General features: G+C 59.8%; 56 protein-coding genes (1 of these 56 cut by a window edge). 14 read left to right on the forward strand and 42 right to left on the reverse strand.

All coding sequences use genetic code 11. The features are described 5' to 3' along the window. Positions 1 to 137 precede the first annotated feature (137 nt). The 16 genes from lipA to BTE54_RS21680 form a co-directional block, all read right to left on the reverse strand. Positions 138 to 1,109 carry a lipoyl synthase gene (gene lipA, locus BTE54_RS21605; protein WP_078053954.1) on the reverse strand — a complete coding sequence of 324 codons (972 nt, stop codon included), beginning with the start codon at positions 1,107 to 1,109 and terminating at the stop codon, positions 138 to 140. A gap of 103 nt (positions 1,110 to 1,212) precedes the next feature. Continuing rightward, positions 1,213 to 1,461 (reverse strand): GlsB/YeaQ/YmgE family stress response membrane protein, encoded by a 249-nt coding sequence (locus tag BTE54_RS21610; RefSeq protein WP_020012453.1) that lies wholly within the window; start codon positions 1,459 to 1,461, stop codon positions 1,213 to 1,215. 99 nt (positions 1,462 to 1,560) lie between these two features. After that, positions 1,561 to 3,006: a dihydrolipoyl dehydrogenase gene (gene lpdA, locus BTE54_RS21615; protein WP_004441615.1), complete on the reverse strand. Its 1,446-nt coding sequence runs from the start codon at positions 3,004 to 3,006 to the stop codon at positions 1,561 to 1,563. A gap of 60 nt (positions 3,007 to 3,066) precedes the next feature. Further along, complete coding sequence (locus BTE54_RS21620) at positions 3,067 to 3,711, reverse strand: SGNH/GDSL hydrolase family protein (RefSeq protein WP_078053955.1); 645 nt, start codon at positions 3,709 to 3,711, stop codon at positions 3,067 to 3,069. A gap of 12 nt (positions 3,712 to 3,723) precedes the next feature. Further along, positions 3,724 to 5,085, reverse strand: a complete 1,362-nt coding sequence (locus BTE54_RS21625) for a pyruvate dehydrogenase complex dihydrolipoamide acetyltransferase (protein ID WP_078053956.1) — start codon at positions 5,083 to 5,085, stop codon at positions 3,724 to 3,726. Between the two features lie 14 nt (positions 5,086 to 5,099). Then, positions 5,100 to 6,521, reverse strand: coding sequence for a pyruvate dehydrogenase complex E1 component subunit beta (locus tag BTE54_RS21630; protein WP_078053957.1), 1,422 nt, complete (start codon positions 6,519 to 6,521; stop codon positions 5,100 to 5,102). Positions 6,522 to 6,538: 17 nt separating this feature from the next. Beyond that, positions 6,539 to 7,582, reverse strand: coding sequence for a pyruvate dehydrogenase (acetyl-transferring) E1 component subunit alpha (gene pdhA, locus BTE54_RS21635; protein WP_065653902.1), 1,044 nt, complete (start codon positions 7,580 to 7,582; stop codon positions 6,539 to 6,541). Between the two features lie 153 nt (positions 7,583 to 7,735). Further along, positions 7,736 to 8,053 (reverse strand): septum formation initiator family protein, encoded by a 318-nt coding sequence (locus BTE54_RS21640; RefSeq protein WP_003502598.1) that lies wholly within the window; start codon positions 8,051 to 8,053, stop codon positions 7,736 to 7,738. A gap of 339 nt (positions 8,054 to 8,392) precedes the next feature. Next, positions 8,393 to 9,667, reverse strand: coding sequence for a phosphopyruvate hydratase (eno, locus tag BTE54_RS21645; RefSeq protein WP_003521367.1), 1,275 nt, complete (start codon positions 9,665 to 9,667; stop codon positions 8,393 to 8,395). Positions 9,668 to 9,816: 149 nt separating this feature from the next. Beyond that, complete coding sequence (kdsA, locus tag BTE54_RS21650) at positions 9,817 to 10,662, reverse strand: 3-deoxy-8-phosphooctulonate synthase (protein WP_078053958.1); 846 nt, start codon at positions 10,660 to 10,662, stop codon at positions 9,817 to 9,819. Further along, complete coding sequence (locus tag BTE54_RS21655; protein WP_078053959.1) at positions 10,662 to 11,531, reverse strand: VOC family protein; 870 nt, start codon at positions 11,529 to 11,531, stop codon at positions 10,662 to 10,664. Before BTE54_RS21655 ends, kdsA begins: the two co-directional genes overlap by 1 nt. Before the next feature lie 104 nt (positions 11,532 to 11,635). Further along, positions 11,636 to 12,073, reverse strand: a complete 438-nt coding sequence (locus BTE54_RS21660) for an RpiB/LacA/LacB family sugar-phosphate isomerase (RefSeq protein WP_078053960.1) — start codon at positions 12,071 to 12,073, stop codon at positions 11,636 to 11,638. Between the two features lie 60 nt (positions 12,074 to 12,133). Continuing rightward, positions 12,134 to 12,778, reverse strand: coding sequence for a dihydroxyacetone kinase subunit DhaL (gene dhaL, locus BTE54_RS21665; RefSeq protein ID WP_078053961.1), 645 nt, complete (start codon positions 12,776 to 12,778; stop codon positions 12,134 to 12,136). 11 nt (positions 12,779 to 12,789) lie between these two features. Beyond that, positions 12,790 to 13,782 carry a dihydroxyacetone kinase subunit DhaK gene (locus BTE54_RS21670; RefSeq protein WP_078053962.1) on the reverse strand — a complete coding sequence of 331 codons (993 nt, stop codon included), beginning with the start codon at positions 13,780 to 13,782 and terminating at the stop codon, positions 12,790 to 12,792. A gap of 21 nt (positions 13,783 to 13,803) precedes the next feature. Then, a complete protein-coding gene (locus tag BTE54_RS21675; RefSeq protein ID WP_078053963.1) occupies positions 13,804 to 14,682 on the reverse strand; it encodes a sugar phosphate isomerase/epimerase in 879 nt (292 codons plus the stop codon). 151 nt (positions 14,683 to 14,833) lie between these two features. After that, a complete protein-coding gene (locus BTE54_RS21680; RefSeq protein WP_078053964.1) occupies positions 14,834 to 15,721 on the reverse strand; it encodes a LysR substrate-binding domain-containing protein in 888 nt (295 codons plus the stop codon). 169 nt (positions 15,722 to 15,890) lie between these two features. Here BTE54_RS21680 and BTE54_RS21685 point away from each other — a divergent pair, with 169 nt between their 5' ends. From BTE54_RS21685 to BTE54_RS21720, 8 genes are all read left to right on the forward strand, one after another. Continuing rightward, complete coding sequence (locus BTE54_RS21685; RefSeq protein WP_035262426.1) at positions 15,891 to 16,652, forward strand: SDR family NAD(P)-dependent oxidoreductase; 762 nt, start codon at positions 15,891 to 15,893, stop codon at positions 16,650 to 16,652. Between the two features lie 59 nt (positions 16,653 to 16,711). Continuing rightward, on the forward strand, positions 16,712 to 17,584 hold the full coding sequence (locus BTE54_RS21690) for a transketolase (RefSeq protein ID WP_078053965.1): 873 nt from the start codon (positions 16,712 to 16,714) through the stop codon (positions 17,582 to 17,584). Beyond that, entirely contained in the window at positions 17,581 to 18,612 is a 1,032-nt protein-coding gene (locus BTE54_RS21695; protein ID WP_078053966.1) for a transketolase family protein, read from the forward strand. The genes BTE54_RS21690 and BTE54_RS21695 overlap by 4 nt, the downstream gene beginning before the upstream one ends. A gap of 122 nt (positions 18,613 to 18,734) precedes the next feature. Beyond that, entirely contained in the window at positions 18,735 to 19,742 is a 1,008-nt protein-coding gene (locus tag BTE54_RS21700) for a TRAP transporter substrate-binding protein (protein WP_078053967.1), read from the forward strand. A 120-nt stretch (positions 19,743 to 19,862) separates the two neighbouring features. Further along, positions 19,863 to 20,396, forward strand: coding sequence for a TRAP transporter small permease subunit (locus BTE54_RS21705; RefSeq protein WP_078053968.1), 534 nt, complete (start codon positions 19,863 to 19,865; stop codon positions 20,394 to 20,396). Continuing rightward, entirely contained in the window at positions 20,393 to 21,652 is a 1,260-nt protein-coding gene (locus tag BTE54_RS21710) for a TRAP transporter large permease subunit (RefSeq protein ID WP_078053969.1), read from the forward strand. The genes BTE54_RS21705 and BTE54_RS21710 overlap by 4 nt, the downstream gene beginning before the upstream one ends. 246 nt (positions 21,653 to 21,898) lie before the next feature. Beyond that, the gene (lexA, locus tag BTE54_RS21715) at positions 21,899 to 22,621 is read left to right on the forward strand and encodes a transcriptional repressor LexA (RefSeq protein ID WP_065653917.1); all 723 of its coding nucleotides are present in this window, start codon (positions 21,899 to 21,901) and stop codon (positions 22,619 to 22,621) included. Between the two features lie 274 nt (positions 22,622 to 22,895). Beyond that, positions 22,896 to 23,573: a glutathione S-transferase family protein gene (locus BTE54_RS21720; RefSeq protein ID WP_065653918.1), complete on the forward strand. Its 678-nt coding sequence runs from the start codon at positions 22,896 to 22,898 to the stop codon at positions 23,571 to 23,573. Between the two features lie 20 nt (positions 23,574 to 23,593). Here the strand turns inward: BTE54_RS21720 and BTE54_RS21725 are convergent, their stop codons facing one another. Beyond that, complete coding sequence (locus BTE54_RS21725; protein WP_078053970.1) at positions 23,594 to 26,023, reverse strand: ComEC/Rec2 family competence protein; 2,430 nt, start codon at positions 26,021 to 26,023, stop codon at positions 23,594 to 23,596. Positions 26,024 to 26,330: 307 nt separating this feature from the next. On the opposite strand from BTE54_RS21725, the gene gltA reads away from it, so the two are divergent. Beyond that, a complete protein-coding gene (gene gltA / locus BTE54_RS21730; RefSeq protein WP_003502585.1) occupies positions 26,331 to 27,620 on the forward strand; it encodes a citrate synthase in 1,290 nt (429 codons plus the stop codon). A gap of 76 nt (positions 27,621 to 27,696) precedes the next feature. Here gltA and BTE54_RS21735 read toward each other — a convergent pair whose 3' ends face one another. The 19 genes from BTE54_RS21735 to BTE54_RS21825 form a co-directional block, all read right to left on the reverse strand. After that, entirely contained in the window at positions 27,697 to 28,431 is a 735-nt protein-coding gene (locus BTE54_RS21735) for an amino acid ABC transporter ATP-binding protein (RefSeq protein WP_078053971.1), read from the reverse strand. Beyond that, complete coding sequence (locus BTE54_RS21740; protein ID WP_078053972.1) at positions 28,409 to 29,068, reverse strand: amino acid ABC transporter permease; 660 nt, start codon at positions 29,066 to 29,068, stop codon at positions 28,409 to 28,411. The genes BTE54_RS21735 and BTE54_RS21740 overlap by 23 nt, the downstream gene beginning before the upstream one ends. Beyond that, the gene (locus tag BTE54_RS21745) at positions 29,065 to 29,736 is read right to left on the reverse strand and encodes an amino acid ABC transporter permease (RefSeq protein ID WP_035261720.1); all 672 of its coding nucleotides are present in this window, start codon (positions 29,734 to 29,736) and stop codon (positions 29,065 to 29,067) included. Before BTE54_RS21745 ends, BTE54_RS21740 begins: the two co-directional genes overlap by 4 nt. Positions 29,737 to 29,818: 82 nt before the next feature. Then, positions 29,819 to 30,604, reverse strand: coding sequence for a transporter substrate-binding domain-containing protein (locus BTE54_RS21750; RefSeq protein WP_078053973.1), 786 nt, complete (start codon positions 30,602 to 30,604; stop codon positions 29,819 to 29,821). 6 nt (positions 30,605 to 30,610) lie between these two features. Beyond that, positions 30,611 to 31,321, reverse strand: coding sequence for a GntR family transcriptional regulator (locus BTE54_RS21755; RefSeq protein WP_065653922.1), 711 nt, complete (start codon positions 31,319 to 31,321; stop codon positions 30,611 to 30,613). Positions 31,322 to 31,484: 163 nt separating this feature from the next. Continuing rightward, on the reverse strand, positions 31,485 to 32,669 hold the full coding sequence (gene lpxB / locus BTE54_RS21760) for a lipid-A-disaccharide synthase (protein ID WP_078053974.1): 1,185 nt from the start codon (positions 32,667 to 32,669) through the stop codon (positions 31,485 to 31,487). After that, complete coding sequence (locus BTE54_RS21765; protein ID WP_158080277.1) at positions 32,666 to 33,532, reverse strand: LpxI family protein; 867 nt, start codon at positions 33,530 to 33,532, stop codon at positions 32,666 to 32,668. Before BTE54_RS21765 ends, lpxB begins: the two co-directional genes overlap by 4 nt. A gap of 3 nt (positions 33,533 to 33,535) precedes the next feature. Next, on the reverse strand, positions 33,536 to 34,351 hold the full coding sequence (gene lpxA, locus BTE54_RS21770; protein ID WP_003521399.1) for an acyl-ACP--UDP-N-acetylglucosamine O-acyltransferase: 816 nt from the start codon (positions 34,349 to 34,351) through the stop codon (positions 33,536 to 33,538). Continuing rightward, positions 34,348 to 34,815, reverse strand: coding sequence for a 3-hydroxyacyl-ACP dehydratase FabZ (gene fabZ / locus BTE54_RS21775; RefSeq protein WP_065653924.1), 468 nt, complete (start codon positions 34,813 to 34,815; stop codon positions 34,348 to 34,350). Before fabZ ends, lpxA begins: the two co-directional genes overlap by 4 nt. Continuing rightward, entirely contained in the window at positions 34,808 to 35,875 is a 1,068-nt protein-coding gene (lpxD, locus tag BTE54_RS21780; RefSeq protein WP_003521402.1) for a UDP-3-O-(3-hydroxymyristoyl)glucosamine N-acyltransferase, read from the reverse strand. Before lpxD ends, fabZ begins: the two co-directional genes overlap by 8 nt. A 49-nt stretch (positions 35,876 to 35,924) precedes the next feature. Next, positions 35,925 to 38,249 (reverse strand): outer membrane protein assembly factor BamA, encoded by a 2,325-nt coding sequence (gene bamA, locus BTE54_RS21785; protein ID WP_065653926.1) that lies wholly within the window; start codon positions 38,247 to 38,249, stop codon positions 35,925 to 35,927. 199 nt (positions 38,250 to 38,448) lie between these two features. Then, positions 38,449 to 39,570 carry an RIP metalloprotease RseP gene (gene rseP / locus BTE54_RS21790; RefSeq protein WP_003521404.1) on the reverse strand — a complete coding sequence of 374 codons (1,122 nt, stop codon included), beginning with the start codon at positions 39,568 to 39,570 and terminating at the stop codon, positions 38,449 to 38,451. Between the two features lie 49 nt (positions 39,571 to 39,619). Beyond that, a complete protein-coding gene (locus tag BTE54_RS21795) occupies positions 39,620 to 40,453 on the reverse strand; it encodes a phosphatidate cytidylyltransferase (RefSeq protein WP_003521405.1) in 834 nt (277 codons plus the stop codon). After that, positions 40,453 to 41,196 (reverse strand): isoprenyl transferase, encoded by a 744-nt coding sequence (locus tag BTE54_RS21800; protein ID WP_065653927.1) that lies wholly within the window; start codon positions 41,194 to 41,196, stop codon positions 40,453 to 40,455. Before BTE54_RS21800 ends, BTE54_RS21795 begins: the two co-directional genes overlap by 1 nt. A 65-nt stretch (positions 41,197 to 41,261) precedes the next feature. Continuing rightward, positions 41,262 to 41,819 (reverse strand): ribosome recycling factor, encoded by a 558-nt coding sequence (frr, locus tag BTE54_RS21805; protein ID WP_003521407.1) that lies wholly within the window; start codon positions 41,817 to 41,819, stop codon positions 41,262 to 41,264. 63 nt (positions 41,820 to 41,882) lie between these two features. Then, positions 41,883 to 42,605 carry a UMP kinase gene (gene pyrH / locus BTE54_RS21810; protein ID WP_003502561.1) on the reverse strand — a complete coding sequence of 241 codons (723 nt, stop codon included), beginning with the start codon at positions 42,603 to 42,605 and terminating at the stop codon, positions 41,883 to 41,885. Positions 42,606 to 42,702: 97 nt separating this feature from the next. Beyond that, on the reverse strand, positions 42,703 to 43,629 hold the full coding sequence (gene tsf, locus BTE54_RS21815) for a translation elongation factor Ts (protein WP_003521408.1): 927 nt from the start codon (positions 43,627 to 43,629) through the stop codon (positions 42,703 to 42,705). A 358-nt stretch (positions 43,630 to 43,987) separates the two neighbouring features. Then, the gene (rpsB, locus tag BTE54_RS21820) at positions 43,988 to 44,755 is read right to left on the reverse strand and encodes a 30S ribosomal protein S2 (protein WP_003496241.1); all 768 of its coding nucleotides are present in this window, start codon (positions 44,753 to 44,755) and stop codon (positions 43,988 to 43,990) included. 192 nt (positions 44,756 to 44,947) lie between these two features. After that, on the reverse strand, positions 44,948 to 45,748 hold the full coding sequence (locus BTE54_RS21825) for a cell envelope integrity EipB family protein (protein ID WP_236000800.1): 801 nt from the start codon (positions 45,746 to 45,748) through the stop codon (positions 44,948 to 44,950). Positions 45,749 to 45,906: 158 nt separating this feature from the next. Here BTE54_RS21825 and BTE54_RS21830 point away from each other — a divergent pair, with 158 nt between their 5' ends. Genes BTE54_RS21830 through BTE54_RS21845 form a run of 4 tightly spaced genes read left to right on the forward strand, consistent with a single transcriptional unit; the run spans position 45,907 to position 48,758 of the window. Then, positions 45,907 to 46,377, forward strand: coding sequence for a RidA family protein (locus tag BTE54_RS21830; protein ID WP_065653929.1), 471 nt, complete (start codon positions 45,907 to 45,909; stop codon positions 46,375 to 46,377). Beyond that, positions 46,374 to 47,114 carry a glycerophosphodiester phosphodiesterase gene (locus BTE54_RS21835; RefSeq protein ID WP_174039108.1) on the forward strand — a complete coding sequence of 247 codons (741 nt, stop codon included), beginning with the start codon at positions 46,374 to 46,376 and terminating at the stop codon, positions 47,112 to 47,114. The genes BTE54_RS21830 and BTE54_RS21835 overlap by 4 nt, the downstream gene beginning before the upstream one ends. Beyond that, complete coding sequence (locus BTE54_RS21840) at positions 47,111 to 48,304, forward strand: GNAT family N-acetyltransferase (protein ID WP_078053975.1); 1,194 nt, start codon at positions 47,111 to 47,113, stop codon at positions 48,302 to 48,304. The genes BTE54_RS21835 and BTE54_RS21840 overlap by 4 nt, the downstream gene beginning before the upstream one ends. A 22-nt stretch (positions 48,305 to 48,326) precedes the next feature. Further along, the gene (locus BTE54_RS21845) at positions 48,327 to 48,758 is read left to right on the forward strand and encodes an HIT family protein (protein WP_078053976.1); all 432 of its coding nucleotides are present in this window, start codon (positions 48,327 to 48,329) and stop codon (positions 48,756 to 48,758) included. Positions 48,759 to 48,882: 124 nt separating this feature from the next. Here the strand turns inward: BTE54_RS21845 and BTE54_RS21850 are convergent, their stop codons facing one another. Continuing rightward, a complete protein-coding gene (locus BTE54_RS21850; RefSeq protein ID WP_078053977.1) occupies positions 48,883 to 49,734 on the reverse strand; it encodes an urea carboxylase-associated family protein in 852 nt (283 codons plus the stop codon). Between the two features lie 110 nt (positions 49,735 to 49,844). On the opposite strand from BTE54_RS21850, the gene BTE54_RS21855 reads away from it, so the two are divergent. Further along, complete coding sequence (locus tag BTE54_RS21855; protein WP_078053978.1) at positions 49,845 to 50,708, forward strand: LysR substrate-binding domain-containing protein; 864 nt, start codon at positions 49,845 to 49,847, stop codon at positions 50,706 to 50,708. Between the two features lie 17 nt (positions 50,709 to 50,725). Here BTE54_RS21855 and BTE54_RS21860 read toward each other — a convergent pair whose 3' ends face one another. From BTE54_RS21860 to BTE54_RS21880, 5 genes are all read right to left on the reverse strand, one after another. Beyond that, positions 50,726 to 51,070, reverse strand: a complete 345-nt coding sequence (locus BTE54_RS21860) for an AzlD domain-containing protein (RefSeq protein ID WP_198939204.1) — start codon at positions 51,068 to 51,070, stop codon at positions 50,726 to 50,728. Further along, a complete protein-coding gene (locus BTE54_RS21865) occupies positions 51,067 to 51,825 on the reverse strand; it encodes an AzlC family ABC transporter permease (protein WP_065653935.1) in 759 nt (252 codons plus the stop codon). The genes BTE54_RS21860 and BTE54_RS21865 overlap by 4 nt, the downstream gene beginning before the upstream one ends. 169 nt (positions 51,826 to 51,994) lie before the next feature. Then, a complete protein-coding gene (gene clpA / locus BTE54_RS21870; RefSeq protein WP_078053979.1) occupies positions 51,995 to 54,508 on the reverse strand; it encodes an ATP-dependent Clp protease ATP-binding subunit ClpA in 2,514 nt (837 codons plus the stop codon). A 10-nt stretch (positions 54,509 to 54,518) separates the two neighbouring features. Continuing rightward, positions 54,519 to 54,875: an ATP-dependent Clp protease adapter ClpS gene (gene clpS, locus BTE54_RS21875; protein ID WP_003521420.1), complete on the reverse strand. Its 357-nt coding sequence runs from the start codon at positions 54,873 to 54,875 to the stop codon at positions 54,519 to 54,521. A gap of 283 nt (positions 54,876 to 55,158) precedes the next feature. Further along, on the reverse strand, positions 55,159 to 56,485 hold the 3' portion of the coding sequence (locus BTE54_RS21880) for a PAS domain-containing sensor histidine kinase (RefSeq protein WP_078053980.1). It continues 1,259 nt past the right edge of the window; only the last 1,327 of its 2,586 coding nucleotides appear in the window; the start codon falls outside the window, past its right edge — the gene reads right to left on this strand; the stop codon is at positions 55,159 to 55,161.

Raw genomic sequence — 56,485 nt, forward strand, 5'->3', positions numbered from 1 at the left:
CGAATACGAGTAGAATCAACACCGTGCGCCATGTCCACCAAATTTAAACCGGACAGCAGTGGGACAAGCCCGAGCATGACGGTGGAGAGAGCGTATATCGCCTAAGGCAGCAACCTATGTTGCCGAACCTTTGTCCCTTACTCCGCAGCTGCCAGCAGCTTCTTTTCGCGGGCCGCACGCAGGCGCTCGAAATCGTCGCCGGCATGGTGGGAAGAGCGGGTCAGCGGGCTCGACGACACCATCAGGAAGCCCTTGGTGTAAGCCACCGTCTCATAGGACTTGAACTCTTCTGGCGTCACGAAGGCCTCGACCTTGTGGTGCTTGCGGGTCGGCTGCAGATATTGGCCGATGGTCAGGAAGTCCACATCGGCGCTGCGCAGGTCGTCCATCAGCTGCAGCACTTCGTTGCGCTCTTCACCGAGGCCGACCATGATGCCCGACTTGGTGAACATGGTGGGATCGAGTTCCTTCACCCGCTGCAAGAGGCGCACGGAGTGGAAATAGCGCGCGCCGGGGCGAACCGTGAGGTAATTGCCCGGAACGGTTTCCATATTGTGGTTGAAGACATCGGGCTTGGCGGCCACGACACGCTCCAGCGCGCCGGGCTTCTTCAGGAAGTCGGGCGTGAGGATTTCGATGGTCGTCGTCGGAGACGCGGCGCGGATCGCCCAGATCACCTTTTCGAAATGTTCAGCGCCGCCATCGGCGAGATCGTCACGGTCAACCGAAGTGATGACGACGTGGGAAAGGCCCATCTGCTTGACGGCCTTGGCGACGTTCTCCGGCTCGTTCATATCCAGCGGATTGGGCTTGCCGGTCGCGACATTGCAGAAGGCGCAGGCGCGGGTGCAGATTTCACCCATGATCATGAAGGTCGCGTGTTTCTTGTCCCAGCATTCGCCGATATTCGGACAGCCGGCTTCCTCGCACACCGTCACCAGCTTGTGCGAACGCACCAGTTCACGCGTCTCGTGATAGCCCTTGGAGGTCGGCGCCTTGACGCGGATCCATTCCGGCTTGCGCATGACCTCGGTATCGGGCTTATGCGCCTTTTCCGGGTGGCGAATGCGCTTTTCGTCGGACGACGTCCTGTCGAGAATAGTGACCATTAAAAACCTGCTTCCATCGCCCCTGGCGACCTAAACATCTGTTGGCCCGATGCTTTAGAACAATTCCAGAAAAAGCGTAAGCCCCTTCCGGTCACGAAGCCTTTCAGCGCCGTACCAGCTTCGCCAGAAACAGCAAAAGGCTGGCACCGATGAACGACGTGACGAAATAGCCGAGCCTGCTGTCCTGCACGAAAACATCGAAGGTTCGAAGCACCGCAACGGCAACCACCGAACCGACAATGCCAAGAACGATGTTCATGAAAATGCCGAAGCGCATATCCATGAGCTTGCCCGCAAGCCAGCCGGCGAGACCGCCGATGATGATTGCTGCAATCCAGCCTACACTTTCCATTCCCACGCTCCCTGAAAGAACCAGCCCCTTTTAAGGAGCCTGCATCGAGACATATGGGACACCCGGCATGGTTAGACAATGCCGGGTGTCACGGAGCACTTATGCGTTCAGCACACGCCCATAGGCGTCGAGCACGCTTTCCTTCATCGATTCCGAAATGGTCGGATGCGGGAAAATCGTGTGCATCAGGTCTTCTTCAGTGGTCTCGAGGTTCATGGCAACAACGAAGCCCTGAATGAGTTCTGTCACTTCCGCGCCGACCATATGGGCGCCGAGCAATTCACCGGTCTTCTTGTCGAAGATGGTCTTGACCATGCCCTGATCTTCGCCGAGCGCGACAGCCTTGCCGTTCGCCGCAAAGGAGAATCGACCGACGCGGATGTCGCGGCCCTGTTCCTTCGCCTTGGCTTCGGTGAGACCGACCGAGGCGACCTGCGGGTTGCAATAGGTGCAACCCGGAATCTTGAGCTTGTCCATCGGATGCACATTCGGCAGACCGGCGATCTTTTCCACGCAGATCACTGCTTCATGCTCGGCCTTGTGGGCGAGCAGCGGCGGGCCGGCGACATCGCCGATGGCGTAGATGCCCGGCACGTTGGTCTTGCCGTAACCGTCGATGACGATAAAGCCGCGATCGGTCTTCACGCCGGCCGCCTCAAGGCCGATTCCTTCGATATTGGCGACGACGCCGACGGCGGAAATCATCCGGTCAGCCGTGATCTTCTCGGAAGAACCGTCCTTCTTCTCGAGCGTCGCGGTGATGGAGTTCGCGCCCTTCTCCACCTTGGAAACCTTGGTCTCCAGATGGATTTTCATGCCCTGCTTTTCGAGCTGCTTCTTGGCGAAGGTGGAGATTTCCGCATCCTCGACCGGCATGACCTGGCTCATGATTTCGACGACGGTGACGTCGACGCCCATGGTGCGGTAGAAGCTGGCGAATTCGATGCCGATGGCACCCGAGCCCATGACCAGCAGCGACTTCGGCATTTCTTCCGGCTTCATCGCCTCGAAATAGGTCCAGATCAGCTTGCCATCTGGCTCGATGCCAGGCAGCGCACGCGGGCGCGCACCTGTCGCGACGATGATGTGCTTGGCGGTATAGGTGCCCTCGCCCAGCGTGTTCTTCGGCACGGGACCCTGGGGCTGAACCACCGGCTTGGTGGACTTGCCGACAACGATTTCGCCGGGCTTGGTGATCTTGGCTTCACCCCAGATGATATCGACCTTGTTCTTCTTGAACAGGAAGCCGACGCCATTGTTCATGCGCGCAGCAATGCCGCGCGAGCGCGCGACAATTGCCTTGACGTCCGGCTTGATCGAGCCTTCCAGCGTCAGGCCGTAATCCTTGGCATGGGTGGCGGTGTGCATGACATCGGCGGTGCGCAGCAGGGCCTTGGTTGGAATGCAGCCCCAGTTGGAGCAGATACCGGCCAGATGCTCGCGCTCCACGACGGCAACCTTCATGCCGAGCTGGGCTGCGCGGATCGCGGCAATATAACCGCCCGGTCCCGAACCGATGATGATGACGTCATAAGATTGAGCCATTGGAAATCCTGCCTTGTCTTATTCGGAGAACGGCAAACCGCCCCGAAACGAGAATGAGTGTCAAAGTCCGAGCATCATGCGGACGACGGGCTCCAGCCCGCGGCCGATGGCCCGCGTGTTTTCAGCATCGAGATGAACGCCGTCCACCGGCGTCGTGCGGGCAACGGAGCCGGCATCGAAAAAGCCGCAATCGAGCTCGTCGGCCAGATCCCGGTAAACGGACGCCAGCATTGCCGATTCATCGATCGCATCACGAAAGATCGCGCCCATGAAAGGATTTGCCGTCTCGCAAAGCTGCGGCGGGGCGACGATCAGCACGTCAGGCGCTTCCCAGTCCGGAACCTGCCAGATGTGGTTGCGCGTGAGCTTCACAAGCCGCTCCACGCCCTTCATGGCAACAATCGCCGACCCATGGATCGCCGGTTTCATGTCGTTGGTGCCAAGCATGATAATCACCAGATCAAGCGGCGCATGGCTGTGCAGCAACGTCGGAAGAATCCGCGCACCGTTGCGGTCGCAATCGGCGGTGTTGTCGTCATAGGCGGTGGTGCGACCGCCAAGACCTTCGTGGATCACGTGCGCGTCAGAACCGAGCGCCTTCTGCAAGACGCTCGGCCAAAGATCGTCATGGCTATGCCGGCCACCCGTTTCCGCATTTGATCCCCAGGTCAGGGAATCGCCAAAGCAGAGGACCGACTTCACCATTTTACTCTCCGATCAAACCAGCATGCCCATCGGGTTTTCGATGTACCGCTTGAAGGCGCCGATCAGTTCGGCTCCGAGCGCGCCATCGACGCAACGATGGTCGGTGGAGAGCGTGACGGTCATGACGTTGGCGATCTTGATCTCGCCATTCTTCACGACAGCGCGTTCTTCACCAGCGCCGACCGCCAGGATGGTGGCATGCGGCGGGTTGATGACGGCGGAGAAGCTCTTGACGCCCATCATGCCCATGTTGGACACGGCAGTCGTGCCGCCCTGATACTCCTCGGGCTTCAGCTTGCGCTCTTTTGCGCGCTTGCCGTAGTCCTTCATCTCGTTGGAGATGGTGGAGAGCGACTTCTGCTCGGCCTTGCGGATGATCGGCGTGATCAGCCCACCCGGAATGGAAACGGCAACGCCGACATCCGAATGCTTGTGCTTGACCATGGCGCTTTCCGTCCAGGAGACGTTGGCATCAGGCACGTCACGAAGCGCCAGCGCCAGCGCCTTGATGACCATATCGTTGACCGACAGCTTGTAGGCTGGCTTGCCGTCCTTTTCAGGGGCAGCAGCGTTAAGCTGGGCGCGCAGCGCCAGAAGCGTATCCAGTTCGCAATCGACCGAGACGTAGAAATGCGGAACGGTCTGCTTGGATTCGACCAGACGCTTGGCAATGACCTTGCGCATTCCATCATGCGGCACGAGCTCGTAGGAGCCTTCTTCGAACAGCTTGAGAACTGCTTCGTCCGACTGACCCTTGGCGAGTGCGGGGGCCGGTGCCCCTGCGGACGCGGCAGCCGCGCTCGGCGCAGTCTTTGCACCGCCGGAAGCGGCAGCCTTTTCGACGTCTGTCTTCACGATGCGGCCATGCGGGCCGGAACCGGAGACGGCCGAGAGGTCGAGACCGGCTTCCTTGGCGAGACGGCGGGCAAGCGGCGACGCGAAGATGCGCTCGCCGGACTTTGCGACCGGAGCCGGCGTGGAAGATGCGGCAGCCTGATCGGCCACGGGCTTTTCAGCCTTGGCCGGGGCAGACTCTTCCTTCAGCGCTTCAGCCTTTGCGGCTTCCTGCTTCGGGGCTTCCGCCTTGGCAGGAGCGGCAGCGCCGCCCTTTGCCGCCTCGGCAACATCCTCGCCATCGGCGGCGAGGATTGCGATGAGGGCGTTGACCTTGACCGCTTCGGTGCCTGCCGGAACAACCAGCTTGGCAACCGTGCCTTCGTCAACGGCTTCCACTTCCATGGTCGCCTTGTCGGTCTCGATCTCGGCGATCACGTCACCGGGTGCGACCTTGTCGCCTTCCTTGACCAGCCACTTGGCCAGATTGCCCTCTTCCATCGTCGGAGAAAGGGCAGGCATGGTGATGTTTATCGGCATCGAAACGCCTCCCCTTACTTGTAGCAGACGGTTTTGACGGCCTGAACGACTTCATCGACGTTGGGCAGAGCCAGCTTTTCGAGGTTCGCCGCATAAGGCATCGGAACATCCTTGCCGGCGATCGTCAGGATCGGCGCATCGAGATAGTCGAAAGCGGCGCGCATGACCTGGTTGGCGATGAAGTCACCGACCGATGACTGCGGGAAACCTTCCTCGACGGTGACCAGACGACCGGTCTTCTTGACCGATTCGATGACGGTGGGCAGGTCCATCGGGCGGATGGTGCGCAGGTCGATCAGCTCGACATCGATGCCGAGCTTTTCGAGTTCCGCAACCGCCTTGATGGCATAGGTCATGCCGATGCCGAAGGAAACGATGGTAGCGTCCTTGCCCTTGCGGTGAATGCGCGCCTTGCCGATAGGCAGCACGAAATCATCGAGCTTCGGCACTTCGAAGCTCTGGCCGTAGAGAATTTCATTCTCGAGGAAGATGACCGGATTTGGATCGCGGATGGCGGCCTTGAGCAGACCCTTGGCGTCAGCAGCCGTGTAAGGCATGACGACCTTGAGGCCCGGAATATGGCTGTACCATGCGGCATAACATTGCGAATGCTGCGCGCCAACGCGGGCAGCAGCACCCGAGGGGCCACGGAACACCATCGGAGCGCCCATCTGGCCGCCCGACATGTAAAGCGTCTTTGCCGCCGAGTTGACGATCTGGTCGATCGCCTGCATGGCGAAGTTGAAGGTCATGAATTCGACGATAGGTCGCAGGCCCGTCATCGCCGCACCGACGCCGATACCGGCAAAGCCGTGCTCGGTGATTGGGGTATCGATGACGCGACGTTCACCGAATTCCTGCAGCAACCCTTGAGTGATCTTGTAGGCGCCCTGATATTCGGCGACTTCTTCACCCATGACGAAGACTTTTTCGTCGGCGCGCATTTCTTCGGCCATGGCGTCGCGCAGCGCTTCACGCACCGTCGTCATCACCATTTCCGTGCCTTCCGGAATATCCGGATCGGCTGCGGCCTCGATCTTCGGGGCTGCCGGAACCTTGGCGGCTTCCTTGGCAGCGCTCGGCTCTTCGGCAGCTTCGCGGGTCTTGCCGCCAGCGGCGTCAGAACCGGAATTGGCAGCTTCCGCCTTCGGCTCTTCCTTCTTGGCGGAAGAAGAGATTGCGTCGGCGCTTTCGCCATCCTGAAGGAGAACGGCGATTGCCGTGTTGACCTTGACGCCTTCAGTGCCGGCCTCGATCAGCAGCTTGCCGATCACGCCTTCATCGACGGCTTCCACTTCCATGGTCGCCTTGTCGGTCTCGATTTCGGCGATCACGTCACCGGATGTAACCTTGTCGCCTTCCTTTTTAAGCCACTTGGAAAGCGTGCCTTCCTCCATGGTCGGAGAAAGGGCGGGCATAAGAATTTCTACTGGCATTGGTTTCCCTTTCCCGATCAGAGCAGAATGTCGGTGTAAAGCTCGGATACATCCGGCTCTGGGTCGTTCTGGGCGAAGTCGGCGCTATCGGCGACGATATCACGGACATCCTTGTCGATGGCCTTCAATTCGTCTTCGCTTGCCCAGCCCTGCTCCAGAAGCCGCGCCTTGACCTGCTCGATCGGGTCATGTTCGGAGCGCATCTTCTGCACTTCGTCCTTGGAACGGTATTTCGCCGGGTCGGACATGGAGTGACCACGGTAACGATAGGTCAGCATTTCCAGAATGATCGGACCCTTGCCGGAGCGGCAATGTTCCAGTGCCTGGTCGGCTGCGGCCTTGACGGCGCGCACATCCATGCCATCCACCTGAACGCCGGGAATTCCGAAGGACTGGCCACGCAGCGAATAGTTCGACTGGGCCGTGGCGCGGGCGGTCGAGGTGCCCATGGCGTAACGGTTGTTTTCAACGATATAGATGATCGGCAGTTTCCAGAGAGCAGCCATATTGAAGCTCTCATAGACCTGGCCCTGGTTGGCCGCGCCATCGCCGAAATAGGTCACGGAGACATTGTCGTTGCCGCGATATTTGTTGGCGAAAGCAAGACCGGTTCCAAGAGAAACCTGAGCGCCGACGATGCCGTGCCCGCCATAGAAATGCTTCTCCTTGGAGAACATGTGCATGGAGCCGCCCTTGCCTTTTGACAGACCGCCGCGGCGGCCGGTCAATTCGGCCATGACGCCACGCGCGCTCATGCCCAGAGCCAGCATGTGGCCGTGGTCACGATAAGCGGTGATGACCTGATCGCCTTCCTTCTGCGACATCTGCATGCCGACAACAACGGCTTCCTGACCGATGTAGAGGTGACAGAAACCACCGATAAAGCCCATACCGTAGAGCTGGCCGGCCTTTTCCTCGAAGCGGCGGATGAGCAGCATTTCACGGTAAGCGTGAAGTTCGTCTTCCTTGGAGAAGTCGGGGCTGTTCTTGCCGGTGAATTCGGTTGCAGCCTTTGCCGTGGTCTTGCGGCCGGATACGGTCGCTGATTTTCGCGGCGCCATTCATCCCTCCCTGAGTTGCCATTTGAATGGATAGAGTGGCGCGTACCATATGCAAGAAAATGCCATGCAGCAATGCTTTAAACGCATGGCACATATTCACGCTAAGATGCTGTGAATAAATCAGAAATGTTAAATTAACTTGATTCAGGTTAATCAGAAATATGTGTTCATGATGACGATTTCGTCCGTGCGGGACATATTCAGCTGGTAACGGGAAATCTCGTCGATCATGTCCCGCTCCAGCGAGCCATCGCTCATCAATTCCACCTGCCGCTCCAGCGCCACACGCGCCTGCGTCAGCTTTGCAAGCTCCGCAGTGCGGGTGATACGCTGCCGCTCCAGCCGCTCCGTCGCCTGCAGGCCGAAGTCGCCATGGATGGAATGATACCCGAAATAGGAAAGAAAAGCGATCGTGATGGCCGGAACGATCAGCCGACCGAATCGTCTCTTTTTATGATGTCTGGTCCACATGCCGGAGAGAAGCCTTAAAACGCATAACCTGAGTCTCGAGACTAAGGCGGATTGTTTAACTATCCGTTGACCTTAACGGGCGATTGGCAAATGGGCATTAAAAAGCCCGCCGAAAGGCGGGCTGGATTGGCAAAGACGCTAAAAGAACGCTCGTCATGCCGGACTTGATCCGGCATCCAGCCACAGCGCGTCTGCGCTGTGAGAAGAGTCTTTCGCGATCAAGGACTTGATCGCGCTGGACCCCGGATCAAGTCCGGGGTGACGGAGTGCGGACCATACCACTCGCCGCTTAAACGAACCCGCCAGGCAACGGGCCACATCAAGAAACCCGAACGCGAATTAACCGCGCAGGATCGAACGGCCGGCGTAGGCAGCCTGCGGGCCCAGCATTTCCTCGATGCGGATCAGCTGGTTGTACTTTGCGAGCCGGTCGGAACGGGCAAGCGAGCCGGTCTTGATCTGACCGCAGTTCGTCGCAACAGCGAGATCGGCGATGGTGGAATCTTCCGTTTCGCCCGAACGGTGCGACATGACGGCGGTGTAACCGGCCTTGTGCGCCGTCTCGACCGCATCCAGCGTCTCGGAGAGCGAGCCGATCTGGTTGACCTTGACGAGGATGGAATTTGCAACGCCCATCTTGATGCCGTCACGAAGGCGCGCGGAGTTGGTGACGAAGAGATCGTCGCCGACGAGCTGGCACTTATTGCCGATGAGATCGGTCAGCGTCTTCCAGCCTTCCCAGTCGTCTTCGGCCATGCCGTCTTCGATGGAAATGATCGGGTACTTGGCGACGAGTTCCGCCAGATATTCCGCCATTGCGCCCGATTCCAGCGTGCGGCCTTCGCCTTCGAGAACGTATTTTCCGTCCTTGAAGAATTCGGTCGAGGCACAGTCGAGACCGACGAACATGTCGTCGCCCGGGCGGTAGCCGGCCTTTTCAATCGACTTCATGATGAAATCGAGCGCGGCCGGCGCGCTTTCGAGACCCGGTGCGAAACCGCCCTCGTCGCCGACATTGGTGTTGTGGCCCTGGGCAGCCAGTTCTTTCTTCAGCGTATGGAACACTTCAGAACCCATGCGCACGGCTTCGCGGATGTTTTCCGCGCCGACCGGCAGGATCATGAATTCCTGGAAGTCGATGGGGTTATCGGCATGCGCGCCGCCATTGATGATGTTCATCATCGGAACCGGCAGAAGATGTGCGTTCGGGCCGCCGACATAACGGTAAAGCGGCAGGCCGGAAGCTTCGGCGGCAGCCTTGGCGACAGCGAGCGATACGCCAAGAATGGCGTTGGCGCCGATGCGCGACTTGTTCGGCGTGCCGTCGAGCACGATCATCGTCTGGTCGATCTGGATCTGGTTCTCGGCATCGAAACCGCCGATGGCGTCGAAGATTTCCGTATTGACGGCTTCGACCGCCTTTTCCACACCCTTGCCGAGATAACGCTTGCCGCCATCGCGCAGCTCAACCGCCTCATGCGCGCCGGTGGAGGCGCCCGAAGGAACGGCGGCACGGCCCATGGAGCCGTCTTCGAGGTAAACATCGACTTCAACGGTCGGGTTGCCGCGGCTGTCGAGGATTTCGCGCGCGATGATATCGGTAATGGCAGTCATGGTCTCTCCCTTGGGAATGGAACAGATATTTTCCGTCGCCTGTCTTAGACGATGGCGAAGAAATTACAATGACGACGGGCGGCAGAAACGGCCCGCCCGCCATTAAAATCGATTGGCACAGACTGTGCCCGCCGTAACGCCTCCGCCCCTCAGGCTTTGGTAATGGCGTCGAAAGCAAGCAGCTTTTCGAGCAGTTTCGGCATGTCCTTCAGATGAACCATGTTGGGGCCGTCGGACGGCGCATTGTCCGGGTCCTCATGGGTTTCGATGAAGAGCCCGGCGACACCGACAGCAACCGCCGCCCGCGCGAGCGTCTCGACGAATTCGCGCTGGCCGCCCGTGGAGCCGCCCTGCCCGCCCGGCTGCTGAACCGAATGCGTGGCGTCAAAGACAACAGGCGCGCCGAGCGAAGCCATGATCGGCAGCGAGCGCATGTCGGAAACAAGCGTGTTGTAACCGAAGGAGGCGCCGCGCTCGCACAGAAGCACATTCGGATTGCCGCTCTCATTCAGCTTGGCCAGCACGTTCTTCATGTCCCAGGGAGCGAGGAACTGGCCCTTCTTGACATTGATGACGCGGCCGGTTTTCGCGGCGGCGACGAGAAGATCGGTCTGGCGGCTGAGAAAGGCCGGGATTTGCAGCACATCCACCACTTCGGACACAATGGCGCATTGTTCTTCGGTGTGAATGTCGGTCAGAACAGGAAAGCCGAATTCCTTCTTGAGATCGGCGAAAACCTGCATGGCGCTCTCAAGGCCGATGCCGCGCTTGCCGGAAAGCGACGTACGGTTCGCCTTGTCGAAGGACGACTTATAAACGAGCCCGATCCCCAGCTTGTCGCAAAGCTCCTTCAGGACACCGGCGATCATGAAAGCATGTTCCCGGCTTTCCATCTGGCAGGGGCCGGCGATCAGGGAAAATCGCTCGCTGTTGGAAAAGGAAACCGAATTGGCGCCGTCGCCGGCGGTGACTTTGAGATTGTTCGTAACGCTCATCATTTTTCCTCGAAGGCGAATGCAACGCCCTGACCGGGCGCGGCGGACACCACAAGACGGCCGTCCGCTTCTGCGCTGGAGACGCCATTAGCAGCAAGCACCGCTTCTGTCACGGCAAGATCGTCAACGGAAAAGACGATGCCTGCGCCGTGCAGGCCATTCGGAGAATTGGGCAGGCTTTCGCTGAAGGCCGGTTTCTGGTTCAGCCTGATGTGCGCGTTGCCGGTCGCAAAAATAATATCTCCATCTGGAGACATCTCCTCCTCACAGGCAAATACCGTTTCGATCAGACGGACCGCGTTCTGATCGCCGCCAGAAAACAGAACGATCTCGCTGAGACCGGAAGCGCCATTGGCGTGGCGCTCCAGCGCCGCCCGGTTACTCGGAAAAGCCAGCAATCGCTGGCAACTGAACAGAAAGAAATCCGAAGCCGCGCCGCTCGCTGCGAATGCCAGCCGGAATGCCGCCTCACTCTGTGAGCCGTCCGGCATCCGCACGGGCCGTGAAAATTCAAAGATATCGCCTGCCGAGAAGCCGGATGCGGAAAACCTGTCATGATCGGCAATGGCGCTTTCGCTTCTTGCCACCAGGGCCGAAAAACCCTCATCGCCATGACGCTGCCGAAAGGCCCGATCCCTGCCGGTGAACACGTCGCCCCTGTTCACCGATTCATTATATTTAGCCGGGTCAGCAATGGCGAGCGGTTCCAGATAGGTGCCGTCCGCGAAGAAAACGCAGGCATTCTGCGTGCCGAAGGGATGGAGGGCCTCCGGAGCGACGGTGAAGCCGAGAAGCTCAAGGCGGTCTTTCGCCACGGCAAGAGACTGTACCGGCAAAACGAGATGATCGACACTATTTCGGTTCGCCATTTTCGAGCCCCTGTGCTGCGGGTTTGTGCGTGACAAAAGCACAGATGACGCCAGCAATGCAAACGATCAGCTTCGCCGGGCCGGTCTCGTCACGCACCTATGGCTTACCGGCATGCATCGAGACGGTTGATCGCCTCCACGTTTTTCGCCGAAGACCCTTTCGGATCGAATTCCGATGCCAGCCAGGTATCGACGATGGCTTTCGCCAGTTCCGGTCCGATCACGCGGGCGCCCATGGTAATGATCTGGGCGTTGTTGGATTTCGCCGCCCGTTCGGCGGAATAAGTATCATGGGTCAAGGCGGCGCGGATGCCGGGCACCTTGTTGGCGGAAATGCAGACGCCGATGCCGGTTCCGCAAAACAAGAGGCCGCGATCGAATTCACCGGCGATGATGCTGCCGGCCACGGATTCGGCCAGATCGGCATAAAATCCGTCCTGGCTTCGATCCACGACGGTCAGCCCTTGCCTGCCAGAGAGATGGGCGAGCACCGCATCCAGCAGGGGTTTTCCGGCGCTGTCGGCGCCCGCGACAATTCTCATTTCGGTGTCTCCCGTTATTCGCGTGCGAGCCTCGTCGGCTTCAGCAGACATGTCCTATTTTCAAGATTGCAATCTGGCCTGTGCGCCTTCGGCAAGGCTGCGCAGGATGAGCGCGCAGGAGGTGGCGCCCGCATCGAGAACACCGAGCGAGCGCTCACCGAGACGGCTGGCGCGGCCGATCTTCGCCACGAGATTGATAGTCGAATCCCTGCCGGTTTCGGCGGCAGCGACAAGGGCTGCGGCAGCATCGTGGAATGACGCGCCCGAGGCGGTGGCGTTGTCGAATGCCGTCACGGCCGGCACCAGCGTATCCAGCAGCGTCTTGTCGCCCACCTTGGCCGAACCGATGGAACTGACGCCTTCAAGACCGGCATGCAGCATTCTGCTGAAGGACGGTGCATCGATAACCTCGGCATTTTCGATCTTCTCGGCGAATTCCGTAAACATCACCCCATAAAGAGGCCCCATGGAACCGCCGATTTCCGTCATCAGGATCGTGCCGAGCGTATCGAGCGCTTTGGCAAGCGAGGCGTCCTGCCCTCTAAGCCGGTCCGCCGCCAGGCCGAATCCCTTGGCCATGTTCACGCCATGGTCGCCATCGCCGATCTTGCCGTCGATCTCGCTGAGATAGGCGCGGTTTTCGATGATGCTTTCGGCCATGGAGAGAACGATGTCGCCGGCCCTGGCGTTCTGAAAAGACTGCATGAATTTTCTCCTCACAGCATAACGGTGCAAAGCGCTTCGGCATCGAGCAGCGGTTTCAGCTCGTCATCCAGCGCTATCACGGTCAAAGTCGCGCCCACCATCTCAAGCGACGTGAAATAGTTGCCGATATAGGTTTTGTGGATTTTCAGGCCACGCGCCGAAATCTCGGATTCTATCGTGTCGTTGAGGATGTAGAGTTCGTTGACGGGCGTCGCGCCAAGCCCGGAGACCAGCACCGCCACCTCGCTGCCGGCCGGCAGGTTGTGATCATCGAGCACGATCTTGCACATGTCCTTCGCCACATCAGCGGCGGATTTCAGCTTCTCGACGCGAACGCCGGGTTCGCCATGGTGGCCTATGCCCACTTCCATCGTGCCCGGTTCGATCTGGAAGTTGGGATGGCCGACCGCCGGCAGGGTGCAGGGGCCGAGACCGACGCCGATGGAGCGGCAATTGTCGATGGCCTTCTGGGCGGTGGCGCGCACCTCCTCCAGCGAAGCGCCGCTTGCCGCCTTGGCGCCGCCGATCTTCCACATGAAGATTTCGCCAGCGACACCGCGGCGTTTCTCACGCTCCTCGGGGGCAGCGGAACACACATCGTCATTAGCGACGACGGTGGCGATCTCGATGCCGTCTTTGGCGGCGAGTTTTGTCGCCATCTTCACATTCATATTGTCCCCGGCATAATTGCCGTAGAGCACGATCACGCCCCTGCCGCCATTGGCTTCGCGGATCGCGTCGTGAAAGCTCTTGGCCGTGGGTGATGAAAACAATTCGCCAACGGCGACGGCATCCAGCATGTTGCGGCCGGTGTAGCCGATAAAGGCCGGCTCATGGCCGGAGCCGCCACCCGTGACAACACCGACCTTGCCGGCGACCGGCGCACCCCTGGCAACGACGACACGCGGATTGTCCGCAAGGCGCACGATGTCGCAATGGGCTTTGACGAAGCCTTTCACCGTATCCTCGACCACCTCGTCGGGGTTATTCACAAATCTCTGCATTACTCTCCTCCTTTATGCCGTCTACGCGCCAGCCCCTGCCGAGCTTGCGGCTCCGCCCCCGGCCAATCCTCTTTTGACTGCGTCAAGCGAAGCCGTCAGCGCCTGCTCTATTTCCCGAAGCGATGCAGGGCTGATGCGCCTTACCGGCTGGGCATCCGCGCGACGGTGCAGGCGGGCTGGAAACTCGATGCTGATCGGCATCTCCGGCTTTTTGGCAATCTCACCGAGCAGCTTGTGGCAATCGATATCGCCTTCGCCCACCGGCACGAAAAACCAGCCTTCCGGCGTTCGTTTCACGTCCTTGATATGCGCGTGGACCGAGGCAGGCAGCGCCGCCACCGCGTCATCGGCAAAATTTTTGAGTTGCGGACGATGGGACGCGGTATTGGCCGCGTCATAATTCAGCCCCAGCCATGGGGAGCCGAAACGACGCGTGAGCGCGACGCCCTCCTGCGCGATGTTGAAAAGGTTGTCGCTGCCATCGCCGGGATTTTCCAGCCCGATCACGATGCCGAAGGCCTCAGCACGACGCAGAAGCACTTCGATATTGCGCAGGAACCGGTCTTCGCGTTGCCGGGCCGAGGCATTTGTGGCGATAACCCTCGCGCCGATTCCCGCTGCAAAAGCCATTCTGCCGGTGAAAATTTCTACGGAATCGTCCAGTCCAAGATCGATATGCGACGACATGGCATGGCAGCCCAGCCCGGCATCATCAAGCGACCGGCGCCATGACGCCATTTCAGCCGGCAGGAACGCGCTTTCATCAAATTGTTCGGTGTAACCGACGATAAAGGCAGGCTCCACATGGCAAAAACCGATCCTGGCGATGCTCTCCAGCATCTCCTCGCGCCCATAGCCGTCATATGGCGCGCCGGACGCCGATATGATGCGATCTTTCATGCAATCCTCCCCTTGAGCCGCATCCGAAGGGACGATGCCGATCACGCTGCAACCTCATTATTCCGACCGGAAAATGACGGAGAGCTCCGCTCGTGAGCAAGCGGAAAAAATTAACGCGCCAGTGAATTCAATTCACGTAACAATCGCATTCCTATTCAAACGCAGGATCCTGAAGGTCTTCGATCAGCCAGTCGGCAAACCGTCTTGCCAGTCTGCGCTGGCTGCCGGATTTGGGATAGGCGAGATAATGGCCGACATAGTGGAGGTCCTGCGTCGCGCCGCTTAAGGGCGCGACCAGCCGCCCGGATTTTATCTCGCGATGGGCAAGCCGTGTCGATTCCAGCGCCACGCCGACGCCATTGGCGGCGGCATCGATCGCCAGGAAACTACGGTCGAAACTCATGGCCTGAATGGGCGGCTTGCCGAGCCCGTTGGCCTCGAACCAGTCCGGCCATTGCAGACGTTTGTTGTCGCTTCGAATAAGCAATTGCCGGTTCAAATCCCGGGGTGTCGTGATCTCGTCCGCGAGCGCCGGCGAGCACAGCGGCGTGACACGCTCGCTGCCCAGCGGAATGATGATGAGATCGTCTCCCTGCGGTTCGCCATAGATGATATCGGCATCGAATTCACCATCGACGAAACGCACATAAGCGGTGCTGGCCGCCAGCCGCACCTCGATCCCCGGATTGGCGTTCAAGAATTGCGGCAGGCGCGGCGACAATACCTGCGCCGCATAGCTGGGCGCACAATGCAGGCGCAGAAGATGGGAGCGGTTGGAGGACACCACCTCAATGCCCTGCCGTAACTCCTCGAAGGCGTTCGATGCATGTATCAGAAGCGTCTGCCCCGCCGCCGTCAGGCGCACGGTTCGCGTGGTGCGCTCGAAAAGCGGTGTACCGAGCACCCTTTCGAGCTTGACGATGGCATGGCTGACGGCGCTCGCCGACAAGTTGAGCTCATCGGCAGCGGCCCGGAAAGAGCCAAGCCGGGCGGCAGATTCGAAGGCGCGGATGGAGGTGAGTGAAATGCCGTTCAACATTCGATTACTGAAGCAGATTCATGAGATGATGTAAACTTCGCGTTTGAAGCGCCCTCTGCCCATCTGCAATATCGAGGCTGCATTCGTCGCAGGACGGGATGCGGCGGCAGGTCGGGAGCACCGCCGTCAAGCGTATGAAGCCGGCCCGCCCGGCTTGGGAGGATTGCTTATGTTGTTGAATGGAAAGACCGCGGTTATTTCAGGCGCCGCCAGCAAACGCGGCATCGGCCGCGCCACGGCGGAACTTTTCGCCCGCCACGGCGCCCGCGTCGCCATCGTGGATCTGGATGAAGCCGGCAGCATCGAAGCCGCGGCCTCGCTTGAAAAAGTGGATGGCGGCGAGCATCTCGGGGTCGGCGGCAATGTGGCGGATCGCGCCTCCTGCGAGGCGGCCGCGCAAAAAGTCATCGCCGCTTTCGGCAAGATCGATATCCTCATCAATAATGCCGGCATTACCCAGCCGGTGAAGACGCTCGACATTACCGGCGCAGACTGGCAGCGCATCGTCGATGTCAACATGACCGGTGTGCTGAATTTCAGCCAGGCCTTCATTCCCAATATGCGCGACAATGGCGGCGGCTCGATTGCCTGCATGTCGTCGGTCTCCGCACAACGTGGCGGCGGCATTTTCGGCGGCCCGCATTATTCGGCGGCCAAGGCAGGCGTTCTCGGTCTCGCAAAGGCCATGGCGCGTGAATTCGGCCCCGACGGCATTCGCGTCAACTCCGTCACGCCCGGCCTGATCCAGACCGACATTACCGGCGGCAAGCTGACCGACGATATGCGCCGCGACATTCTCAAGGGCATTCCGCTCAACCGTCTCGGCGACGCCATCGATGTCGCCAATATCTATCTCTTCCTCGCCTCGGATCTCTCCTCCTATGTCACCGGCGCGGTTGTCGACGTGAATGGCGGAATGCTCATTCACTGACAAAGCCCTTTCGAAGCCGGGAAACCGGCTTCGATTTTTCTGACCGGGAGGAGGAAACCATGGCTCAGGTGTATTCGGACACAGATGCAACGAAGGAAGCGGCGCTGGCGAATGTATCGCTGGCAGAACGCGCCTGGCGCATCCGGCGCAACGCCCTTTTGATGGGTGAGGTGCAGGGCCAGGGTTATGTAGGCCAGGCGCTCGGCATTGCCGATGTTCTGGCGGTGGCCTGGTTTCACACCATGCGTTACCGGGCGGACGATCCGCACTGGGAAGACCGCGACCGGTTTCTGCTTTCCATCGGCCATTATGCGATTGCGCTTTACGCGGCGCTCATCGAGGCGGGCATCATCCCGGAAGACGAGCTGGAGACCTACGGCTGCGACGGCTCGCGCCTGCCCATGTCCGGCATGGCCTCCTATACGCCGGGCATGGAAATCACCGGCGGATCGCTCGGCCATGGGCTTGGCATTGCGGTGGGCATGGCTCTTGGCCTCAAGCGCAAGAATTCCGACCGGTTCATCATCAACCTGATGTCGGATGGTGAGTTGGGCGAAGGTTCCACCTGGGAGGCCGCGATGGGCGCATCCCATCACAGGCTCGGCAATCTCATCAATCTCGTGGATTTCAACAATCAGCAGGCGGATGGCCCATCCCGCGAGATGCTGTCCTCCGAACCTGTGGACGCCAAATTCGCGGCCTTCGGCTGGCACGTGCAGCGCGTGGACGGCAACGATATCGACAAGGTTCGCGAGGCCTTCGATAGCGCAATGTCACTTGCCGATGACAGGCCGCGCGCCATCATTTTCGATACCCGGATGGGCCGCGGCGTGCCCTTTCTCGAAAACCGCGAAATCACCCATTTCATTCGCGTGGAAGCGCATGAATGGAAACTGGCGCTCGACGCCCTTGAGGAAGGACGACCGCAATGAGTACAGCAGCCCCGCAGAAGCGCCTCACCACATCGGCGATGATCGCCTCCATCGCCGCCGAAGGCCAGCCGACACGGCCTGCTCCTTTCGGTCACGCCCTTGTTCAGCTGGCGAAAGAACGCGAGGATATTGTCGGCCTCACCGCCGATCTCGGCAAATATACCGACCTGCATATTTTCGCCAAAGCCTTTCCCGAGCGCTTTTATCAGATGGGCATGGCCGAGCAGCTTTTGATGAGCACTGCCGCCGGTCTGGCGCGCGAAGGTTTCGTGCCCTTTGCGACCACCTATGCGGTCTTCGCCGCCCGCCGCGCTTATGATTTCATCGCCATGGCGATTGCCGAGGAAAACCTGCCGGTGAAGATCGTCTGCGCCCTGCCCGGCCTGACGACGGGCTACGGCCCCAGCCATCAGGCGACCGACGATCTGGCGATTTTTCGCGCGCTGCCGAACATGACGATCATCGACCCGTGCGATGCGACCGACATAGAAGGCGCGGTGCCAGCCATCACGGATTTTAACGGCCCCGTTTATATGCGCCTGCTGCGCGGCCAGGTGCCGGTGGTGCTCGAAGAATATGGCTATCGGTTCGAACTCGGCAAGGCGAAGCTTATCCGCGATGGTGCGCAGGTTCTTTTCATATCGTCCGGCATATTGACGATGCGGGTTCTCGAAGCGGCTGCCCTGCTTGAGAAGGAGGGCGTCGGCTGCGCCGTGTTGCATTCCCCCACCATCAAGCCGCTCGATACCGCCTCGATCTTCGCGGAAGTGGACCGGGCGGATCGTCTGGTCATCGTGGCGGAAAACCACAGCGAAATCGGCGGGCTTGGAGAGGCCGTGGCGACGGCGCTGATGAAAAGCGGCCGGGTGCCGCGCCTGCGGCAGATCGCCCTGCCCGATGCTTTTCTGGATGCAGGCGCGCTGCCCACCCTGCATGACCGCTACGGCATCTCGACGGCGATGATCGTGGCGCGCGCAAGGGCGTGGCTGGAGAATGAAAATTTTGAAGTACCGCACGGTTCGGTCTAAAGGCTGAAGCTCAGACATGGTGCGGAATCAGCCCGGGGGGAGCCGGCGGTTTCAAGGGAGTGGAGCGCGTTATCCGCGTGGTCGGACAACGCCGAGAGTGTTTAAATCCAGGGAGGAGAAAAATGAGTATTTCCATCAACAGGCGTATGTTCCTGACCGGTACCGGACTGGCGCTGGCTGCGCCGGCCGTTCTGACGACGGCCCGCAACGCTCGGGCCGCCACGACGCTGACGCTCGGCCATGGGGCTGCGCCGGGCAATCCGCGCACGCTGGCGGCCGCGAAATTCGCGGAACTCGTTGCCCAGAAAACCGAAGGCCGCGTGGCGATCAATGTCGCCGGTTCGGAAACGCTTGGCAGCGACGCCGCCATGCTGACCAGCCTGCGCACCGGGGCGCTGGATTTCACCGCCAACAGCCAGGGTCCGGTTTCGAGCGTTGTTCCAGAACTCGCGGCGCTTGGCCTACCCTTCCTGTTCAGCAACGCCGATCAGGCGATCAAGGTACTCGAGGGCGATGTCGGCGCATCGCTCGATGCGCGTTTCCAGAAGGTCGGCATCGTGCCGCTCGACTGGTGGGATAACGGCATCCGCCATGTCTCCAACTCCAAACACGCCATCACCAAGCCACAGGACGTCGCGGGCCTGAAAATCCGCACGCCGGCCGACCCGATGACCATGGATATCTTCAAGGCGCTGGATGCGGCGACGGTTCAGATCGCGTTTGGCGAACTCTACATCGCGCTTCAGCAGGGTGTCGTTGACGGGCAGGAAAATCCGCTCGTGAATATCGAAAGCTCCAAGCTTTACGAGGTCAACAAACATATCAGCCTCACCGCCCATAAATGGGAGTCCACCCCGTTCCTGATGTCCAAATTCGCCGAGGGGCGGCTGGGCAAGGATTTCGAGGCGGTCAAGGCGGCTGCGAAGGAGGCAGGCGCGCTTCAGCGCAAACTCTCGGCGGAAAAGGCAAGCGCGTCTCTGGCCGCCTTCAGGGCCAACGCCGCCATCGAGGTGGTGGAAGACATCGACCACGCGGCTTTCGCGAAAGCGACCGCGCAGGTGCTGGAGACATGGAAGCAGAAGCCCTTCGGCGATTTCGTCGCCGCGCTGGAAAAGGCTGCCAAGGGCTGACGAGCAGGATGCCGGGCCGGCGCATGCCGCCAGGCCTCGCCTTCATGTCCACCGACAGGATCGGCGGGAGCCTCGCTCACGCCGACATTCATACGGTTTCAGTTTTCAGGAGATGCGCCAATGCTCGAAGGAGCCTTGTCCGCCGCCAATCGCGTTGACAGTTTCATCGCCACCCTCTGCCGCATCATCATCGTGGCAACCGGCATTCTGCTCACGGTCATCATGACCGCAAACGTCATCGTCCGCTATCTATCGACATCCGGCGGGCTGGATTTTGCGGAAGAACTGCCAACCATGCTGTTTCCATGGTTCATCGTCGCTGGCATTACCCTTGCCGCGCAGAGCGGCGCGCATATGGCGGTTGAATGGATCTATGACAAGTTCGACGAACGCGGCAAGGTGGGCGTTCTGCTGTTCGCCAATCTCGTGACGGTCGCAAGTTTCGTCATTCTCGCGCAGCAGGCGCTTGTCGTCGCCGAGATCGCTGGCGCGGAAATCAGCCCTGTGCTGCAATTGCCCAATAGCATCGGATATTATTCCATCGCCTTCGGCGCGGCACTGGTCTCGGTCACGACCGCAACCGCGAGCCTGCGCATTCTCTCCAGCGGCTGGCATGCCCGCCCGCACGGTGCAACCGAGGAGATGCCGCTATGACCATCGTGATGATCATTGCATTTTGTATTCTAATGATGATTGCGGTTCCGGTCGGTTATGCGCTGATCATCTCTGCCGGCGTCGCCGTGCTGTGGAACGGTTATGTGCCGCTTTCGATCGTGGCGCAGCAGGTGTACGACCAGACGCAGTCTTTCCCGATGCTGGCGCTGCCGTTCTTCATGCTCGCGGGCACGCTGATGCTCGGCGGCAAACTCGGAACCCAGCTTCTGGAACTCGCCTCCAAGGCCATGCAGCGCTGGCGCGGCGGCCCGCTTTCCACCACCGTCATTTCGTCGGTCGTGTTCGGCGGCGTGTCCGGCTCCGCGGTCGCCAATGCGAGCGCACTCGGTTCGGTGCTCATTCCATGGCAAAAGCGCCAAGGCTACCCCGCTCCCCTCTGTGCGGCCAACAATGCCACCTCAGCGGTCATCGACGTGCTCATTCCGCCGTCGATCCCGATGATCCTCTATTCATTGGTCAGCGGCGTCAGCATCGCCAATCTGTTCATCGCCGGCATTCTGCCGGGCCTGCTCATGGCCGCCGGTTTCATCTTCGTCTGCTGGGCCATTGCCGTGCGGCGCGGTTATGCGGTGCGTGACGAAAGCATCCGCAAGCGCGATCTGGCGCTACTTGCATTCCGCAGCCTGCCGGCGATCCTCCTGCCGATCCTGATCATCCTCGGCCTCCGCTTCGGCTTTGCAACGCCAACCGAAGTGGCCGTTCTTTCCGTCGTCTATTCGCTCGTGCTCAGCATCTTCTTTTATCGCGATCTGACGTGGAAGCGTTTCTGCGACAATTTCGTCGAAGCTGGTTCCGCAACCGGCGTCGTCATGCTGGTCATCATGGGCAGTGCGGCGGTGGGCTGGGTGCTGACCTTCGATCAGGCGCCCCAGCATTTCGCCACCTGGGTGGCCGAGAATATCTCCAACCCGATCCTGATCATTCTCATGATGAACATCCTGATGCTGATCATCGGCATGCCGCTCGATCTGCCGCCGTCGATCCTGCTGCTCGGACCGATCTTCGTGCCGCTCGCCGATATGATCGGGCTCGACCGGGTGCAGCTCGGCATGATGATGGTCATCAATCTCGGTATCGGGCTCTATACGCCACCGATCGGCACCACACTCTTCATCTCGTCCTCCATAGCCAGAGCGCCGCTCGGCGCGACGACGAAGGAATTGTGGCCGTTCTTCACCATGGCGATGCTGCTCCTCATCGCGGTCAGCTTCATTCCTGCGCTCACGATCTACTGATATAAGAGCCGTAGCAAATGGCAGCCAGAAACCACCGGCCGGGTCTCTCCGATCGGTGGTTTCTGGTATTCAAGATGCGGCACACATCGTTAGATCTGCTTTGTTGATAGTTTCGACGATCAAATCACGATCTGCGATGCACCCTTCACGAAATTTTAGGGGATTGCGGAACACATATGGAACATATAGTGTTCGTTCTGTATTTGTTTCGCGATCTCCACTACGATTCTCAAGGGTGTTTTCCTCATGCTCACGCGCAAACAGCAGGAATTGCTTCTCTTCATTCATGAAAGAATGAAAGAGTCCGGCGTGCCGCCCTCCTTCGATGAAATGAAGGACGCACTCGATCTTGCATCCAAATCCGGCATCCACCGGCTGATCACCGCACTCGAGGAGCGCGGCTTTATTCGCCGGCTACCTAACAGGGCGCGGGCGCTGGAAGTGATCAAATTGCCTGAGGCCTATGCGCCGGGTGCAAGGCCGCAGCGCGGCTTCTCGCCGAGCGTCATCGAAGGCAGCCTCGGCAAACCGAAGACGCCGGAGCCGGCCCCTGCCCAGAAGGCGCCGGCCAATGACCTCGGCGGTGCAGTCACCGTGCCGGTCATGGGCCGTATCGCAGCCGGTGTGCCGATTTCCGCCATCCAGAACAACACCCATGATGTGGCCGTGCCGGTCGACATGCTCGGCTCGGGCGAACATTACGCTCTTGAGGTCAAGGGCGACTCGATGATCGAAGCCGGCATTTTTGATGGCGATACCGTCATCATCCGCAACGGCAACACGGCCAATCCGGGCGACATCGTCGTGGCACTGGTGGATGATGAAGAAGCGACCCTGAAGCGTTTCCGCCGCAAGGGAGCCTCCATCGCTCTGGAAGCCGCCAACCCCGCCTATGAGACCCGCATCTTCGGACCGGACCGGGTGAAAATCCAGGGCAAGCTCGTGGGGCTGATCCGCCGTTATCATTAATTGGCAGCCCGCCTTTTTTCGCCAGGGGCGTCATCGAGAAGAGGACGCTCCCTTTGAGGTATCTTGGCGTGTTCCCTGGAACAATGCGGCTCTGCGCAAGTAAAGAGAGGGTGTGTTTCTCACTCATCTCCGGGCGGTGACGTGGATATGCCTCCTTCTCCCTTCCCTCACCTTCCCATTCATCAACGCGGCTTATGGGAGCCATGGATTATTTGCAATATTCCAAAGGCCATCCGCCGGTATAGAAATGCGCGTCATATCGGGGAAACACGTCATGTACGATCTTTATATCGCCAACAAGAATTACTCCTCATGGTCGCTACGGCCCTGGGTGTTGATGCGCACGCTCGGCATCGCCTTCGATGAAAAACTCGTTCCGTTCGGAGAAGGCGTTTCCTTCTCCACCTTCTCACCGACCGGCAAGGTGCCCTGCCTTGTCGATGAGGGCGTGACGGTTTGGGAATCGCTGTCGATCGCCGAATATCTGGCGGAAAGACACCAGGGCGTCTGGGCGAGCGACAAGCAGGCAAGGGCCTGGTCACGGTCGGCGGCAAGCGAAATGCATGCGGGCTTTTCCTCGCTGCGCAATCTCTACCCGATGTCGGTCGGCATTCGCGTAAAACCGAAGGGTGGCGATACCGGGCTTGCAGCCGATATAAAGCGCATCGATACGCTGTGGAGCGAAGGCCTCGCGAAATTCGGCGGGCCTTTTCTTGCCGGCCAGAAATTCACGGCGGTCGATGCCTTCTTCTGCCCGGTGGCATTTCGTTTCCAGACTTATGGCGCGGAACTTTCGCCCGCGACGAAAGCCTATTGCGACCGGCTGCTCGCCCTTCCCGCCATGCGCGAATGGTACGAGGCCGGGCTGAAGGAAGTCTGGCGCGATGCGGCGCATGAAGAGGAAATTAGCGGGATCGGCGAATTGACCGCGGATCTGCGCATCAAGCCCTGACGGTCCATGCTGGCGGCACTTTATTGCGATGCCGCCAGCAACCGCATGACGGCATCAGGCACGTCGTGATCGAAACGTCCGCTTTTCCAGTCGTAGTAGCGGTGTTCGCTCCAGGGCCTGTCCATTCCGGCGATTGCGGCGCGCAGCCTGCCGACCACCCCTACCTGATCGCTGCCGGCGAAGTCCATTTCCAGCGAACCGATCCGCCGCAAGATATCGCGGTTCAGCAGAAGTGCACCCGAGCGGCATTGGGAAAAGGACGTTCTGCGGGAGACGATAACGATATCGGCGATATCGCAAGCCTTTCCGGCAAAGCGGCCATCTTCCAGAACGATGATCCATTCGCCGCTTCCCGCGCGCGCAACGCACCATGTGCCTTTGCTGCAGGTGAAAACACCGGGCTCGGCGTCTCTCAGGGCCGCCGTCATCTGCCGTGCAACCGCGCTCATCTCTTGCGGATCAAGCTTCCCCTTCGGAGCCAAAGCCACGGTGTTTGCCGTGGCCTCGGTCTTTAGAAGGACTGGCGGCACAGGCTGCTCCGGTAAAAGCAGCGCCCTTTGCCATTGGCCATAAACGAAACCCTGCGGCTGAGCCTTCGTCGTATAGGCTTTGCCGTCCTCCAGCAGCGCCACCAGCTCGCCATCCTCATGAACAAGCAAATCGGGCGGATCGCGATAGGCCGTGGCGGCTGACAGGCCAAAGGCAAGGAACAGAAGCGGCATGCCCAGAAGCGCAAGCCGGCTGCGCAGCAATGTCAGCAGCAGAAAACCAGCCGAGGCGAGCCCCAGAAACCACCCGTGTGGCCGGCCCGTCGCAGCGCTTCCGCCCCAGGACGCCACCTCCTGCGCAACCTCGATGACGAGAGCCATGCCGTACCCCATGACCTTTAGAAATGGCGCGTCCAGCCCGAAAGGCATCAGCAGCATGGCGAAAAGGCCGAAAGGCATGACGATCAGCGACATCAGCGGCATGGCAGCCAGATTGGCGAAAAGTCCATAGGTGGTGACACGTTGAAAATGCTCGGCCGAATAGATTGCCGTCGAAAGACCGCCGATCAGCGACGTCGTGATTACACCGCCAACGATGGCGCCCGCCGTTTGCGCCACCGTCATCCATGCCGGTTTGCGCCCCATAAACAGACGCTCGCGATCGATACGCCAGCGGCTCCAGGCGGCATAGGAGGCGACGAGCGCGATGGTCGCGGCAAAAGACATCTGGAAGCTCGGACCCATGATTTCCGAGGGCGAAAAAGCGAGAATGACCAAAGCGGAAAGCGCAACATTCCTGAGGCTGAGCGAGGGTTGATCGAACAGTACCGCGATCAGCATCACCGACATCATCAGCCAGGCGCGTTCGGCGGAGACGGCGAAACCTGAAATCAGGTAATAGGCGAGCGTCATCAAGAGCGCGGCGAAAGCCGAAATCTTCTTCACGGGCCAGCGCTGCGCAAATGCCGGAAAAAGGCTGAAGGCAAGCCTCAGCCCCACGAAGAATATGCCCGACGCCAGCGCCATGTTGAGCCCGGATATGGCGACGATATGGGCAAGGCCTGAGAGCCGCAACGCTTCCATCGTTTCGGCGGATATGGCCTGTCTCTCATCGGTGACGATGGAGGCGGCAAAGGCGCCGGCATCGCCGCCGATGGTGTTGCGGATGCGCTCGGCAATGGCGGTGCGAAGGCCATAGAGCCGCATGTCGGCCCATTCCAGCCAGCCCGTCTTCGCGTCGATGCCGGGTGGAGTTACCGTCTGTGGCGGCTTATAGAAGAATCCGGTCGCGCCTATGCCCCTGAAATAGGAGGCGAAGGCGAAATCGTTGAGCCCAGGCAGGGCCGGGCCGGATGGCGGCGAAAGCCGCGCCTTGCCACGAATGGTCGCGCCGAGCGCGGCGGGCTCGCCTCCCCCACGTGACAGGAGCGAGACCTTCCCCGGCGGGCGTGACAATGCCGGCGCTTCCGTTGCGGTGAGTTGCACCACATATCGCCAGTCCCCGCGCGCATCCACCTCCCTTCGGGTCACCGTGCCGGTGATGGTGGTGGTGACGGGCGTATCCAGCACCACTGTTCCCGCACGCCACGTTTCGACCCCGGCGAAAAGCATGCCCAGCAAAAGCAGCGCGAGAAGGCCACAGGCCGTGGCTGCAAAGCCCGAGCGATATTTCGCGAAAAACGCCAGACCGGTGGCGATAAGACATGTGATCGCCAGAACGGAGAATGAAGGCGAGGTGTTGAGGGAAAACCAGAGGACCGCACCACAGCCGATGAAAACCGGAACGAAAAGAAAATCGTGGCCGAATGCGCGCTCCTCGGCGACGCATACGGCGATTTTTTGGGAGGCGACAGCTCGCAGGTTCGGCTTGCCGACAAGTGTGGGCAGATCATAAGCCACAAGATCGCCGGCACGGTGAACGGGAAACAGGATTTCCGCCGTGCCGGGCAAATCGCCCTGCATCGTTTCGGCATATCTGAAATGCTGTTTTTCCCCTTGACCGAGCAATCCGCGCCGCGCCCCTGCCGCACCGGGAACAGGTTTGCAGGCGGATGCGAGGGATTGCAATCCTTTCCTTTAACCCTGCGTTGACTGAGATTGAATTGCCATCGCCGGGAAAGACGGAAGCAAGGCAATTGCGTTTGCCGCAATGCACAATTTGACCTTTGGATAGCTTGGCATCTGCGCAAGGATCATATAGCTAATCGGTAGACGCTTAACCGCGGGGCGTGTCTCAACGCCCCCACCCGCATGTTTTCGGAGGATCAGTATGACGGAAAAAAGCGCTACAGTGACACTTGGCGAAAAACAGGTCGAACTCCCGGTCAGGGAAGGCACGATCGGACCAAGCGTCGTCGATATCGCCACGCTGTACAAGCACACGGGCTCTTTCACTTACGACCCGGGTTTCACGTCGACGGCCTCCTGCGAATCCAAGATCACCTATATTGACGGTGACGAAGGCGTTCTCCTGCATCGTGGTTTCCCCATCGAGCAGCTCGCCGAACAGGGCGACTTCCTGGAAACCTGCTATCTCCTGCTTTACGGCGAACTGCCGACCGCGGCTCAGAAGAAGGACTTCGACACCCGCGTCACGCGCCACACCATGGTGCATGAGCAGATGAGCCGCTTCTTCACCGGCTACCGACGTGATGCGCACCCGATGGCCGTCATGTGCGGCACGGTCGGCGCGCTCTCGGCCTTCTACCACGACTCGACCGACATCACCGATCCGCACCAGCGCATGGTCGCTTCGCTGCGCATGATCGCCAAGATGCCGACAATCGCCGCCATGGCCTACAAGTACCATATCGGCCAGCCCTTCGTTTACCCGAAGAACGACCTCGATTACGCCTCCAACTTCCTGCACATGTGCTTTGCCGTGCCTTGTGAGGACTACAAGGTCGATCCGGTTCTGGCCCGCGCCATGGACCGCATCTTCATCCTGCATGCCGATCACGAGCAGAACGCCTCCACCTCCACGGTGCGTCTTGCCGGTTCTTCGGGTGCGAACCCGTTCGCCTGTATCGCAGCTGGCATTGCATGCCTCTGGGGCCCGGCTCACGGCGGCGCCAACGAAGCGGCGCTCAACATGCTCAACGAAATCGGCACGGTTGACCGTATTCCGGAATATATCGCCCGCGCCAAGGACAAGAACGATCCGTTCCGCCTGATGGGCTTTGGTCACCGCGTCTACAAGAACTACGACCCGCGCGCCAAGATCATGCAGAAGACGATGTACGAAGTACTGGAAGCCACCGGCAACTCCGACGATCCGATCATGCAGGTCGCGCTGGAGCTGGAAAAGATCGCCCTTTCCGACCCCTACTTCGTCGAAAAGAAGCTCTACCCGAATGTCGACTTCTATTCGGGCATCACGCTGAAGGCGCTCGGCTTCCCCACGACCATGTTCACCGTTCTCTTCGCTCTCGCCCGTACCGTCGGCTGGATCGCACAGTGGAACGAAATGATCGAAGATCCGCAGCAGCGCATCGGCCGTCCGCGCCAGCTCTATACGGGCGCCGGCAAGCGCGACTACGTTCCGGTTTCCAAGCGCTAAGCCCCGAAACCCTATAAGCTCAAAGGCCGGCAGGTTTTCACCCGCCGGCCTTTTTTGTTGGGCATCCGAATAGTTCTCAGTGACGTGCCGCAACGCCCAGGAACTGCTTGAGTTCGGGTGTTGCGGGATTGGAAAACACCTCCTCCGGCGGGCCAATTTCATGCACCCTGCCCTCATGCATGAAGACGACGCGGGAGCAGACATCACGCGCAAATTTCATTTCATGCGTCACCATCAGGAGCGTCATGCCCTCAGCGGCGAGTTCCCGCACCACCGCAAGCACTTCCGTAACCAGTTCGGGATCGAGAGCCGAGGTGATTTCATCGCAGAGCAGCGCAATCGGCTGCATGGCAAGCGCCCGGGCGATGGCGACGCGCTGCTGCTGGCCGCCGGACAATTCATCGGGATAGGCATCGAATTTATGCGCCAGCCCGACCCGTTCCAGCATCTTGCGGGCAACGGCTTCCGCTTCCGGCTTCGGCGTCTTCTTCACCACGGTCTGCGACAGCATGACGTTGCCGCCGACGGTCTGGTGCGGGAAAAGGTTAAACTGCTGGAAGATCATGCCGACCTTCAGCCGCAGGGCTTTCAGATGCAGATCGTCTTCGAGAAGCTGCGCGCCGGCGACCGATATGGAACCGGCCGAAATCGTCTCCAGCCCGTTGATGCAGCGAAGCAGGGTCGATTTTCCCGATCCGCTCTTGCCGATGATGGCGATGACCTCGCCCGGCTCCACATCGAGGTTGATGCCCTTTAGAACCTCGTTGCTGCCATAGCTTTTGCGGACTTCAGTGATTTCGATGAGCGACATTGAGCTTCCTTTCGAGGATCTGGCTGCTCTTCGACAGAGGCCAGCACAGCGCGAAATAGATGAGGGCGACGAGGCCATAAACGGTGAAGGGCTGGAAGGTGGCGTTGGTGACGACCGTGCCGGCCTTGGACAGTTCCACAAAACCGATGATCGAGGTCACGGCCGTTCCCTTGATGACCTGCACGAAGAAACCGACGGTTGGGGGAATGGCGACCCGCAGGGCCTGCGGCAGGATGACGTAACGCATCTGCTGCAGGCGTCCCATGGCAAGGCTTGCCGATGCCTCCCACTGGCCCTTGGCTACGGATTCAACGCAGCCGCGCCAGATTTCCGTGAGGAAGGCCGCCGCCCACAGGATCAGCGTCAAGCCCGCCGCGAGCCAGGCGGGCACATCGATGCCGAACAGGCCGAGGCCGAAAAAGGCGATGAAGAGCTGCATCAAAAGCGGCGTACCCTGAAAAAGCTCGACATAATAGCGTGCGAAAGCCCGCATCGATTTTTTCCGGGAAATGCGCATGAACAGCAGAAGCAGCGCCACCAAGCCGCCGCCGGCAAAGGAGACGAGCGAGAGCAACACCGTCCAGCGCGTGGCGAGCAGCAAGTTTCTGAGAATATCCCAGGTGGAGAATTCGATCATCGGACACTCCTGCGCGGAAAGATGAGGTTGCCGCCCATCACCAGCACCTGCCGGAGAAGGATGGCGAGCACGAGATAAATGACTGTGGAGACCATGTAGGCTTCGAAGGCGCGGAAGGTGCGCGACTGGATGAAATTGGCCGCGAAGGTCAAATCCTCGGCGGCGATCTGCGATACGACCGAAGAGCCGAGCATGACAATCACCACCTGCGACGAAAGCGCCGGCCATATGCGTTGCAGCGAGGGCACCAGAACCACATGCCGGAAGGTTTCAAAGCGGGTCATGGCAAGGCTTGCCCCCGCCTCGAACTGCCCCTTTGGCGTCGCCTGAATACCGGCCCGGATGATCTCGCAGCTATAGGCCCCGAGATTGACCACCATGGCGATGTTGGCGGCGGTCAGTTCCGACAATTGCAGGCCAAGCGATGGCAGGCCGAAAAAGATAAAAAACAATTGTATGAGGAATGGCGTGTTGCGAATGAGCTCCACATAGGTGGCGACCGGCGGCCGCAGCCATTTGGGCCCAAGCGCACGCACCCAGGCGCAGACGATGCCGAGGGCGATCCCGAGAACGCCGCCGATGGCAATCAATTCCAGAGTAACGGCGATGCCTTTGGCGATCTGCGGATAATAGTCGAGAAGCCATCCAAAATCGAATGTGTATTTCACCCGATGCTTCCTTTCGGCGAGGACAAACCATGCGCCGGTCCTGCCTCAAGGCGAGGCCGGCGCATGCGTTTTTCCGGGTTGGTCAGAGGTCCTTGGGCAGGTCGGTTTTCAGCCATTTCTGCGCAATCGTGTTCAAGGAACCATCGGTCTTTGCGGTGGCGATGATGGCGTTGACCTTTTCAAGCAGCGCCGGCTGTTCCTTGTTCAGGCCGATATAGCAGGGCGAATTCTTGATCAGGAACTTCAGTTCGGGGCGCTTTGGCGGGTTCTTGGCGAGAATGGCGGCGGCCACGACATTGCCCGTGGCCACGGCTTCTACCTGGCCGGCGAGGAAGGCGGAGATCGTACCGTTATTGTCCTCATAACGCTTGATGGTCGTATCGGCAGGCGCCACCTTCGTCAGCTCCAGATCCTCGACGGCACCACGGGTGACGCCAATGGTCTTGCCGGACAAATCTTCCGCCTTGGTGACGGCAACCGAATCCGGAGCGAACACGCCGTTGAAGAAGGGCGCATAGGCGGTGGAGAAGTCGATGACCTTTTCACGGTCCGGGTTCTTGCCGAGGCTCGAAATCACGAGATCGACCTTGTTGGTCTGCAGATAGGGAACGCGGTTAGCGCTGGTGACCGGCAAGAGTTCGACCTTCACGCCAAGCTTCTCGCCGATCAGATTGGCAACGTCGATATCGTAGCCCTGCGGGGCCATATCCGTGCCGACGCTGCCGAAGGGCGGGAAATCCTGCGGGACGGCAACGCGGATCGTGCCGCGGGAGGTGATATCACCGAGCGCATCGGCAAAGGCTGCGGGCGAAAAACCGAGCGTTGCGGAAATCGCGGCAATGGCAATCAATGAACGTCTGGAAATCATTGAGAATTACTCCTTGGGGCTTGAGGAAAGAGGCTGAAGTGAAAGGGAATTGCGAAGCTCGTAGAGCGGGTCCGGCCTGCGGGTGAGATCGAGACCGGTTTCGACCTCGTCGAGATGGCGGATGGCGAGTTCGGCGGCGCCATGGAAATCGGCAGCCTTGATCGCTTCGAAGATGCGGCAATGTCCGTCATGCGACTGCTGCGCATGGAAATCTGACTGATAGAGCATGGAGATGAGGATGGTTCTGGCCGTCAGGTCGCGCAGCGTTTCGACGATGATGTCGTTTCCAGCGATTTCGGCGATGCGGATGTGAAAATCGCCCATCAGGCAGGTCAGGCGCTGGCGGTCGCCTTTGGCAATCGCCGCCTTCTCCTCATCGAGATGATCGGCGAGGATGGCGATGCCTTCCGGGCTGACGCCGGAAAGATTGCGCAAGAGCCCATATTCGATGATGCGCCGCGCCTCATAGACTTTGATGGATTCTTCGGCGGAAGGCTCCACCACGAACCAGCCCCGGCGCGGGCTGACGGTGACGATGCCGCGCGTCTCCAGCCGCATCATCGCTTCGCGAATGCGCGTGCGCGACACGCTGAAGAGGCTGGCAAGCTGGTTCTCGCTGAGGCGGGTTCCCGGACGGATACGCGCGGAAAGAATGCCGGAGATGATGGCGTCCTCTACCGCGCTCTGGGCGCTTTCTGATGTATGGCTATCTTGCATACAAGATTGAAAGCAAGAGGTGTGCCAGACGGAAATTTATGGGCCGGGAGCCGTCTGACGGTCAGCCGTTTGCCGCACTAACGATCAAATGCAGTAAAATCGCGCCCTCGCCTGCCTGCATCGGCAGCAGGACGGCAGCCCGTGGGAGAGTGTGCCTATATGATTATTGTGAGGGACGAGCTTTGCTCTTCAGGACATCCAGAAGAATGCGCGCACCGGTTTCGCCCGGAGGCACATCCGTGTGCAAACGCTGCTGCACGAGTGCATAACCTTCGAGCATCGCCCGCCGCTCGGTGGTGTCGGAAGACAGACGCTCTGCCCAGCGCAGCATCGAACCTGCCCTTACCACCTCGTTGAAATATTCCGGCACGACGGCGTAATCGGCAATCAGGTTCGGCAGAGCGCCTGTCCAGGTCTTCACCCGCTTGCTCAGCATGGTGAAAATCCAGTCCGTCTTATAGACCGAGATCGTCGGAACGCCCGCGAGCGCGAGTTCCAGAATGACCGTGCCGGAAGCGGCAATCGCCGCATCGGCTTCAGCAAAGGCATTCCATTTGAAAGCGGAATCGATACCGATTTCGGGCCTGATATCCTCCGGCCATGACGCCGCCAGTTCGCGGATCCGTTTTTCCTGACGCGGCACGGTGGGCAACAGGAACCGCGTCGGACCGTTGCGCTCCACAAAAGCTCTCGCCGCCGCCTGAAACGGCTCCATCAACCGCGTCGTTTCCGTGGAACGCGACCCTGGCAGGAGAAGAATGGTCTTCGGTTCGCCATCCGCCGGCAGAGAACGTTCCGCCCGCTTTTGACGCACGGAGAGCACATCGGGGTCGACGCTGAGGCGATGACCGACAAAAGTTGTCGGCGGACCGCCGAGACGGCGCATGGCTTCCGGCTCGAAGGGCAGCAGCGCCAGCACGTGATCGACATAGGAGAGCATCGCCGTAGCGCGATATTCCTTCCACGCCCAGACGCTGGGGCAGACGTAATTGACGACCGGCAGATGCGGCAATTGCTGCCGGACTTTTTTCGCAACGCGATGGGTGAAATCCGGGCTGTCGATGATCAGCAGAATATCGGGCTTTGCGGCGGCGATTGCCTGAGCGGTCTGGTTGATCCGCGCAATGAGCTTCGGCAGTTTTTTAAGAACCTGCGTAAAGCCCATGATGGAGAGTTCGGAATAGTCGAACAGGGAAACCAGTCCCTGCGCTTCCAGCGCTTCGCCGCCGACACCGACCAACTCGACAGGCCCCGTATATTGGGCCTTAAGCGAGCGGATCAGATCCGCGCCTAAAAGATCGCCGGATACTTCCCCGGCTATGACCGCCACTTTTAATGCCGCCGTCATCCGATCATGTCTCCGCCAAGTGATGTATCGATGCCGCAGACGAATATGCCCGCCTCATCGGCCGCTTTCAACATCGCCTCGCGATCAAGCACCAGCGCCCGCCCGGCTTCGACGGCAATACCCGCCAGCCCGGCTTTTCGCGCATTCTCCACCGTTTCCACACCGATTGTCGGCAGGTCGGCGCGCACATCCTGCTGCGGCTTGCACAGCTTTACGAGCACACCCCTGCGGCGCGGGGATATCCGTCCTTCGGCGCGCAATGCCGCGACGCGCCCCAGCATGGCATCCGTGCCCTCGACGCCTTCCAGCGCGACGATGCGGCCGCCGACGGCGACGGCGCCCTGCCCCACATCGAGCTTGCCGAGTGCAAGCGCGGCCTCAGCCGCCTTGCGTATATCGCGCAGATCATCCTCGGCAGGTTTCTGCGCACCGAAAGGGCCTATAGCGGCCAGCAGGCCGGGCGCGATCTCGTGAGCGCCGATGACTTTTGCGCCGAGCGTGCCGATGATCTTGATGACCATCTGCAGAACGGCGTCGTCGCCGCTCGACAGCAGCGTCCTGACAATGGACGGCAGTTTGAGCAGGATGCCGAGTGTGGGGCGGATCTCGCGCCATTCCGGCCGCCGCGCCACGGCGCCGGACAGCACGACACGGTCTACCCGCTTTTCGCGCAGCAGACGGCCGAGCCCGGCGACATCGCCGACACTGATGACGGCATTGTCGAAACCGCTCCAGTCGAAACGGGAATCATCGCGCAGGCGCACGATGAAAGGGTTCTCGCCCATCTCACGGGCGGCGGCCGCCACATAAAAAGGCAGCTGGCCGCTGCCGGCCACAATGGCGAGACGCCCGCCGCCTGTCACGGCTCACTTGCCCCGGTTGGGCGAAGAGATCGCGCGGTCGCTATCCGCACCGATGAAATCGATGACTTCAAGCGCCTGCGGGCAATCCAGATAGTCGTTACGGTCGATGGCCGCCGCATTGCCGCGGATCGTGCCTTCGGCCTCGAAAATCGCCTTGTAGACGCGTCTGACCTTATGGATATCGGCGCGCTCGATGCCGGCACGGGTCATGCCCACGACGTTCAGGCCGCCGAGGATGCCGGGATTGCCATTCAGCATGCCATAGGGAATGACATCGTAATTGACCGCCGAAAGTCCGCCGATAAAGGCCTGGCGGCCGATGCGCGTGAACTGGTGCACGGCGCAGCCACCGCCGAGAATAGCGCGGTCCTCAATGGTGACATGGCCCGCCAGCATCACATTGTTGGAAAGCACAATGTGGCTGCCGAGGCGGCAATCATGCGCCACATGCGAATTGGCGAGGAAGAGATTATCGTCACCGATAATGGTCTTGCTGCTGCCATCGGAACTGCCGGCGTTCATCGTCACGCCTTCACGCATGATGCAGCGCTCACCGATCTCGAGGGTCGTTTCCGAACCGTCATGGCGAATTGCCTGCGGCGTGCCGCCGATGACCGCCATGGGATGGACGACCGAGCCACGGCCGATCACGGTCAGGCCGGAAACAACGGCGTGATTGTGCAGCTGAACATCGTCATGCAGCGTGACTTTCGCGCCGACATAGCTCAGCGCGCCGATGACGACGTTTTCACCGATCACCGCGCCGTCTTCGATCACGGCGCTCGGGTGAATTCTGGCCGAGGCGGCAATCGTGCTCATTGCTGATCCTCGGGGATCATCATGGCGCCGACATCGGCCTCCGCCACCAGCGCGCCGTCCACCTTCGCTTCGCAATGGAATTTGAAGACATTACCGCGCTGGCGCTGCTTGACGACATGGATTTCCAAACGATCACCGGGGACTACGGGTTTGCGGAACCGCGCATTGTCGATTGTCATGAAGTAAACCAGGTGACCGCCCTCACCCTGACTGCGAGCGCAGATCGCACCCGCCGTCTGGGCCATGGCTTCGACGATCAGAACGCCCGGCATGATTGGCCGGTCCGGGAAATGACCGGTGAAATGCGGTTCGTTGACCGTGACGTTCTTGATGCCAATCGCCGAGTTGTTACCGTCGATCTCGATGATCTTGTCGATCAGCAGGAATGGGTAACGATGCGGCAGAAGCTTCATGACTTCCAGAATGTCAGCCGCGCCGAGCGCCGTCTTCGTTTCTTCAGTCATTGTTTTTCTCTCCTGTTTTTTTATCACGCCCTTCAGCGCGTGCCAGAATTTCGGCCATGTCGCGCAGGAAATATTTCATCGGACGCGCGGGCGTGCCGCCATAACGGGCGCCTGCCGGAACGTCCGCCACAACGCCGCTCATCGCCGCGATCTGTACGCCGTCGCCAATGTTGATATGGCCATTGATGCCGGCCGCGCCGCCAATCATCACACCGTCGCCGATGCGGGTGCTGCCCGCAATGCCGACCTTGCTGACGATGCCGCAATGGCGGCCGATGCGGACGTTGTGGCCGATCTGAACCTGATTGTCGATCTTGGTGCCTTCGCCGATGACCGTGTCATCCATGGTGCCGCGATCGATCGTGGTGTTGGCGCCAATCTCGACATTGTCCTGAATGATGACCCGGCCGATCTGCACGATCTTCAACATGCCGCGCGGACCGGGCGCATAACCGAAACCGTCCTGACCGATGCGCGCACCGTTATGGATAATCACATTATTACCGATGAGGGCTGCAAGAACGCTTGCGCCGCCGGCAATGGTGCAATCGCGCCCGATCTGCACATCCTGGCCTATGATGACGCCAGGGCCGATGCGCGTGCCCGCGCCGATATGGGCGCCGGCGCCAATCACGGCAAGAGACTCGACGATGACGCCCGCCTCCAGCTTCGCGGATGGATCGACATGCGCAGCATGGGAAATTTCAGCTTCCATACGCGCAATCGGACCAGGCCGCATGGCGGAAGGATGCAGCAAGGCACCAACCTGCGCAAAAAGCGTATGCGGGTTTTTCGATATCAGCGCAGGGGTATGAGACGGAAGCATGTCTACAAGTGCGGCGTCACAAATGACGGCGCCAGCGTCGCAGGTCTGCAGCTCATCGCGGTTCTTGCGCGAAAGGATATAGCAGAGCTGATCGGGTTTTGCCCGGTAGACCGGCGCAACGGACCGAATGATCCGCTCTCCCGCCGCGTCATCAGACAGTTCCGCCCCAAAACGGTCTGCGATATCTTTCAATCGCAGTCCCTCGTGGGGCGGAAAAAAGGCGTTGTATTCCATCAGCCGGAAACTCCAGAACGTTCAAAGTTGCAGTTCTGGACTGCCGATATCAGAAAGTGTTGGACATGCCAAACCGGAAACGCTGTTCCTCGTCGTAGTCTTCCTTGGCGAAAGGCACGGCGTAGTCGACGCGGATCGGACCGAAGGGCGACGCCCACATCACGCCGATACCGGCGGATGCGCGGATAGAGTTGTCGTCCTTCACGCCGGCGCTGTTGGCAACCTTGTTGCCATAGAGCGTGCCGGCATCCACGAAGCCAGCAAGGCGAAGGCCGAAATCTTCGGGAACGCCAGGCATCGGAGCCGTGACTTCAGCAGAAGCGGCGAAATAGGTCGTGCCGCCGATGGAGTCGGAACCGATGCGAGGACCGATACCGTCGTTCTTGAAGCCACGAACCTGACGACCGCCGAACTTGAACTGATCGAATACCAGCAGATTGTCGCCTGTCGGCACCACGTGACCGGCCTGGCCGGTCAGCGAGCCGATGACATCGTACTCATCGGAGAGCGTGTAGAAGAAGCGAGCCTTGGCGTAAATCTTGTAATATTCGGAATCGCCGCCGAGACCTGCAAATTCGTTCGTCAGAGCAGCCTGCCAGCCTTCGCGCGGCATGTTGCGGTCGTCGAGCGTATTGTAGTTCAGCGTGTTCGAAATGATGGACTGTGTCCAGTCACCGCCACGGATCAGGTCCTTGTAGGGAGCGGCAAGGTTGCTGCCGGTTTCCCAGTCGCCTTCGCCGTCATAATTGAGCTGCTTGTAGGTGTACTTGAACGTCGTCGAGAGGTCTTCGGTGATCGGCGCGGTCACGCGCAGCGAGAAGCCCTGCTCGTCGTAGTCATAATAGTCTTCGCTGCGGCTCTGGCTCTTGAACAGGTCGAAACCTGCGGCAAGACGGTAGCCGAGGAAATAGGGTTCCGTGAAGGACAGCGTATAGCTGCGCGCATCATCTTCACCCGCACCAGCGGCGAGACGGATGTACTGGCCGCGGCCGAGGAAGTTCTTCTCTTCGATGGATGCTTCGAGCAGCACACCGTCGTTCTGGGAATAGCCGGCGCCGATACCGAACGAACCCGTCGACTGATCTTCTACGTCAACAACGATGACGACACGGTCAGGCGCGCTGCCGCCGGCGGTCGAAATATTGACTTTCGAGAAATAGCCGAGCGCTTCGAGACGGCGCTTTGCAGCCGTGATGACCGTCTGGTTGAACGCATCGCCTTCGGAAATATCGAACTCGCGACGGATGACATAGTCACGCGTGCGGGTGTTGCCGCGGATTTCGATACGCTCGACATAGGCGCGCTCGCCCTGGTCAACGATGTAGGTCACACCGATGGTGTTGCCAGCCATATCGCGGTCGCCGCGCGGCGTTACGCGGGCAAAGGGATAACCCTCGCCGGCCACGCGCTTGGAAATCGCTTCCATGCTCTGCTGAACTTCCTTGGCGCTGTAGCTTCCGCCCTGGTGGGTTTCCACGAGGCCCTGAAGTTCAGAACCGTCGACGCCCGGAACGGTCGATTCGACCGCGACGTTGCCGAAGTTGTAACGCTGACCTTCATCGACCGTGATGGAGATGGTGTATTCGTTCTTGGACTCGTCCAGCACAGCCTCGGAAGACACGACACGGAAGTCGGCATAACCGCGGTTGTAATAGAACTGGCGAAGCGCCTCTTCGTCGGCGCGCAGCTTGTCCTCGTTATAGACGTCCTTACGCGTCAGGAACGACAGCATGTTGGACTTCTTGGTATTGATAACGGCGGCCAGACGACCGTCGCTATAGGCATTGTTGCCAATGAAATCGATGCGGCCGATCTTCGTGCGCTCGCCTTCATTGATGACGAAAGCAATGTTCACACGGCCCTGACCGACGGAAACGGTCTGCGTGGTGACTTCAACATCGCTACGGCCGATGGCGGCGTAGGCTTCCTTGATGCGGGCAATATCCGCCGTCACGATGGCCTGATTGAACGGGCCGAGGGACTGGGTCTGCACGACGCCGGCGAGCTTGTCGTCCTTGATCTTACGGTTACCGTTGAAGACCACCTGGTTGACGAGCTGGTTCTCATTGACGGTCACGACCAGCGTGCTGCCGGAAACGCGCATGGAGACATTCGAGAAGTAACCGGTGGCGTAAAGACGCTTCACCGATTCATCGATGTCCGAATTGGAAAAGTTCTTACCCGGCGCAATGGTGATGTTGGAACGCACGGAGTCCGCACCGGACCGGTCGGCCCCGCGAACATCGATCCTGCTGATGACGGCCGCATTTGCAGCGCCAGCAGAGGCAAGCACGCCAAGGCCCGCAACCGAAGCAACACCGGCAGACAGAGCAACCGCCGACACAGCGTTCAAAAATCTTGAACCAGCCTTCATTTCAATTCTTACCTTTTTACGTTGTCCCTCAGCGGGCGGAACCCGACTCCGGCCATGTGCGTCGTTTTACCTGCTTTTCCCCTACAAGCAAGCGCGAACGTTAAATTCTGTTTACTTCGTGCTCCAGAGTGGCTCATTCGCCACTTCGGCATAAAAACAAGGTAAACAAATAACTAACAAAACCGTTAAAACACAATCCTCAGCCGATCAAGCTGCTGATATCATTCCATGTTGCAAAAACCATAAGACCCAAAATCATCATCATCCCGATACGGAACGCGACTTCCTGCGCGCCCGCGCCAAGCGGCCTGCCACGAATGGCCTCGATGGCGTAGAACACCAGATGCCCGCCGTCCAGAACCGGCACAGGCATCAGGTTCAAAAGACCGATGGAGACGGAAAGAACGGCGGCAAGCTGGATAACGGCGGAAATGCCGAGCGTCGCCATCTGGCCGGACGCCTGCGCCACACGCACCGGACCGCCAAGCTGATCGGCATTCATGCGCCCCGTCACGAGATTGCCGATATAGTTGAATGTTCCGGTAATGACGTGGCCAGTTTCCCGCACGCCTTCGACCAGCGCCTCGGACGGCGAATATTCGATATGGCGGAAATTGCCGCTGGTCTGGTCGGTGACGATGCCGATAATGCCCATTTCCAGCTTGTTGCCGAACTGGTCGGTGGTTTCGGTGCGGGTCGGGACCATCGGCAGCTTCAGCTCCTCGCCCGCCCTTTCGACCGTCACCGTGATCGGCGTGCCCGGCCGGATGCCGACGTAACGGCGGACATCCTCGAAGGTCATCACTTTTTCGCCATCGATCGCGATGAGCCGGTCGCCGGGCTGCACGCCGGCAGCAGCCGCCGCGCTGTTTTCACGGACTTCCGCCACGACCGGATCGGCGATCATGCGGCCGTAAATGCCGAAGAGCACCGCGAAGATGAGAATGGCAAGAATGAAATTGGCGATCGGGCCTGCGGCAACCGTGGCCGCCCTTTTCCACAGCTTTGCGCCGGAAAGCGTCTGCGCCCTCTCCTCCAGAGACATATGCGACAGGCCGGAACTATCCGGCTTGCTCGCCGCATCCTCATCGCCGAAGAACTTGACGTAACCGCCGAGCGGGATCGCCGAAATCTTCCATCGCGTGCCGCGTTTGTCGGTGAAGCCGATCAGTTCCGGGCCGAAGCCGATGGAGAATGCCGTGGAACGGATGCCGCACCAGCGACCGACCAGATAATGGCCCATTTCATGGACAAAAACGAGCAGCGACAGCACCAGGATGAAAGGCACGATATAGCCGGTCAGAAAGCCGGTCGCCGCCATTACTGTGTTCATGACAATCTGCCCTTTGTGTCGTGACCTTTCGCGCCGCTCAGAAACCCGGCAACAGACCGCCGCCCGATCCGGGCACGTCGCCGGTTGCCGCCGCATGCACGAAAGCAATGAGGAATACCGTAAAGCAGGCGAAAACAAGACCGTCGACACGGTCCATGAAGCCGCCATGGCCCGGAATGAGATGACTGGAATCCTTGACCTGGAAACGCCGCTTCACGAAGGATTCGAAGAGATCGCCGATCTGGCTGAACACCGAGAGGATAAGGGCGAGCCCAAGCACCAGCACGCTGATCCTGCCGTGATAGGCCATGGACACCGCACCGCCGCCGATCACGGCCGCCACCGCCCCGCCGATCGCGCCGGACCAGGTCTTGCCGGGCGAGATCGAAGGCGCAAGCTTCGGCCCGCCAATGGCGCGTCCGACGAAATAGGCGAGAATATCCGTCGACCAGACAACGGCGAAGATAAACAGGATGGACACGAAGCCGGTCAGCTCGTCACCACGGATGGCTGCCAGCGATATGCCGCTCAGGCCCGCATAAAAAATGCCGCCCACCAGCCACCAGTTTCTGCCGCGCAAAATTGGAAACAGCGCCGCCGTCAGCGTGAAGCCGGATAAGAGCGGCAAATCGAGCGAGGATTCGCCGAATATCGTATTGCCGGCGATGACGGCGACCGCGAACCAGCCCCAGGCATTGCCGGTCGAATTGGTTTCAGACAGCCGGGTAATCGTCGACCATTCATAATAGATGAGGATCGCCAGAAGGCCCGCGACGATGCGGAACAGAATGCCGCCATACCAGGTCGCGGCCAGAATGACCGCCGCCATGACGATTGCGGACACGATCCGCAGTCTGAGTTCACGGCTCATCAGGCGCCTGCCACGGCAACCTGCTCGGTGAGTGCACCGAAGCGGCGGTCACGCGTTGCATATTGCTCGATTGCGGAGAAGAATCGCTGGCGGTCGAAGTCCGGCCAATATTCGGGAACGAACAGGAACTCGGAATAAGCGGCCTGCCAGAGCAGGAAGTTCGACAGGCGCTCTTCGCCGCTGGTGCGGATGATGAGATCAGGATCAGGCATACCCGACGTGTCGAGTCTGGCCGAAATCATCTCCGGCGTAATGGATTCGGCATTAAGCCTGCCTTCGGCGACATCGCGCGCAATCGCCGCCGTCGCGCGCGCAATCTCGTCGCGGCTTCCGTAGTTGAAGGCGATCACCAGCGTCAGCTTGGTATTGCCCGCCGTCATCTGCTCCGCCTCTTCGAGGAGAGAACGGATGTCGTGCTTCAGCCCCTGCCGGTCGCCGATGATCCGCACGCGGACATTTTCGCGGTGCAGTTCCGCAAGGTCACGCCGGATGAAGGCTTTCAAAAGCCCCATCAGATCGCTCACCTCGGATTCGGGCCTGCGCCAGTTTTCCGACGAGAAGGCAAAGAGCGTGAGATAGCGTATTCCGCAATCGCCGGCCGCGCGCACGGTCTCGCGCACGGCCTCCACACCGCGGCGATGCCCCATCACGCGCGGAAGACCGCGCTGCTTTGCCCAGCGTCCATTGCCATCCATGATGATGGCGACGTGCTCGGGTATGGAGGAACGTGTCGTCGTCGGCATATCGATCCAGTAACAGGGCAGCGCGGAATTAAAACGAATAAAATACAGGTCTATCGCAAGCGATATCAGACCTGCATGATTTCCTTTTCCTTCTCGGCAAGCAAGCGGTCAATTTCCGAAATCGTGTCATCGGTCATTTTCTGAACCTTTTCCGACTGTCCACGGCTTTCGTCCTGACCGATGTCACCGTCCTTTTCGGCTTTTTTCAGACCATCCATGCCATCGCGGCGAACATGGCGAATCGCCACCTTTGACTTTTCGGCATAATCATGGGCGACCTTGACGAGCGATTTGCGGCGCTCCTCGTTGAGTTCAGGCAGCGGGATACGCAGGTTCTGGCCGTCAACGATGGGGTTGAGGCCGAGATTGGATTCGCGGATCGCACGGTCGACGGCGTTGACCATCGACTTGTCCCAGATGTTGACGCCGAGCATGCGCGGCTCCGGAACAGTGATATTCGCAACCTGGTTCAGCGGTACGCGCGAGCCATAAGCCTCGATGGTGACCGGATCGAGAATATTGGCCGAAGCGCGGCCGGTGCGAAGCGATGCGATATCGCTCTTGAATGCATTGATGGCGCCGTCCATACGGCGCTTGATATCGTTGAGGTCAACACCACTCATCTTGATACTCCATCTTGTCGGCCAAGCCGGCCGTAATCGCCCCTTGAGGCGGCATCGTTTTGATTATTTGTCGTGCACGATGGTCTTGCGGCCGCCGCCGGTCAATATCTGCGCAAAACCGCCCTTCTCGTGGATCGAGAAAACAATGATCGGAATGTGGTTTTCGCGGGCAAGCGCAACGGCGGCGATATCCATGACCGCCAGTCCCTTGCCGAGCACTTCGCTGTGGGTCAATTCGTCGAAACGGGTTGCCGTCGGGTCCTTCTTCGGGTCGGCGGAATAGATGCCGTCCACCTGTGTGCCCTTGAAGATCGCTTCGGCGCCCATTTCCGCAGCGCGCAAGGCTGCGGCAGAATCAGTGGTGAAGAAGGGGTTGCCCGTACCGCCAGCGAAGATCACCACACGCCCCTGCGCGAGATGATGGAGCGCCGCGCGCTGCGAGAAGCTCTCACAGATTTCAGGCATGGCGATTGCGGAGAGAACGACGGTGTCGATGCTGAGCTTTCGCAGCGAGGTCGCGAGCGCCAGCGCGTTGATGACGGTCGCCAGCATACCCATATGGTCGCCGGTAACGCGGTCGCCGCCCTTGGAGGCCACGGCAACGCCGCGGAAAATATTGCCGCCGCCGACGACAACGCCGACTTCGACGCCCATCGCCCTCGCCTCGGCGATATCGGAAGCGATGCGATCAGCCACCGCCACATCGATACCGAAACCCTGATCGCCCATGAGGGCTTCGCCGGAAGCCTTGAGAAGAACGCGTTTGTAGATCGGCTTGGAAGACATCATGACTCCTCGGAAATGTAACCGAAACGCGGATACACGAAGGGCACCGCGTTGTCACGCGATGCCCTCCCGTTTTCCCAAGATTGGGTAAATATAATCAGCCCTTGGCGACGGCTGCGACTTCGGCTGCGAAATCGCTTTCTTCCTTCTCGACGCCATCGCCGAGCAGGAGGCGAACCATGCCCGTTACTTCGATGGAAGCGCCGGCTTCCTTTTCGGCTTCCTTGACGGCAGCGCCGACAGTCAGGTCCGGGTTGATGACGAAAGCCTGCGACAGAAGGGCGACTTCCTCGAAGAACTTGCGCATACGGCCATCAACCATCTTTTCGATGATGGCTTCCGGCTTGCCGGATTCACGGGCCTGTTCGATGAAGACGTTGCGCTCGCGCTCGGCAACGGCGGCGTCGACTTCTTCAGCGCGGATGGCGAGCGGGTTGGTCGCAGCGATGTGCATGGCAACCTGACGGCCGATGGAGTTCAGAACGGCCTTGTCGCCTTCCGACTTCAGGGCAACGAGAACGCCGAGCTTGCCGATGCCGTCGCCGGCAGCGTTGTGGATGTAGGTCGCAACAACGCCGTGCGGAACTTCGAGCGCTGCCGAGCGGCGGAGCGTCATGTTCTCACCGATGGTGGCAATCGCGTCCTTGATGCTGTCGGCAACGGACTTGCCGGTTGCCGGATAGGTGGCAGCGGAAACAGCGTCAACGGTGCCGTTGGTGGTGAGGGCAACCTGGGCGATACCGCGGATGAGGTCCTGGAACGCATCGTTACGGGCAACGAAGTCGGTTTCGGAGTTCAGCTCAACGACGACAGCCTTGTGACCCATGGTGGCAACGCCGACCAGACCTTCGGCAGCCGTGCGGCCGGACTTCTTGTCGGCCTTTGCGATGCCCTTGGCGCGCAGCCAGTCGATCGCCGCTTCCATGTCGCCATTGGTCTCAGCAAGAGCCTTCTTGCAGTCCATCATGCCTGCGCCAGACTTTTCGCGCAGTTCCTTCACCATTGCGGCTGTGATTTCGGTCATTGTGTGCCTCTTATCGGTTCGATCGGTCAGCCGGCGGAATTTGCCGTGCCGAAGTTCTGGGTGATGACTGTACCCGGCCGCACACCCTTTGAAACCGAAGAGGATTTCAGGAAAGGGGCATGCGCATTCCCAAGTGCTGCGGCGTCTCCATGCATCGAGATGATGGGTGCCGCTGAAGTATGACAGCGTTATGAAGACTGCCTTCCGTTTCAACCGCATCGGACGCCAGCGATTTCATAAAAACGTGGCGGAGCGCTTGAAACGAACAAGGCCGTCAACCCATTGAAGGTCTTTGACGGCCTTGTCATATCCTGGTCGAGGAGACGGCGACCGAGATCGCCGCCAGACAGGGCCTATATCAGGCGCCAGCCTCGTCTTCGAGAGCGGGCTCGATCGGAGCTTCTTCCGAAGCGCCGATGTCGCGACCGGAAGCGCCCTGCTGACGGGCAATACCGTCGATGGCAGCGCGGGCGATCAGGTCGCAGTAAAGCGAGATGGCGCGCGACGCATCGTCGTTACCCGGGATCGGGTAGTCGATGTGGTCCGGATCGCAGTTGCTGTCGATGATAGCAACGACCGGAATGCCAAGACGCTTGGCTTCTTCGATCGCGATCTTTTCCTTATTGGTGTCGATGATGAACATCAGGTCCGGAACGCCGCCCATATCGCGGATACCGCCGAGAGCCTTTTCAAGCTTTTCGCGTTCGCGCTCGAGGTTCAGGCGTTCCTTCTTGGAGTAGCCGGAAGCTTCCGAGTTCAGGATCTCGTCGACCTTGCGCAGGCGCTGGATCGAGTTGGAGATGGTCTTCCAGTTGGTCATCATGCCGCCGAGCCAGCGGGAGTTGACGTAGTACTGGGCCGAACGCTTTGCGCTGTCGGCGATGATTTCCGACGCCTGGCGCTTGGTGCCGACGAACAGAACGCGGCCGCCACGAGCGACGGTGTCGGACACGACCTGAAGGGCGCGCGACAGCATCGGAACGGTCTGAGCCAGGTCGATGATGTGGATGTTGTTACGGTCGCCGAAGATGTACGGCTTCATCTTCGGGTTCCAGCGGTGCGTCTGGTGGCCGAAGTGAACACCAGCTTCCAGAAGCTGGCGCATAGAAAAATCGGGCAATGCCATGCCTTGTTACTCCTTTTCCGGTTTAACCCCCACGAAGCGAACAGCACCGATTTTCATCGATACCACCGGGCGGAACGGACCGGATTTCTCCCGGAACATCCCAAGCTTCGCGTGTGGAATGGTGAGCCGCATACAGTCGCCCGCACGAAAATGCAAGCATTTATGCGAAAAAACCGCAGAAACAGCCGCGTTTCAGCGGACAGGCTTGTTTTCGCAGGTTTCGGGCTTGAGAATATCGAGCTTCGCAAGCTTTCCCGTCAGAACGAAATCGCCGTAATCCATCGTCAGATCGCGGGTGATTCCGTTTTCGTAAAGCTTGAACGACATGCGGTAGATCGGCAAAGCGTCCGTGCCGGTCTTGTCGTTGTAATAGGCGATCGTTACCGGCCAGAATGCCGCCTTGGCGAATTCGCCCGCCTTGCCGGCGTCGGCATCGCCATCCTTCGGCATCTGCGACTTGCCGACGAGGGTGGAGGTGATCAGGCTTTCATCGCCATCGTCCGAACCGTCGAATATCCGGGATTCGAAGATGCGCTTTCCCTGTTTCGCATGTTCGATGACCTGAAACATATGCTGTGTCGGGAATTCGCTGGCGACGAGACTGACCTGTCGGGCATCCGGGCGGGTCAGATCGACCTTCACGCCATCGGTGCCGTCGGTCGCGGCGCCCTGCACTTCCTTGTCCAGCTTGTCGTCGGTGTAGGACTTGGTCTCGAAGGTGAATTTCTTGGCCGTGAGATCCTCGAAGGTCGTGGTCTGCTGGTCGGTCATGCGCACGGCATCGCCGGTGTTGATCTGCGTCACGAAGCGGAAATCCGTCTTGTAGCCCTGACAGGCCGAGCCGGTGAATTCATAGACCATGCGGCCCGTCATGCCCTCGATGCCGGATCGATCGGACGCATCCTTGAGTTCGAGATCGTAGACGGCGCGGTGGGCGACGAGATCGGGAACCGTGACCGGCAAGGCATTGGCAGCGTTCGACAGGCCGGTCATAAGCCCTGTTGCGGCAACGAAACCAAGCGTCCTGACAAACATGCAATATCTCCTGTTGGACTCGCCGCTCATATTGTACAAGCAACCGCCCGGCTTTTGGATCAACATCTTCTGAATGCCGGATTCTTGAAGGATTTACAACAAAACCGGAGACGAAAATGTCGGACGTCATCGAAGGCCGCCTCAAGGAACTTGGCTTTACGCTCCCCGTAGCCGCAGCACCAGCCGCAAACTACGTTCCATTCACCATCAGCGGCAATCTGCTTTATGTATCGGGTCAACTGCCGATGGAATCGGGCAAGATTGCGGTGACGGGCCTCGTTGGCCGCGATGTCGACGTGCCAGGCGCCCAGCGCGCGGCCGAACTTTGCGCCGTCAACATTCTCGCACAGGTCAAGGCCGCTTTGAATGGCGATCTCTCGAAAATCCGCCGTGTCGTCAAGCTGAATGGCTTTGTTGCGTCGGTTCCGGAGTTCGTGGAACAGCACCTCGTCATCAACGGTGCTTCCAACCTCATTGCCAATGTTCTCGGTGAGCCCGGCAAACACGCCCGCGCCGCCGTCGGCATGGCCTGCCTGCCCTTCAATGCCGCCGTCGAAATAGACGCCATCGTGGAAATCGACGTATGACGCTGAAACTCTCCTGGCTGACGGCTCAGCCCGTCGCCCATCGCGGTTATCATGATCTCAATAAGGCGGTCTGGGAAAACACGCTTTCCGCCTTTTCCCGCGCCATCGAGGCCGGTTTCGCCATCGAATGCGACGTGCAGCTGGCAGCCGACAGTGTGCCGGTGATTTTTCACGACGACGACATGGCCCGCCTGACCAGCATCAAGGGCGATGTGCGCGAACGCACATCGGCCGAGCTGTCGCTTCTTGCCGTCGGCCAGACCGGGGATCGGGTCCCTACCCTCAAGCAGCTTCTCACGCTCTGCGCCGGCAAGGTGCCGCTGGTCATCGAGCTGAAAGGCCGCGCCGGTGAAGGCGTCGACGACGGTTTTGCCGAGGCGGTGCTGGAAGACCTTGAGGACTACAAGGGCCATGTGGCGCTGATGAGCTTCGACCACCATCTGCTGAAGGATTTGAAGGCGGCCGGCTCGCCCTGGCCGCTGGGCCTGACGGCCGAAGGCGACAAGCCGGAAGACTTCTTCAAACATGACGAAGCGATGCAGCTCGGGCTCGATTTTATCTCCTATCATTGGGGTCATCTGCCCAACAGCTTCATCGAGGCGCAAAGAAAACTTGGCCTTCCGGTGATTACCTGGACGGTCAGGGATGAAAATGCGCGCGAGACTACCTATAAATATGCGGACCAGATGACATTCGAAGGTTTCGACCCGAGAGAGAACCCGTCCGCCACGGCATGACAGAAGACTATTCCATTCGCGTTGCGCAATCCTTCAGGGATATCGATCCGGAAAGCTGGAAACGGCTTTCCGGAACCTCGCGCAATACGTCAGGAAAAATCTACAACCCGTTTATTTCCCATGAATTTTTATCATCCATGGAAGAATCGGGATCGGCGACAGCGAAAACCGGCTGGCTGGGGCACCATCTGCTTCTCGAAAACGCCTCCGGAGCTCTGGTCGGCGCGGTGCCCGCCTATCTGAAGAACCACAGCAAGGGCGAATATGTTTTCGACCACGGCTGGGCGGATGCTTTCGAGCGGGCCGGCGGGCATTATTATCCGAAACTGCAATGCTCGGTCCCTTTCACGCCGGCAACCGGACCACGGTTGCTCGTCTGCGAAAACGAGGACGAGACACGTTTCAAAACGCTCCTGGCCTCCGGTCTCGCGCAGGTGACGGAAAAGATCGGCGTCTCATCGGCACATGTCACATTTCTGGAAGAGAACGATCTCTCCGCCCTTCTGCCGCGCGATTTCCTGCACAGGACCGACCAGCAGTTCCACTTCATCAATGACGGTTATCGCGATCACGATGATTTTCTCGACGCCCTTTCCTCGCGCAAGCGCAAGGGGCTGAAGAAAGAACGCCGCGCCGCACTCGAAAACGGCATCGAGATTGACTGGCTGACGGGAAGCGACCTGACCGAGGATATCTGGGACCAGTTCTTCGCCTTCTATATGGATACCGGCAGCCGCAAATGGGGCCGGCCCTATCTGACGCGGGAATTTTATTCACTGATCGGCGAGCGCATCGCCGATGACGTGCTGCTGGTGATGGCGAAACGCGAGGGACGCTATATTGCCGGTGCGATCAATTTCATCGGCTCGGACGCGCTTTATGGCCGCCACTGGGGCTGTATCGAGGATCACCCCTTTCTGCATTTCGAGGTCTGTTACCATCAGGCGATCGATTTCGCGCTTTCCAGGGGATTGAAACGGGTGGAAGCCGGCGCCCAGGGCGAACACAAGCTGGCGCGCGGTTACATGCCCGTCACCACCCATTCGGCGCATTTCATCGTCCACCCAGGCCTGCGCCGCGCCATTGCCGATTATCTTCAGCGCGAGCGCGAGGAAGTCGAGCATATCGGCGATTATCTTGATGAACACACGCCCTTCCGCAAGGGCGAGAGACAGGAACCGGACGTATAGTCCGCCATGAGGAGAGAACACGATGACGGCCAGCGCCTATGACGACGACAATATCTTCGCAAAAATCCTGCGCGGCGAAATTCCGAGCCACAAGCTTTACGAGGACGAGCACACGCTAGCCTTCATGGATGTGATGCCGCAGGCCCCCGGCCATCTGCTGGTCGTTCCGAAAACCGGTTCACGCAACCTGCTCGATGCCGACCCTGAAGTGCTGGCGAAAACCATTCCCGTGGTGCAGAAACTGGCAGTGGCGGCCAAGGAAGCCTTCGATGCCGATGGCGTCTTCATCGCCCAGTTCAACGAACCGGCGGCTGGCCAGACCGTTTTTCACCTGCATTTCCACGTCATTCCGCGCAAGGAAGGCGAGCCGCTGAAGCCGCATTCCGGCGTGATGGCCGATGGCGAGGTATTGAAGGCCCACGCGGAGAAGATAAAGGCCGCGCTTGCTTCGTGATGGCTGCCTGGCATGCGACGTCATCCTCGGCCTTGTGCCGAGGATCCAAACACGTATCTAAAATCAATCGGTTGCAGATGCTCGGGACAGGCCCGAGCATGACGGAGGAGAGGTTTCGGACTGATCATTCCGGAGAACGGTAAGCATTACTCTCCGGCCATGGCCAGCCCTCAAGCACCTGCATATCGGGCCGGAATATTTCCACCTTCAGCGGATAACAGGCCGCCGTATCGCTCGAATGCGTGGCGCTGCAATCACCGCCCGGGCAGGCGGAAAGCGCGCCGATAAGATCGATCTCGGCAAAAAGCTCCAGATAATCACCCGGCCGCACCGGGCTTGCCTTCATGAAATATTGGTGTGTGTCGCGGGTGAAACCCGTGCACATGAAGACATTCAGCACGTCATGCACATGCGGCTCCGCCTGCCGGAATGACAGACCCTTGGCGGAGGCCAGCGCATTGGTCAGATTGGAATGGCAGCACTGGTGGTAGTCGCCGCCGCTCAGGAGCTTATTGGTATAGGGATCGCAGCGTGTGCCGATAACGTCATGCACACCGCCGCCGTCTTCGTCGAAGCCATACCATGATAGCGTATCACGCGTGATCGTCGCCATCGGCCGCAGGGACGGCAGGTTGCTCCACAGCCGGTTGCCGACCGAAACATGGGTGGCGTGCAGGGCGCGGGTCTTGCCGCTGAAAAACCGCTCGGTCAGATCATGGGCGTTCCAGAGGTTCAGGTCTCCGACCTGCGGACCTTCAACGCTGACGATGCGAAAGAAATGCCCCTTCGGCACATGAAAGCTGCGGCCGTCACGCGGCGGCACTATGACCTCATCGATCTTTTCCATGCTTCGTTTGGCTTCTTCCAGACGCGCGAGGTCTGGCATCTCAAGCGTCCCGTTCGGATAAACGACAACAGGGCGGACGGCGCGGCGTTCAGCGGCGTCGACGGGTTCGGTGGCGGGCATGGGGGTCATGAAATCCTCTGGCAATCAAAATCTCGAGGCGAAATTGCGCCATGCCTGCTCGCCTGACAAGACGGGTTTTTCTTGCGCTCAGGCCAAGCCTTACTTACCCTTGAGGCATCATGAAATTACCGCCGCTCACCACTCTCCGGGCATTCGAAGCCGCAGCCAGAAGAATGAGTTTTTCTCTGGCTGCGCAGGAACTCGGCATGACGGCAACTGCTGTCAGCCAGCACGTGCGCAATCTGGAGGCTTGGCTCGGTGTGGCGCTGTTCGAGCGGCACGCACGGGGTGTGAGGCTTACGCCGGCCGGAAAGGAATTCGGCACGACGGTTTCGACCTCCTTACGCCAGATTGCCTCTGGCGCCGCCCGGATCCGTCAGGGAAATGACCGCATGACCGTCCGCCTTGCCAGTTTGCCTTCGGTCGTGGCGCATTTTCTGACGCCTCGCCTGCCACGCTTTCGGGCGCTTTACCCCGATATACAGGTATCCATCAGCTATTCTGGCACGCATCACAGAATACCGGCCGATCTCACCATAGGACATGGCATCGCCTCCGGGGAAAACGCGGTCGCGCTTTTCAGCGCAGAGACACGGCCGACATGCGCGCCGGGCTATATCGCTAAATTCGGTCCTTTCGACAATGTTGACAGCCTGTTACGAGCGGAATTGCTGCACGACGACACCGAGGCGGCGTGGCAGAACTGGTTCGCAGCCGGGGGAATATCCCTGCCCGATAACGCCGGCCCGGTTTTCGCGGATTTCAACCTGCTCGTGACCGCTCTCAAAGCCGGTCAAGGCATCGGCCTCTGCCCGACGGCGCTGCTTCACGACGAGATTGCCGAAGGTCAACTGACCGTGCTCTTCGACCGGGCGGCCGATACGGAGAAATATTACTGGCTGATGGAAGCCCAAGAGATGACCGCATCGGCTAGACTTCTTGCGGATTGGCTTGCTGTGGAAGCCCAAGAGAGCGGTCTCTGAGGTGGAATAAACCAGTCTCAGAAACCGAGCGCGAACAAACCACCCGCCAGAAGCAGGATCGGCACAGCCACGCCGACGATGACCCGCTGGCCTGCCATCAGAAAAGCGATGAAACCGAGTGTGGCAGCGCCGATGCGCAGCCACAGGGGCGATGCTTCCAGCGTTCCGGTTGGAAAGACGATCAGCTTGGCGGTGACGGCCATGACGAGTGCGGTGGCGACCGCCCTTACCCAGTGCAGCGCTTCGGAATCCTCCTTCAGGCGGTTACCGGCGAGAACGCCGAGCCAGCGCCAGAGATCGGTCGCCAGCCAGCCGGCAATCGCGATGAAGAGATAAGGCGCCCACCAATGTTCGGTGATCATGGTTCGCTCTCCGGTGAGACGGGTTTTATCCGACGGCGGAACACGAGGCGGTCGATCAGATAGGCCGCCGTGCCCCCGCCGATCCCGGCATAGAGAATATCGAATTCCGGTGCGATGACCGCGAAGGCCGGTCCGGCGATAACACCGATGACGAAGGCGACCTTGACGACGGAATGACGGGCCGAGGCCCAGATCGATGCCACAAAATAGACCGGCGTGAGAAAAAACAGCACGCCGGCGACAAGCGGCGGAAAGGCGGCGACAACGCCGTAACACAGGCCGACGATGATGGCATTGACCACGGTGAGCGTCATGCCGAAACCGGCGAACCAGGCGGCGCGTGCTTCGCGCGGCACCTTGGAAAGATTTTGCGTGGCAAAAACCCAGGCCGTGATTGCGACGAAGTGGGAGAGAAACAGCAAGATCCATGTCGGCGTCTTCGCGCCGCGCATTTCTGGCACGATGGAGGCGACCATCGGCATCATCCGGACCGAGGACAGCGTCACCGCCAGAAAGCAGGCGGCAAGATTGGCGCCGCCGACCATGGAGCCGATCAGGATCATCTTGGCCGGCAGGGCCCAGATCATCAGCGTCATGAACACGGCTTCACCGCGCGCGACACCGGATTCCAGCGCGAAGGCGCTGAAACCAACGAAAGATGTCATCAGAATGAGCGAGGGCAGCGAAAATATGCCCCGCATTCCCCGGAAAAACCAGCCGCTCAGGGGGATGGTATCGCTGTCGGCAGTCTGCATTGCTGACCCACTTGTGCATGTCACCCGAAACTGTGCCGTAGCTTCGGGGTAACGTCATGCATAAACAAAAAATGAAACGCGCCGGAGGTATCAGGGAAAACGCGACGCGCTTCATACATGAAAATGCCGGGCTTTCGCCCGGCATCGGTTTATCGGTCGAAGACCTTGGTCATTTCTTCTTCGGCACTTTCGGCACCGCATTGGTCTTGCGCCGTGGCTTGCTGTCCTCGTCCGACTTATCGGCCTCGGCAACAAGGACATCCGCCTCTTCATTGGCCTTCGCCGCCTTGGAAGCGGGTTTCGTCTTGGCCTTTGCCTTGCCGGGCGATTTGGCCGCCTTCAGTTCGGCCTCCGGCTGCGGCTTCACGGGTGCCGTCTCCGGCAGGACCTCGAGTATGAGACCATCGGAGCCGTCATCCTTCTTGCCGACGGTGACGCTGACGACGCCGCCCTTCTTGAGCTTGCCAAAGAGGATTTCGTTGGCGAGCGGCTTCTTGATGTTTTCCTGGATCACGCGCGACAGAGGACGGGCGCCCATCTTCTCGTCGTAACCCTTCTCCGCCAGCCAGGAGATCGCATCTTCATGCAGATCGAAGGTGACGTTGCGCTCGGACAGCTGGGTTTCCAGCTGCATGACGAACTTCTGCACGACCTTGTGGATAACGGCGGTCGGCAGCGGCGAGAACGGAATGATCGCGTCCAGACGGTTGCGGAACTCCGGCGTGAACAGGCGGTTGATTGCCTCTTCATCTTCACCCGTACGGCGCGAAGAACCGAAACCGATGGCGGATTTCGCCATTTCGGATGCACCCGCATTCGTCGTCATGATGAGGATGACGTTGCGGAAGTCGATCTTCTTGCCGTTATGGTCGGTCAGCGAGCCGTGGTCCATCACCTGCAACAGGATGTTGTAGATATCCGGATGCGCCTTTTCGATTTCGTCCAGCAGCACCACGGAATGCGGATGCTGGTCGACACCGTCAGTCAAAAGACCGCCCTGATCGAAGCCGACATAACCGGGAGGTGCGCCGAGCAGGCGCGACACGGTATGACGCTCCATATATTCCGACATGTCGAAGCGTAGCATCTCGACGCCGAGCGAGGCGGCAAGCTGCTTGGCCACTTCCGTCTTACCGACGCCCGTCGGGCCGGAGAAGACATAGGAGCCAATCGGCTTGTTCGGTTCACGCAGGCCCGCACGCGCCAGCTTGATGGCCGTGGCAAGCGCCTCGATGGCGATATCCTGACCGTAAACGACGGAACGCAGTTCCTTTTCAAGGTTGGCGAGAACCATCTCGTCATCCTTGGAGACCGTCTTCGGGGGAATGCGGGCCATCGTCGCGATGGTGGCCTCGATTTCCCGCTCGGTGATCAGCTTGCGGCGCTTGGAGGCCGGCAGCAGCATCTGCGCCGCACCGGTCTCGTCGATCACGTCGATCGCCTTGTCCGGCAGCTTGCGGTCGGAAATGTAGCGAGCCGACAGCTCGACAGCAGCCTTGATCGCCTCGTTGGAATATCTGAGGTGGTGGTAGTCCTCGAAATAGGGCTTCAGCCCCTTCATGATCGCGATGGCGTCATCGATGGACGGCTCGTTGACGTCGATCTTCTGGAAACGGCGCACAAGCGCGCGATCCTTTTCGAAGAATTGCCGATATTCCTTATAGGTGGTCGAGCCGATGCAGCGGATCGCACCCGAAGACAAGGCAGGCTTCAAGAGGTTCGATGCATCCATCGCGCCACCCGAGGTCGCGCCCGCACCGATGACGGTGTGGATTTCATCGATGAACAGAACCGCGCCCGGATATTCTTCGAGTTCCTTGACGACCTGCTTCAAACGCTCTTCGAAATCACCGCGATAGCGGGTCCCGGCGAGCAGCGTACCCATGTCGAGCGAGAAGATGGTGTCATTGGCGAGCGCCTCCGGCACCTTGCCTTCGATGATACGCTTGGCGAGACCTTCGGCAATCGCCGTCTTGCCCACGCCCGGATCGCCCACATAAAGCGGGTTGTTCTTGGAGCGGCGGCAGAGGATCTGGATGGTGCGGTTGACCTCGTCGTGGCGGCCGATCAGCGGATCGATCTTGCCGTTTTTCGCCTTTTCATTGAGGTTGATGCAGTAAGCCTTCAGCGCATCCTGCTGCTTCTTGGCGGACGATCCGTCTTCCTCGGGATTGCTGCGGCTCGCCTTGTTTTCGCTTTCCGGTTCATCGGCACCGCGCGGCGTGCGCGTCTGCGACGTGCCGGGGCGCTTACCGATGCCGTGGGAGATGTAGTTGACCGCGTCGTAACGGGTCATCTCCTGCTCCTGCAGGAAATAGGCGGCGTGGCTTTCGCGCTCGGCGAAAATGGCCACAAGCACGTTCGCGCCGGTCACTTCCTCGCGGCCGGACGATTGAACATGGATGACGGCCCGCTGGATAACCCGCTGGAAGCCGGATGTGGGTTTGGAATCCTCGTCATAACCCGTGACGAGGTTCGTCAGTTCATTGTCGACGTAATCGCTGACAGTCTTGCGAAGCGCATCGAGATCGACATTGCAGGCGCCCATGACGGCTGCGGCATCCGCGTCGTCGATCAGCGCCAGAAGGAGATGTTCCAGCGTCGCATATTCGTGGTGACGCTCATTTGCAAAGGTCAGTGCCTGGTGCAGCGCCTTCTCGAGACTTGGGGAAAAAGTTGGCACGTTGCGATCCTCATTTCTTTTCCATGACGCATTGCAGCGGATGCTGGTGCTGTCGGGCGAAATCCATGACCTGGCTTACTTTCGTCTCTGCGACCTCATATGTAAACACCCCGCATTCGCCCACGCCGTGCTGGTGCACGTGCAGCATGATGCGGGTTGCCGCTTCGCGATCCTTCTGGAAAAAACGCTCCAGAATGTGGATGACGAATTCCATGGGAGTGTAGTCGTCATTCAGTAAAAGAACACGGTACAAATTCGGTCTTTTTGTTTTTGGCTTGACGCGGGTGATAACAGACGTTCCGCGGTTGGTGCCGCCGCCGTCTTCCCCTTCGCCCTCGCCCTGCATGTAGATCGGCCTAGCGATCATCTTTCATCATTCTCCAAACCGTTCTCAAACCGACAGTTCTTTGCCAGGAGGGAGAACTTCGCCTCTTCATATCTAGGTCGTTAAGACGCGATTTTAAGCCCCTTGCGAAACGGTGCAATCACTATTGCGTTTGCGAAGAGGCAAACCTCGGGAAAAGTGCGGATATGGAGGCAGCCAGGGCGCAGGAAGACACGGACCAGCAGTAGCGGCGCATTTTTCAGGCCGGATGCAATGGATGCGACAGGTCGCGGCGCAGTCCGAATCCGGTTCGCCGCCGCCCGACTTATTCCTTGTCGTCGAGCATTTCGCGAACGGCGATGGCGAGCTGCTTGAGCGAGAAGGGTTTGGGCAGAAAACCGAACTTGGCGTCCGCCGGCAGGTTCTTTGCGAAAGCATCCTCGGCATAACCCGAAACGAAGATGAATTTCAGGTCCGGATAGGACTTTCGCAGTTCCCTCAGCAGCGACGGACCGTCCATTTCCGGCATCACGACGTCGGAAACGACGATGTCGACCTTGCCTTCCAGCTCCTCCATCACCTCCAGGGCTTCGGTGCCGGAGCCGGCCTCATGCACGGTGTAGCCGCGGGTTTCCAGCATGCGCTTGCCGCCGCGCCGCACCGCTTCCTCGTCCTCCACCAGAAGCACGACAGCGGATTTGCCGGTGAGATCCAGCGGCTCTTCCTTCACCGGTTCGGCTGCGATGACCGGAGCAAGCGCCGCCTCGCCGGGCTGCCCGTTGCTCTGAACGGCCTCCACCACATGGCGCGGCAGGTAGATACGGAAGGCGGTTCCCTTGCCCACTTCCGATTCAGGATAGATATAACCGCCCGACTGTTTGACGATGCCATAGACCATCGACAGGCCAAGGCCGGTGCCCTTGCCGACTTCCTTGGTGGTGAAGAAGGGCTCGAAAATCTTGTCCATGATCTCGGGCGGAATACCCGTGCCATTATCGGCAACTTCCACCATCACCATGTCCTCGGCCGGGAATTCCGGACGGCCAAGCGCTGCGATTTCCTTCGCGTCGACGTTGCGCGTCCTGATGGTGATCTTACCGCCGTCGGGCATGGCGTCGCGTGCATTGACGCAGAGATTGATGAGCACCTGCTCGAATTGCGACAGATCCGTCTTTACCGGCCACAGATCGCGGCCGTAATCGACCTCCAGCTTGACATTGGTGCCGGAAATAAGCCTGTCCACCAGCATGCGCAGATCGCCGATCACATCCGTCAGGTTGAGGATGGCAGGACGCATGGTCTGCTTGCGCGAGAACGCCAGAAGCTGGCGCACCAGCACGGCCGCGCGGTTGGCGTTGCGCTTGATCTCCATGAGGTCGGCGAAGCTCGGATCGGCAGGCCGCGCCTGTAGCAGCAGGTGGTCCGACGACAGCAGGATGGCGGTAAGAACGTTATTGAAATCGTGGGCGATGCCGCCTGCGAGCGTACCAACGGCATTCATCTTCTGCGTCTGCGCCATCTGGGTCTCGAGCGCCTTCTGCTCGGTCACCTCTATGGCATAGACGATAGCCACCTCTTCCGGCGCCTCGTCGTCCTGATCGATCACGGCGTTGACATAGAAGCGGAAATGCCGGCCCTCATCGCTCGGATGG

Source organism: Agrobacterium sp. YIC 4121 (genome assembly GCF_002008205.1).
GTDB classification, from domain to species: domain Bacteria; phylum Pseudomonadota; class Alphaproteobacteria; order Rhizobiales; family Rhizobiaceae; genus Agrobacterium; species Agrobacterium leguminum.

What these genes read in the sequence shown, in the direction of transcription:
- BTE54_RS21720 (WP_065653918.1), top strand. Translation starts at nt 22,896, where the DNA reads ATGTACGATCTTTATATCGCCAACAAGAATTACTCCTCATGGTCGCTA.
- BTE54_RS21670 (WP_078053962.1), bottom strand. Translation starts at nt 13,782, where the DNA reads ATGCAGAGATTTGTGAATAACCCCGACGAGGTGGTCGAGGATACGGTG.
- BTE54_RS21700 (WP_078053967.1), top strand. Translation starts at nt 18,735, where the DNA reads ATGAGTATTTCCATCAACAGGCGTATGTTCCTGACCGGTACCGGACTG.
- BTE54_RS21680 (WP_078053964.1), bottom strand. Translation starts at nt 15,721, where the DNA reads ATGTTGAACGGCATTTCACTCACCTCCATCCGCGCCTTCGAATCTGCC.
- frr (WP_003521407.1), bottom strand. Translation starts at nt 41,819, where the DNA reads ATGAGTGGTGTTGACCTCAACGATATCAAGCGCCGTATGGACGGCGCC.
- gltA (WP_003502585.1), top strand. Translation starts at nt 26,331, where the DNA reads ATGACGGAAAAAAGCGCTACAGTGACACTTGGCGAAAAACAGGTCGAA.
- BTE54_RS21675 (WP_078053963.1), bottom strand. Translation starts at nt 14,682, where the DNA reads ATGAAAGATCGCATCATATCGGCGTCCGGCGCGCCATATGACGGCTAT.
- BTE54_RS21660 (WP_078053960.1), bottom strand. Translation starts at nt 12,073, where the DNA reads ATGAGAATTGTCGCGGGCGCCGACAGCGCCGGAAAACCCCTGCTGGAT.
- bamA (WP_065653926.1), bottom strand. Translation starts at nt 38,249, where the DNA reads ATGAAGGCTGGTTCAAGATTTTTGAACGCTGTGTCGGCGGTTGCTCTG.
- BTE54_RS21750 (WP_078053973.1), bottom strand. Translation starts at nt 30,604, where the DNA reads ATGATTTCCAGACGTTCATTGATTGCCATTGCCGCGATTTCCGCAACG.
- BTE54_RS21840 (WP_078053975.1), top strand. Translation starts at nt 47,111, where the DNA reads ATGACAGAAGACTATTCCATTCGCGTTGCGCAATCCTTCAGGGATATC.
- tsf (WP_003521408.1), bottom strand. Translation starts at nt 43,629, where the DNA reads ATGACCGAAATCACAGCCGCAATGGTGAAGGAACTGCGCGAAAAGTCT.
- BTE54_RS21630 (WP_078053957.1), bottom strand. Translation starts at nt 6,521, where the DNA reads ATGCCAGTAGAAATTCTTATGCCCGCCCTTTCTCCGACCATGGAGGAA.
- fabZ (WP_065653924.1), bottom strand. Translation starts at nt 34,815, where the DNA reads ATGACTGAAGAAACGAAGACGGCGCTCGGCGCGGCTGACATTCTGGAA.
- BTE54_RS21835 (WP_174039108.1), top strand. Translation starts at nt 46,374, where the DNA reads ATGACGCTGAAACTCTCCTGGCTGACGGCTCAGCCCGTCGCCCATCGC.
- BTE54_RS21825 (WP_236000800.1), bottom strand. Translation starts at nt 45,748, where the DNA reads ATGACCGGCCTGTCGAACGCTGCCAATGCCTTGCCGGTCACGGTTCCC.
- BTE54_RS21610 (WP_020012453.1), bottom strand. Translation starts at nt 1,461, where the DNA reads ATGGAAAGTGTAGGCTGGATTGCAGCAATCATCATCGGCGGTCTCGCC.
- kdsA (WP_078053958.1), bottom strand. Translation starts at nt 10,662, where the DNA reads ATGAGCGTTACGAACAATCTCAAAGTCACCGCCGGCGACGGCGCCAAT.
- BTE54_RS21695 (WP_078053966.1), top strand. Translation starts at nt 17,581, where the DNA reads ATGAGTACAGCAGCCCCGCAGAAGCGCCTCACCACATCGGCGATGATC.
- BTE54_RS21755 (WP_065653922.1), bottom strand. Translation starts at nt 31,321, where the DNA reads ATGCAAGATAGCCATACATCAGAAAGCGCCCAGAGCGCGGTAGAGGAC.
- lexA (WP_065653917.1), top strand. Translation starts at nt 21,899, where the DNA reads ATGCTCACGCGCAAACAGCAGGAATTGCTTCTCTTCATTCATGAAAGA.
- BTE54_RS21685 (WP_035262426.1), top strand. Translation starts at nt 15,891, where the DNA reads ATGTTGTTGAATGGAAAGACCGCGGTTATTTCAGGCGCCGCCAGCAAA.
- BTE54_RS21725 (WP_078053970.1), bottom strand. Translation starts at nt 26,023, where the DNA reads ATGCAGGGCGATTTGCCCGGCACGGCGGAAATCCTGTTTCCCGTTCAC.
- lpxB (WP_078053974.1), bottom strand. Translation starts at nt 32,669, where the DNA reads ATGACGGCGGCATTAAAAGTGGCGGTCATAGCCGGGGAAGTATCCGGC.
- BTE54_RS21640 (WP_003502598.1), bottom strand. Translation starts at nt 8,053, where the DNA reads ATGTGGACCAGACATCATAAAAAGAGACGATTCGGTCGGCTGATCGTT.
- BTE54_RS21690 (WP_078053965.1), top strand. Translation starts at nt 16,712, where the DNA reads ATGGCTCAGGTGTATTCGGACACAGATGCAACGAAGGAAGCGGCGCTG.
- BTE54_RS21845 (WP_078053976.1), top strand. Translation starts at nt 48,327, where the DNA reads ATGACGGCCAGCGCCTATGACGACGACAATATCTTCGCAAAAATCCTG.
- BTE54_RS21830 (WP_065653929.1), top strand. Translation starts at nt 45,907, where the DNA reads ATGTCGGACGTCATCGAAGGCCGCCTCAAGGAACTTGGCTTTACGCTC.
- BTE54_RS21705 (WP_078053968.1), top strand. Translation starts at nt 19,863, where the DNA reads ATGCTCGAAGGAGCCTTGTCCGCCGCCAATCGCGTTGACAGTTTCATC.
- BTE54_RS21855 (WP_078053978.1), top strand. Translation starts at nt 49,845, where the DNA reads ATGAAATTACCGCCGCTCACCACTCTCCGGGCATTCGAAGCCGCAGCC.
- BTE54_RS21620 (WP_078053955.1), bottom strand. Translation starts at nt 3,711, where the DNA reads ATGGTGAAGTCGGTCCTCTGCTTTGGCGATTCCCTGACCTGGGGATCA.
- BTE54_RS21800 (WP_065653927.1), bottom strand. Translation starts at nt 41,196, where the DNA reads ATGCCGACGACGACACGTTCCTCCATACCCGAGCACGTCGCCATCATC.
- clpS (WP_003521420.1), bottom strand. Translation starts at nt 54,875, where the DNA reads ATGATCGCTAGGCCGATCTACATGCAGGGCGAGGGCGAAGGGGAAGAC.
- BTE54_RS21740 (WP_078053972.1), bottom strand. Translation starts at nt 29,068, where the DNA reads ATGATCGAATTCTCCACCTGGGATATTCTCAGAAACTTGCTGCTCGCC.
- pyrH (WP_003502561.1), bottom strand. Translation starts at nt 42,605, where the DNA reads ATGTCTTCCAAGCCGATCTACAAACGCGTTCTTCTCAAGGCTTCCGGC.
- BTE54_RS21655 (WP_078053959.1), bottom strand. Translation starts at nt 11,531, where the DNA reads ATGGCGAACCGAAATAGTGTCGATCATCTCGTTTTGCCGGTACAGTCT.
- rseP (WP_003521404.1), bottom strand. Translation starts at nt 39,570, where the DNA reads ATGGCGGCGACCGGCTTTCTGACCGGCTATATCGTGCCTTTCATCCTG.
- BTE54_RS21850 (WP_078053977.1), bottom strand. Translation starts at nt 49,734, where the DNA reads ATGACCCCCATGCCCGCCACCGAACCCGTCGACGCCGCTGAACGCCGC.
- BTE54_RS21860 (WP_198939204.1), bottom strand. Translation starts at nt 51,070, where the DNA reads ATGATCACCGAACATTGGTGGGCGCCTTATCTCTTCATCGCGATTGCC.
- BTE54_RS21865 (WP_065653935.1), bottom strand. Translation starts at nt 51,825, where the DNA reads ATGCAGACTGCCGACAGCGATACCATCCCCCTGAGCGGCTGGTTTTTC.
- BTE54_RS21735 (WP_078053971.1), bottom strand. Translation starts at nt 28,431, where the DNA reads ATGTCGCTCATCGAAATCACTGAAGTCCGCAAAAGCTATGGCAGCAAC.
- BTE54_RS21795 (WP_003521405.1), bottom strand. Translation starts at nt 40,453, where the DNA reads ATGAGCCGTGAACTCAGACTGCGGATCGTGTCCGCAATCGTCATGGCG.
- lpdA (WP_004441615.1), bottom strand. Translation starts at nt 3,006, where the DNA reads ATGGCTCAATCTTATGACGTCATCATCATCGGTTCGGGACCGGGCGGT.
- lipA (WP_078053954.1), bottom strand. Translation starts at nt 1,109, where the DNA reads ATGGTCACTATTCTCGACAGGACGTCGTCCGACGAAAAGCGCATTCGC.
- pdhA (WP_065653902.1), bottom strand. Translation starts at nt 7,582, where the DNA reads ATGGCGCCGCGAAAATCAGCGACCGTATCCGGCCGCAAGACCACGGCA.
- BTE54_RS21625 (WP_078053956.1), bottom strand. Translation starts at nt 5,085, where the DNA reads ATGCCGATAAACATCACCATGCCTGCCCTTTCTCCGACGATGGAAGAG.
- lpxD (WP_003521402.1), bottom strand. Translation starts at nt 35,875, where the DNA reads ATGGAATACAACGCCTTTTTTCCGCCCCACGAGGGACTGCGATTGAAA.
- BTE54_RS21710 (WP_078053969.1), top strand. Translation starts at nt 20,393, where the DNA reads ATGACCATCGTGATGATCATTGCATTTTGTATTCTAATGATGATTGCG.
- eno (WP_003521367.1), bottom strand. Translation starts at nt 9,667, where the DNA reads ATGACTGCCATTACCGATATCATCGCGCGCGAAATCCTCGACAGCCGC.
- dhaL (WP_078053961.1), bottom strand. Translation starts at nt 12,778, where the DNA reads ATGCAGTCTTTTCAGAACGCCAGGGCCGGCGACATCGTTCTCTCCATG.
- rpsB (WP_003496241.1), bottom strand. Translation starts at nt 44,755, where the DNA reads ATGGCATTGCCCGATTTTTCTATGCGCCAGCTTCTGGAAGCTGGTGTT.
- lpxA (WP_003521399.1), bottom strand. Translation starts at nt 34,351, where the DNA reads ATGAGCACGATTGCCGCCTCGGCCAGAATTCACCCGAGCGCCGTGATC.